The sequence below is a fragment of the Taklimakanibacter deserti genome, assembly GCA_003574785.1.
Window position 1 is genome coordinate 1 of the sequence record QORU01000030.1, and the last position, 45,637, is coordinate 45,637.

The 45,637-nt window shown below is 62.9% G+C and carries 45 protein-coding genes, 1 tRNA gene and 1 pseudogene; 26 read left to right on the top strand and 21 right to left on the bottom strand.

Going from position 1 to position 45,637, the window contains the following annotated elements; genetic code table 11:
• Positions 1-228 precede the first annotated feature (228 nt).
• Positions 229-1,101, top strand: coding sequence for a DMT family transporter (locus DS839_RS35250; protein ID WP_119275246.1), 873 nt, complete (start codon positions 229-231; stop codon positions 1,099-1,101).
• A 20-nt stretch (positions 1,102-1,121) separates the two neighbouring features.
• On the opposite strand, the gene DS839_RS35255 is transcribed toward DS839_RS35250, so the two are convergent.
• The 3 genes from DS839_RS35255 to lepA form a co-directional block, all read right to left on the bottom strand.
• Positions 1,122-1,571 (bottom strand): hypothetical protein, encoded by a 450-nt coding sequence (locus DS839_RS35255; protein WP_119275247.1) that lies wholly within the window; start codon positions 1,569-1,571, stop codon positions 1,122-1,124.
• A gap of 38 nt (positions 1,572-1,609) precedes the next feature.
• Positions 1,610-2,251 (bottom strand): lytic transglycosylase domain-containing protein, encoded by a 642-nt coding sequence (locus DS839_RS35260; RefSeq protein WP_368912105.1) that lies wholly within the window; start codon positions 2,249-2,251, stop codon positions 1,610-1,612.
• A 165-nt stretch (positions 2,252-2,416) separates the two neighbouring features.
• Positions 2,417-4,219, bottom strand: a complete 1,803-nt coding sequence (lepA, locus tag DS839_RS35265) for a translation elongation factor 4 (protein ID WP_119275249.1) — start codon at positions 4,217-4,219, stop codon at positions 2,417-2,419.
• Positions 4,220-4,340: 121 nt separating this feature from the next.
• Here lepA and mbfA point away from each other — a divergent pair, with 121 nt between their 5' ends.
• Complete coding sequence (gene mbfA, locus DS839_RS35270; protein ID WP_119275250.1) at positions 4,341-5,297, top strand: iron exporter MbfA; 957 nt, start codon at positions 4,341-4,343, stop codon at positions 5,295-5,297.
• Positions 5,294-5,614 (top strand): low molecular weight protein tyrosine phosphatase family protein, encoded by a 321-nt coding sequence (locus DS839_RS35275; protein WP_119275251.1) that lies wholly within the window; start codon positions 5,294-5,296, stop codon positions 5,612-5,614. Before mbfA ends, DS839_RS35275 begins: the two co-directional genes overlap by 4 nt.
• Positions 5,615-5,830: 216 nt before the next feature.
• On the opposite strand, the gene pheT is transcribed toward DS839_RS35275, so the two are convergent.
• The 4 genes from pheT to rpmI form a co-directional block, all read right to left on the bottom strand.
• Positions 5,831-8,239, bottom strand: coding sequence for a phenylalanine--tRNA ligase subunit beta (pheT, locus tag DS839_RS35280; RefSeq protein ID WP_119275252.1), 2,409 nt, complete (start codon positions 8,237-8,239; stop codon positions 5,831-5,833).
• Positions 8,236-9,309 carry a phenylalanine--tRNA ligase subunit alpha gene (gene pheS, locus DS839_RS35285; protein WP_119275253.1) on the bottom strand — a complete coding sequence of 358 codons (1,074 nt, stop codon included), beginning with the start codon at positions 9,307-9,309 and terminating at the stop codon, positions 8,236-8,238. Before pheS ends, pheT begins: the two co-directional genes overlap by 4 nt.
• A 92-nt stretch (positions 9,310-9,401) precedes the next feature.
• Positions 9,402-9,755 carry a 50S ribosomal protein L20 gene (gene rplT, locus DS839_RS35290; protein WP_119275254.1) on the bottom strand — a complete coding sequence of 118 codons (354 nt, stop codon included), beginning with the start codon at positions 9,753-9,755 and terminating at the stop codon, positions 9,402-9,404.
• A 21-nt stretch (positions 9,756-9,776) separates the two neighbouring features.
• Complete coding sequence (rpmI, locus tag DS839_RS35295; RefSeq protein WP_119275255.1) at positions 9,777-9,977, bottom strand: 50S ribosomal protein L35; 201 nt, start codon at positions 9,975-9,977, stop codon at positions 9,777-9,779.
• A gap of 208 nt (positions 9,978-10,185) precedes the next feature.
• Here rpmI and DS839_RS35300 point away from each other — a divergent pair, with 208 nt between their 5' ends.
• Positions 10,186-10,887 carry an SDR family NAD(P)-dependent oxidoreductase gene (locus tag DS839_RS35300; RefSeq protein ID WP_119275256.1) on the top strand — a complete coding sequence of 234 codons (702 nt, stop codon included), beginning with the start codon at positions 10,186-10,188 and terminating at the stop codon, positions 10,885-10,887.
• A gap of 48 nt (positions 10,888-10,935) precedes the next feature.
• On the opposite strand, the gene DS839_RS35305 is transcribed toward DS839_RS35300, so the two are convergent.
• Positions 10,936-11,628 (bottom strand): helix-turn-helix transcriptional regulator, encoded by a 693-nt coding sequence (locus DS839_RS35305; protein ID WP_119275257.1) that lies wholly within the window; start codon positions 11,626-11,628, stop codon positions 10,936-10,938.
• An 83-nt stretch (positions 11,629-11,711) separates the two neighbouring features.
• Here DS839_RS35305 and DS839_RS35310 point away from each other — a divergent pair, with 83 nt between their 5' ends.
• A complete protein-coding gene (locus DS839_RS35310) occupies positions 11,712-12,347 on the top strand; it encodes a LysE family translocator (RefSeq protein WP_119275258.1) in 636 nt (211 codons plus the stop codon).
• Here DS839_RS35310 and DS839_RS35315 read toward each other — a convergent pair.
• The 4 genes from DS839_RS35315 to infC all read right to left on the bottom strand — a co-directional run bounded on the left by DS839_RS35315 (position 12,316) and on the right by infC (position 16,242).
• Positions 12,316-13,371 carry a DUF2955 domain-containing protein gene (locus DS839_RS35315; protein ID WP_119275259.1) on the bottom strand — a complete coding sequence of 352 codons (1,056 nt, stop codon included), beginning with the start codon at positions 13,369-13,371 and terminating at the stop codon, positions 12,316-12,318. The genes DS839_RS35310 and DS839_RS35315 overlap by 32 nt on opposite strands.
• Before the next feature lies 1 nt (position 13,372).
• The gene (locus tag DS839_RS35320; RefSeq protein ID WP_119275260.1) at positions 13,373-14,500 is read right to left on the bottom strand and encodes an HlyD family secretion protein; all 1,128 of its coding nucleotides are present in this window, start codon (positions 14,498-14,500) and stop codon (positions 13,373-13,375) included.
• Positions 14,501-14,648: 148 nt separating this feature from the next.
• Positions 14,649-15,605, bottom strand: coding sequence for a DMT family transporter (locus DS839_RS35325; RefSeq protein WP_162919014.1), 957 nt, complete (start codon positions 15,603-15,605; stop codon positions 14,649-14,651).
• A 79-nt stretch (positions 15,606-15,684) separates the two neighbouring features.
• A complete protein-coding gene (gene infC, locus DS839_RS35330) occupies positions 15,685-16,242 on the bottom strand; it encodes a translation initiation factor IF-3 (RefSeq protein ID WP_119275289.1) in 558 nt (185 codons plus the stop codon).
• Positions 16,243-16,359: 117 nt separating this feature from the next.
• Here infC and DS839_RS35335 point away from each other — a divergent pair, with 117 nt between their 5' ends.
• The 3 genes from DS839_RS35335 to DS839_RS35345 all read left to right on the top strand — a co-directional run bounded on the left by DS839_RS35335 (position 16,360) and on the right by DS839_RS35345 (position 20,058).
• On the top strand, positions 16,360-17,127 hold the full coding sequence (locus tag DS839_RS35335; protein WP_162919015.1) for an alpha/beta hydrolase: 768 nt from the start codon (positions 16,360-16,362) through the stop codon (positions 17,125-17,127).
• A gap of 176 nt (positions 17,128-17,303) precedes the next feature.
• Positions 17,304-18,131, top strand: coding sequence for a phytanoyl-CoA dioxygenase family protein (locus tag DS839_RS35340; RefSeq protein ID WP_119275263.1), 828 nt, complete (start codon positions 17,304-17,306; stop codon positions 18,129-18,131).
• Entirely contained in the window at positions 18,124-20,058 is a 1,935-nt protein-coding gene (locus DS839_RS35345) for a S9 family peptidase (RefSeq protein ID WP_119275264.1), read from the top strand. Before DS839_RS35340 ends, DS839_RS35345 begins: the two co-directional genes overlap by 8 nt.
• Positions 20,059-20,497: 439 nt before the next feature.
• Here DS839_RS35345 and DS839_RS36805 read toward each other — a convergent pair whose 3' ends face one another.
• A complete protein-coding gene (locus tag DS839_RS36805) occupies positions 20,498-21,781 on the bottom strand; it encodes a hypothetical protein (RefSeq protein WP_162919016.1) in 1,284 nt (427 codons plus the stop codon).
• Between the two features lie 86 nt (positions 21,782-21,867).
• A pseudogene (locus DS839_RS35365) lies at positions 21,868-22,200 on the bottom strand (NAD(P)-dependent oxidoreductase); the annotation flags it as partial.
• A gap of 155 nt (positions 22,201-22,355) precedes the next feature.
• Here DS839_RS35365 and DS839_RS35370 point away from each other — a divergent pair.
• Both DS839_RS35370 and DS839_RS35375 read left to right on the top strand, forming a co-directional pair.
• Positions 22,356-22,736 (top strand): type II toxin-antitoxin system RelE/ParE family toxin, encoded by a 381-nt coding sequence (locus DS839_RS35370; RefSeq protein WP_119275268.1) that lies wholly within the window; start codon positions 22,356-22,358, stop codon positions 22,734-22,736.
• A 74-nt stretch (positions 22,737-22,810) separates the two neighbouring features.
• Entirely contained in the window at positions 22,811-23,056 is a 246-nt protein-coding gene (locus tag DS839_RS35375; RefSeq protein WP_368912106.1) for a helix-turn-helix domain-containing protein, read from the top strand.
• A 78-nt stretch (positions 23,057-23,134) separates the two neighbouring features.
• Here the strand turns inward: DS839_RS35375 and DS839_RS35380 are convergent, their stop codons facing one another.
• Genes DS839_RS35380 through DS839_RS35390 form a run of 3 tightly spaced genes read right to left on the bottom strand, consistent with a single transcriptional unit; the run spans position 23,135 to position 25,796 of the window.
• Entirely contained in the window at positions 23,135-23,965 is an 831-nt protein-coding gene (locus DS839_RS35380; protein WP_119275270.1) for an SDR family oxidoreductase, read from the bottom strand.
• Positions 23,966-25,078: a tRNA epoxyqueuosine(34) reductase QueG gene (gene queG / locus DS839_RS35385; protein ID WP_119275271.1), complete on the bottom strand. Its 1,113-nt coding sequence runs from the start codon at positions 25,076-25,078 to the stop codon at positions 23,966-23,968.
• 34 nt (positions 25,079-25,112) lie between these two features.
• Positions 25,113-25,796: a glutathione S-transferase family protein gene (locus tag DS839_RS35390; RefSeq protein WP_119275272.1), complete on the bottom strand. Its 684-nt coding sequence runs from the start codon at positions 25,794-25,796 to the stop codon at positions 25,113-25,115.
• Between the two features lie 136 nt (positions 25,797-25,932).
• On the opposite strand from DS839_RS35390, the gene DS839_RS35395 reads away from it, so the two are divergent.
• A complete protein-coding gene (locus DS839_RS35395) occupies positions 25,933-26,757 on the top strand; it encodes an undecaprenyl-diphosphate phosphatase (protein WP_119275273.1) in 825 nt (274 codons plus the stop codon).
• A 7-nt stretch (positions 26,758-26,764) separates the two neighbouring features.
• Here DS839_RS35395 and DS839_RS35400 read toward each other — a convergent pair whose 3' ends face one another.
• Positions 26,765-27,754 carry a complex I NDUFA9 subunit family protein gene (locus DS839_RS35400; RefSeq protein ID WP_119275274.1) on the bottom strand — a complete coding sequence of 330 codons (990 nt, stop codon included), beginning with the start codon at positions 27,752-27,754 and terminating at the stop codon, positions 26,765-26,767.
• Between the two features lie 115 nt (positions 27,755-27,869).
• On the opposite strand from DS839_RS35400, the gene DS839_RS35405 reads away from it, so the two are divergent.
• The 9 genes from DS839_RS35405 to DS839_RS35445 all read left to right on the top strand — a co-directional run bounded on the left by DS839_RS35405 (position 27,870) and on the right by DS839_RS35445 (position 37,657).
• A tRNA-Leu gene (locus DS839_RS35405) sits at positions 27,870-27,954 on the top strand.
• A gap of 106 nt (positions 27,955-28,060) precedes the next feature.
• Positions 28,061-28,672 carry a ribonuclease D gene (locus tag DS839_RS35410; RefSeq protein ID WP_119275275.1) on the top strand — a complete coding sequence of 204 codons (612 nt, stop codon included), beginning with the start codon at positions 28,061-28,063 and terminating at the stop codon, positions 28,670-28,672.
• Positions 28,656-29,312, top strand: a complete 657-nt coding sequence (gene lptC, locus DS839_RS35415; protein ID WP_119275276.1) for an LPS export ABC transporter periplasmic protein LptC — start codon at positions 28,656-28,658, stop codon at positions 29,310-29,312. Before DS839_RS35410 ends, lptC begins: the two co-directional genes overlap by 17 nt.
• Positions 29,309-29,824, top strand: a complete 516-nt coding sequence (locus DS839_RS35420) for an LptA/OstA family protein (RefSeq protein ID WP_119275277.1) — start codon at positions 29,309-29,311, stop codon at positions 29,822-29,824. Before lptC ends, DS839_RS35420 begins: the two co-directional genes overlap by 4 nt.
• 30 nt (positions 29,825-29,854) lie before the next feature.
• Positions 29,855-30,712 (top strand): LPS export ABC transporter ATP-binding protein, encoded by an 858-nt coding sequence (gene lptB, locus DS839_RS35425; RefSeq protein ID WP_119275278.1) that lies wholly within the window; start codon positions 29,855-29,857, stop codon positions 30,710-30,712.
• Between the two features lie 117 nt (positions 30,713-30,829).
• The gene (gene rpoN / locus DS839_RS35430) at positions 30,830-32,335 is read left to right on the top strand and encodes an RNA polymerase factor sigma-54 (RefSeq protein ID WP_119275279.1); all 1,506 of its coding nucleotides are present in this window, start codon (positions 30,830-30,832) and stop codon (positions 32,333-32,335) included.
• A gap of 194 nt (positions 32,336-32,529) precedes the next feature.
• A complete protein-coding gene (hpf, locus tag DS839_RS35435; RefSeq protein ID WP_119275280.1) occupies positions 32,530-33,111 on the top strand; it encodes a ribosome hibernation-promoting factor, HPF/YfiA family in 582 nt (193 codons plus the stop codon).
• A gap of 35 nt (positions 33,112-33,146) precedes the next feature.
• Positions 33,147-33,614: a PTS IIA-like nitrogen regulatory protein PtsN gene (ptsN, locus tag DS839_RS35440; RefSeq protein ID WP_119275281.1), complete on the top strand. Its 468-nt coding sequence runs from the start codon at positions 33,147-33,149 to the stop codon at positions 33,612-33,614.
• A 251-nt stretch (positions 33,615-33,865) separates the two neighbouring features.
• Positions 33,866-37,657, top strand: coding sequence for an autotransporter family protein (locus DS839_RS35445; RefSeq protein WP_119275282.1), 3,792 nt, complete (start codon positions 33,866-33,868; stop codon positions 37,655-37,657).
• Between the two features lie 58 nt (positions 37,658-37,715).
• Here the strand turns inward: DS839_RS35445 and DS839_RS35450 are convergent, their stop codons facing one another.
• From DS839_RS35450 to DS839_RS35460, 3 genes are all read right to left on the bottom strand, one after another.
• On the bottom strand, positions 37,716-38,426 hold the full coding sequence (locus tag DS839_RS35450; RefSeq protein WP_368912110.1) for an SDR family oxidoreductase: 711 nt from the start codon (positions 38,424-38,426) through the stop codon (positions 37,716-37,718).
• Positions 38,427-38,599: 173 nt separating this feature from the next.
• Entirely contained in the window at positions 38,600-38,863 is a 264-nt protein-coding gene (locus tag DS839_RS35455) for a DUF1150 family protein (RefSeq protein ID WP_119275284.1), read from the bottom strand.
• A 3-nt stretch (positions 38,864-38,866) separates the two neighbouring features.
• On the bottom strand, positions 38,867-39,292 hold the full coding sequence (locus DS839_RS35460; protein WP_119275285.1) for an Hsp20 family protein: 426 nt from the start codon (positions 39,290-39,292) through the stop codon (positions 38,867-38,869).
• Positions 39,293-39,570: 278 nt separating this feature from the next.
• Between DS839_RS35460 and DS839_RS35465 the strand changes: the two genes are divergently transcribed.
• The 6 genes from DS839_RS35465 to DS839_RS35490 are packed head-to-tail and all read left to right on the top strand — an operon-like array spanning position 39,571 to position 45,434.
• Positions 39,571-40,566, top strand: a complete 996-nt coding sequence (locus DS839_RS35465; protein ID WP_119275290.1) for a BMP family lipoprotein — start codon at positions 39,571-39,573, stop codon at positions 40,564-40,566.
• A gap of 31 nt (positions 40,567-40,597) precedes the next feature.
• The gene (locus DS839_RS35470) at positions 40,598-42,106 is read left to right on the top strand and encodes an ABC transporter ATP-binding protein (protein ID WP_119275286.1); all 1,509 of its coding nucleotides are present in this window, start codon (positions 40,598-40,600) and stop codon (positions 42,104-42,106) included.
• Positions 42,103-43,215 (top strand): ABC transporter permease, encoded by a 1,113-nt coding sequence (locus tag DS839_RS35475; protein ID WP_368912108.1) that lies wholly within the window; start codon positions 42,103-42,105, stop codon positions 43,213-43,215. Before DS839_RS35470 ends, DS839_RS35475 begins: the two co-directional genes overlap by 4 nt.
• Position 43,216: 1 nt before the next feature.
• Entirely contained in the window at positions 43,217-44,188 is a 972-nt protein-coding gene (locus DS839_RS35480) for an ABC transporter permease (protein ID WP_119275287.1), read from the top strand.
• A complete protein-coding gene (locus DS839_RS35485; protein ID WP_119275292.1) occupies positions 44,185-44,586 on the top strand; it encodes a cytidine deaminase in 402 nt (133 codons plus the stop codon). The genes DS839_RS35480 and DS839_RS35485 overlap by 4 nt, the downstream gene beginning before the upstream one ends.
• A complete protein-coding gene (locus tag DS839_RS35490; protein ID WP_119275288.1) occupies positions 44,583-45,434 on the top strand; it encodes a purine-nucleoside phosphorylase in 852 nt (283 codons plus the stop codon). The genes DS839_RS35485 and DS839_RS35490 overlap by 4 nt, the downstream gene beginning before the upstream one ends.
• Positions 45,435-45,637 lie beyond the last annotated feature (203 nt).

Sequence of the window (45,637 nt, forward strand, 5' to 3'; positions counted from 1 at the left end):
ATGCCGCCAAAGGCGGCACCGGCGAAGCTGGCGCGAAGCGTCCTGGACAGTGCGAGCACGGCGCTACAATCGACAATCACGGAACCTTCTCGTCCTCTCTTCTCGCGGGGTTACCGCCCCGCAAGACCTTGACTTGTTGGTGGGAGGTCCTCTCCCCCGTTGGGGCGAGTGTATTAGCCCGCAATTCCGTTCAAGACGGGCCTGCCCGATATCGGCTCATCTGCGGCGATGTCGCAGAAGCTCGCGGGCTGTGCCTGTCTGACGTCGGCCATGATCCTGGTCGGCAGCACGGTGATCGCGAGCAAGATCATCGGCGGCGGCTTACCGCCTTTCGCCGCCGCGGCGCTGCGCTTCGCCATCGCTTTGCCGTTCCTCGTAGCTATCATGCATATCAGCGGGACCGCCTGGCCGCGCCCCAGCCTGCATGACGGGCTGCTGCTCCTCGTCCAGTCGACGGCCGGCAGTGTCGGCTACACCGCCTTGCTGATCTCGGGCCTGCGCCTCACTTCGGCGGCCGATGCCGGTGTGATCGTCGGCACCTTGCCGGTCGTCTCCGCCACGATCTCCGTCCTGATCCTGGGCGAGCGGCCGCGGCCCATGGTTCTGTTCGCCATCGGCCTCGCTGCCGCAGGCGTCTTCGCCATCGCCGTTCAATCGCGCGACGGCGCCGCCTCGTCGCTCCTCGGCAACAGCCTGATCTTCGCCGCCGTCTTGTGCGAGGGCTTGTTCATTCTTCTCAACAAGCGGCTCAAGGTGCCGATTCCGCCTTTGGCCCAATCGACGCTGATGACCGGCATCGGCCTCGTCGTTGCGCTGCTGCCCGCCCTGCTCGAAATCCCGTCCTTGGCGAATGTGACCACAAGCGCCCTCTTGGCGGTGGTCTATTATGCACTGGTGCCGACGGTCGGCGGCTATCTTCTGTGGTATGGCGGCCTGGCGCGGGTCTCGGGCGCGGAGGCGTCCCTGTTCACCTCCGTGGCGCCGGTTTCAGCGGTGCTCCTGGCGGTTATCCTGCTGGGCGAGGCGGTGAGTGCCAGCCAGATGATCGGCATCGCCTGCGTGCTGATCGCCGTCTTGAGCCTCGGCCTTGCGCGGAAGTAAGCATCGCCATCTCAGCGGGTTCATGCGATTTGCACCAGGTCCGTGGAACATCCGGTCCATTTCCGAAATAGTTTGATCGCGATCTCGAGAAACTCTTCACGAGTTGCCGGTCCGATCTCGTCCATGACTGAATGGGTGAACTTGGACGTATCAAAAACCCCTAGCATTCTGGTGCCCGACAGAGATGACTCTTCAATGCCGATAAACCAATCGAGCCGCCTTGTTGCCATATTGAGAATGGCCAAGGAAAACTGATAACTGATAAAGCCTGGCCTGCCGGTTCGGCTATGCTTGATTGTCCTGGGATTCTCCAGAAGGAGCAGGCGATAGGGGTTGCATTCGAAGACCGCCACGGGGTCCGCGTTGACGAGGTCGGGCATGCTGGCAACCTGCATCACCGGCTTGCCATCGCGATCGGCCAGATAGTCCGCTACATTGAAGGTCTCTGAACCGTTCGCCTTCTCGCCCATGTCCCCCTCGTATAGCCGGGAAACCCCGGCCGGAGCTTCTATTTCAAGAGGCCCTTCTGTTTCAGGAGCGCCCGCGACACGCAGCCGCCGAAATTGCGGCCCGGCTGGACGACCCTGGCGAAGCATTTGCTGCCGCCGAGCCTGACCCGGATGCGGCCTTTGACGCGGATCGACCCGCCGCCGCCCTCATTGAAGCCGAAAGTGGGCTTCGGCACCTCGCCGGTCACTGGAAAGCCGACGCTGACGAGGTGGCTGCGCACGCGCTTGCAATAGTCGACGGATTTGACCGAGAAGCGCGTCTCGCCGTGGCCGGCGCGGTATTTCATCACCGTGGTGCAGATATCCTGGTTGGCGAGGCGCCAGGCCTCGGCCAGATATTGCGTGCCATAGGCGATGTTGGTTTCGGGCTCTGCCAGGGCCGAAAGCGAGCCCTTGAAGCCCATCATGTCGGCGGTCGATGGCAGGATCTGCATCAGGCCCACTTCGCCGACATCGCCGCGGGCCCCCGGCCTGTAGCCGCTCTCGACCCGCATCACCGCGTCGACGATGGCGAAGGGGATCTTGTTGCGCGAAGCTTCCGCCTTGCCGATGCGCTGATAGAGCGCCTTGCCGCTGTCGAGCTCATCGAGCGGCGGACGCGCCAAGGCGGTCCCCGCGCTGAGCGCGCCGGCAATGAGCATAATGATCCCGAAGACCCAGGGCCCTGTCATACGGATAATGTGCGTCTGTCCTACCGTCAAAATCAAGATCGCAACGGATTGTTCCGAATTTGCGTCCGATCCGCCTGATATGCCCCAGCTCATGGCATTTTGTTGAATATTCCGCCCGTTGCGCGGCTGGTCGCGTTAATTCTCATCCATCTTGAGCGCCGCGATGAAGGCCTCCTGCGGGATCTCGACCTTGCCGAACTGGCGCATCTTCTTCTTGCCTTCCTTCTGCTTGTCGAGAAGCTTGCGCTTGCGGGTGATGTCGCCGCCATAGCATTTGGCGGTGACGTCCTTGCGCAGCGCCGACAAGGTCTCGCGGGCGACGATCTTGCCGCCGATCGCCGCCTGGATCGGGATCTGGAACATATGGCGCGGGATGAGCTCCTTGAGCTTCTCGCACATCACCCGGCCGCGCTGCTCGGCCCGGCCCCGGTGCACGATCATCGAAAGCGCATCGACCGGCTCGGCATTGACCAGGATGCCCATGCGCACCAGGTCGCCTTCCTCATAGCCGATCATCTTGTAGTCGAAGCTCGCATAGCCGCGGCTCACCGACTTCAGCCGGTCATAGAAGTCGAACACCACCTCGTTGAGCGGCAGGTCATAGACGAGCATGGCGCGCGTGCCGGCATAGGTGAGCTGCTTCTGCCGCCCGCGCCGGTCCTCGCACAGTTTCAGGATCGAGCCCAGATATTCGTCGGGCACCAGGATCGTCGCCTCGATCCACGGCTCCTCGATGGATGAGATATGATTGGGCTCCGGCAGGTCGACCGGATTGTGCAATTCGATCTGGGTGCCGTCATTGAGATTGACCTTGTAGATGACCGACGGCGCGGTGGTGATGACATCGACATTGAATTCGCGCTCGATGCGCTCGCGGATGATCTCGAGATGGAGGAGCCCCAGGAAGCCGCAGCGGAAGCCGAAGCCGAGCGCTGCCGAGGTTTCCATCTCATAGGAGAAGCTCGCATCATTGAGGCGCAGTTTGCCCATGGCGTCGCGCAGATCCTCGAAGCGCGCCGCATCGACGGGGAAGAAGCCGGCGAAGACGACGGGCTGTGCCGGCTTGAAGCCGGGGAGGGCTGCGGTGGCGGGGTTCTTCTCGTCCGTCACCGTGTCGCCGACGCGGGTGTCGGCCACTTGCTTGATGGCGGCGGTGAAGAAGCCGATCTCGCCCGGCCCGAGCTTGTCGATCATCTCGCGCTTGGGCCGCGAAATGCCGAGGCGCTCGACCTGGTAGGAGGCGCCCGTCGACATCAGCTTGATCTTCTGGCCCTTGCGGATCTCGCCATCGACGACGCGCAACAGCACGACGACGCCGAGATAGGGATCGTACCAGCTGTCGATGAGGAGCGCCTTCAAGGGCGCGTCGCGGTTGCCCTTGGGCGCCGGCAGGCGATTGACGATGGCTTCCAGCACATCCGGCACGCCGAGGCCGGTCTTGGCGGAAATCTCGACCGCGTCGGAGGCGTCGAGCCCGATCACATCCTCGATCTGCTGGCGGATGCGCTCGGGCTCCGCCGCCGGCAGGTCAACCTTATTGAGGACGGGGATGATCTCGTGATTGTTGTTGATCGCCTGATAGACATTGGCGAGCGTCTGGGCCTCGACGCCCTGGCTCGCATCGACGACGAGGAGCGATCCCTCGCAGGCGGCGAGCGAACGCGACACCTCATAGGCGAAGTCGACATGGCCCGGCGTGTCGATGAGGTTCAGCACGTATTTCTCGCCCGATTTCGCGGTGTAATCGAGGCGCACGGTGTTGGCCTTGATGGTGATGCCGCGCTCGCGCTCGAGTTCCATCGAATCGAGGATCTGGTCGACCATCTCGCGGTCCGAGACGGCGCCGCACAGCTGGATCAGCCGGTCGGCCAAGGTCGATTTGCCATGGTCGATATGGGCGATGATGGAGAAGTTGCGGATATGGCGAAGGTCGGTCATTCAATCACGATGGCTTTGAAAGGGGGCTTGTGACAGGGCCCCCTTGCCCCGTCAAGCGCTGGAAAAATCTCATATAATTCAAGGGCTGGATTATAGTTTAGAATTATTCTAAACGGTATCTATGAAAGCCTTTTCCGATCTGACCGAACAAGAGATCCTCGCTCTCGCCATATCGAGCGAGGAGGACGATTCCCGCACCTATCTGGCCTTTGCCCATGAGCTCATGGACAAGTTCCCGGCTTCTGCCAAGGTCTTTATAGAGATGGCGGAGGAGGAGCAGGCGCATAAGCGCAGCCTGACCGACGCCTATCAGAAGAAATTCGGCGATTTCATCCCCTTGATCCGCAGGACCGATGTCAGGGGCTTCGTCCAGCACACGCCGGTTTGGCTGTCGAAGCAGATGACGCTCGATGCCATGCGCCAGCGCGCCGAGGTGCTGGAGCTCGAGAACATGCGCTTCTACAAGCAGGCGGCGGAGCAGGCGAGCGATCCCAAGGTCGCCCAGCTCTTGCGCGATCTGGCGGAAGCCGAGAAGAACCACACCTCGTTGGCCGACCGCCTGGGCCTCAAGCATCTGACGCCCGATGCCAGGCTCGAAGAGGCAGAGGCGAGAAAGAAGCTCTTCCTCCTGCAGGTGATCCAGCCGGGCCTCGTCGGGCTGATGGACGGCTCGGTCTCGACCCTGGCGCCGCTTTTCGCCGCGGCCTTCGCCACCCATGACACCTGGCAGACCTTCCTCGTCGGCCTTGCCGCTTCGCTCGGCGCCGGCATCTCGATGGGCCTCGCCGAGGGCCTGTCGGATGACGGCAAGCTCTCCGGCCGCGGCCGGCCGCTGATCAGAGGCCTTGCTTCCGGCATCATGACCATGATCGGGGGCCTCGGCCACGCGCTGCCCTATCTCATCCCGGATTTCTGGACCGCGACCATCATCGCCACGATCGTGGTCTTCATCGAGCTTTGGGCGATCTCCTGGATCCGCTGGAAATACATGGATACGCCTTTCCTGCGCGCCGCCTTCCAGGTGGCGGTGGGCGGGGCGCTGGTGTTCCTGACAGGGATATTCATCGGAAGCGCATGAAGAAGATACTCTTCGTGTGCAGCCAGAACCGTCTGCGCAGCCCGACCGCCGAGCAGATATTCTCCAAGCGGCGCGATATCGAGGTCGACTCGGCCGGCACCAACAATGATGCCGATCAACCACTGACCGCCGAGCTGGTCGAATGGGCGGACATCATCTTCGTTATGGAGAAGGCGCATCGCAGAAAGCTGCAGCAGCGCTTTCGGCTGCAGCTCAAGAACACCCGCGTCGTTTGCCTCGGCATACCGGACGATTTCGCGTTCATGGACCCGATGCTCGTGCGCATCCTCGAAGCGCGGGTGTCGCGGTATTTGTGAAATACCCTCGCCCCGCGAAGCGGGGAGAGGGAGGGACCCGGCGCGCAGCGCCGGGAGGGTGAGGGGCACTTGCACCAAGGAAACGATGGTCACTTCAGTTTGCACAAATGCATTGGCAAACTGGGATTCACGATCAAGAGGCCCCTCACCTTCCCATTGCTTCGCAATGGGCCCCGGGCCCCTCCCTCTCCCCGCTTCGCGGGGTGAGGGGTTTGGCTAACTCCGCAGCACGCCGCCGGTCGCCTTATGGACTTGCGCCACGACCTTCTGGGAGAGCTCCTCGATCTCCTCTTCGGTCAGCGTCTTCTCGCGCGGCTGGATCGTCACCTCGACGGCGAGCGACATCTTGCCCTGGTCGAGCGAGCCGCCGGCGAAGCGGTCGAAGACCATCACCTCCGTGATGAGCTCTCTGTCGGCGCCCTTGGCGGCCTTCACCACCTTGTCGGCCTCGATGCCCGCATCGAGCACGAAGGCGAAATCGCGCTTCACCGCCATGAGATCGGAGGCGTTGAGTGCCGGCCGCGTATTGCCCTTGCCCTTGGGTTGCGGGATGGCGCTGAGGATCACCTCGAAGGCGACGAGCGGGCCCTTCACATCGAGCTCGGCCAGCACGCGCGGATGGATCTCGCCGAAGGTGGCGATCTTGTTCTGCGGCCCCATCTGGATCGTGCCGGAACGGCCGGGATGATACCAGGAGGGCGCCTCGCCCACGACCTGCATCGTGGCGACGGAGGCGCCGGCGGCGTCGAGCACGGCGAGCGCATCGGCCTTGGCGGTGAACACATCGACGGGACGCTGACCGCCTTGCCAGTTGCGCGGCACGTCATCGCCGCGCCGGATGCCTGAGGCCCTGAGCGTCTCGTCCTCCGGCTTGTCGCCGGCATAGGCCTGGCCCACTTCGAACAGCGCCACGTCGAGGAAGCCGCGCGCCATGTTGCGCGACGCTGCGGCGATCAGATTGGGCAGCAGCGAAGGCCGCATGTCGGAGAGTTCCGACGAGATCGGATTGGCGAGCACCAAAGCGCGATTGCGCTGGCCGTTGTTGAACAGCCGCGCCTGCGCTTCGGGCACGAACGACCAGGTCACCGCCTCGTTGAGGCCGCGCGCGGCGAGCGTGCGCCGGGCTCCTATCATGCGCCGCTGCAGCGGATTGAGCACCGGCTTCGCCACCGCCGACAGCCGCGGCATCTCGGCGAAGGGCACATTGTCGAGCCCATAGACGCGGCAGACCTCTTCGACGAGATCGGCGTCGCCCTGGACGTCCGGCCGCCAGGACGGCACGAAGCACATGAGGCCGTCCGATTTCTCGATCACGTCGAAGCCGAGATGGGTCAGGATCTCCCTCTGCTGGGCTTCCGAGACCTCGACGCCGCCGAGGCTCGCGACCCGGCCGCGGCGCAAAAGATAGCTGCGCGACGTGTCGGGCACGCGCCCCGCGATCACCAGCTCCGACGGCTCGCCGCCGCAGAGATCGAGGATCATCTGGGTGCCGAGCTCGATGCCGTTCTGGGTGAAGGCCGGATCGGCGCCGCGCTCGAAGCGATAGCGCGCATCCGACTGGATGCCGAGCTTGCGGCCCGTCGCCGCGGTGCGGACGGGATCGAAATAAGCGGCTTCGAGGAAGACATTGACGGTCGTGTTCGAGCAGCCGCTGTCCGACCCGCCGATGATGCCGCCGAGCGCTTCGGGCGACCGTTCGTCGGCGATGACGGTCATGGCCGCATCGAGCCAATAGGTCTTGCCGTCGAGGGCCTTCAGATATTCGCCGCGCCGTGCGAGGCGCGCATGGATCGAGCCCTTGAGCTTGTCGGCGTCGAACACATGCAGCGGCCGGTTATAGGCATAGGTGATGTAGTTGGTGATATCGACGAGCGCCGAGATCGGCCGAAGCCCGATCGCCTTGAGCCGCGCCTGCAGCCATTTGGGCGAAGGGCCGTTCTTCACACCTCTCACATAGCGCCCGATGAACAACGGGCAGGGCGCGTCATCGCCACTGTCGAAGAGCAGCGAGACGCCGATCGGCGAGCGGAACTTGCCTTGGATGGTGGGCACCTTGAGCGGCTTGAGCTTGCCGAGACCCTTGGCGGCGAGATCGCGGGCGATGCCATAGATGCCGAGCGCGTCGGGCCGGTTCGGCGTCACCTTGATGTAGATCATCGGATCGGCGAGGCCGAGCGCCTCGGCCGCCAATGTTCCGATCGGCACCGTCTTGTCGATTTCGATGATGCCGTCATGCTCGTCGGAGATCATGAGCTCGCGCTCGGAGACCAGCATGCCGTTCGATTCGACGCCGCGGATGACGCCCTTTTCGAGCGTCATGTTGGTGCCTGGAATATGGGAGCCGGGCGGCGCGAAGATCGCCTTCATGCCGGTCTTGGCATTGGGCGCGCCACACACGACCTGGACGAGGCCGGAACGGGTGACGACGTCGCAGACCTGCAAGCGGTCGGCGTCGGGATGCTTGCGCGCTTCCTTCACAAAAGCGACGGTGAAGGGCTGCAGCGGCTTGCGCTTGTCCTCGACCGCTTCGACCTCGAGGCCGATGCCGTAGAGGCCTTCGACGATCTGATCGAGACTGGCCTGAGTGTCGAGATAATCCTTGAGCCAGCCGAGGGTGAATTTCATGACGAGAGCCCTCCGGCGAGTGTCGGGATGTGCAAGGCGCGGAAACCATAGTGCCTGAGCCAGCGCAGGTCGGCTTCGAAGAAGGCGCGGAGATCCGGGATGCCGTATTTGAGCATGGCGATGCGGTCGAGGCCCATGCCGAAGGCGAAGCCCTGATAGCGGTCGGGATCGAGCCCGCCGGCCTTGATCACATTGGGATGCACCATGCCGCTGCCGAGGATCTCGAGCCAGGACGTGCCCTGGCCGATCTTCACCTGGCCGCCTTCCCATGAGCAGTTGATGTCGACTTCCATCGAGGGCTCGGTGAAGGGGAAGTGCGAGGCGCGGAAGCGCATCTTCACATCATCGATCTCGAAGAACGCCTTGCAGAATTCGGCGAGCGCCCATTTGAGATGGCCCAAATGCGTCTCCTCGTCGATGACGAGGCCCTCGATCTGGTGGAACATCGGCGTATGCGTCTGGTCCGAATCGGAGCGGAAGGTGCGCCCCGGCGCGATGATGCGGATCGGCGGCTTCTGCTCGAGCATGGTGCGGATCTGCACCGGCGAGGTATGGGTGCGCAACAGCATGCGCGTGCCGTCGCCCTTGGGATGGAAGTAGAAGGTGTCGTGCTCCTGGCGGGCCGGATGCTCAGCCGGCATGTTGAGCGCGGTGAAATTGTAGAAGTCGTTCTCGATATGGGGGCCTTCGGCCACCGAGAAGCCGAGATCGCCCCAGATCTGGACGATCTCTTCCCATACCTGGCTCACCGGATGGATGCTGCCTTGCGTTTCGGGCCGGGCCGGGAGCGTCACGTCGACCTTCTCGGTCGCGAGCCTGGCCTCGAGCGACTTGGCCTGGAGTCCGGCCTTTTTCGCCGCGATCGCCTGGGTGAGCTTTTCCTTGAGCGCGTTGAGCTCGGCGCCCGCGACTTTACGCTCGTCGGGCGTCATGTCGGCGAGCGTCTTCATGCGCTCGGAGAGGGCGCCCTTCTTGCCCAGCGCCGAAACGCGCATGGATTCGAGCTCGGTCTCGTCGGCCGCGGCCTGAATGCCGTCGATCAGCGATTGTTCTAGGGTTTGCAGACTCATTTTCCGAATCTTTCAACGAAAAGGCCGGGCCGATGGCGCTCATGAGGAGCGCCAAGCGAGGCCCGGCCTGAACCGATGGATACGTGCGAGGCTCAGAGAGCCGCTTTCGCCTTTTCGACGAGAGCAGCAAAAGCCTGAGGCTCGCGCACGGCGAGATCGGCCAGAACCTTGCGGTCGATCTCGATACCGGCCTTGCCGAGCCCGTTGATAAATCGGCCATAGGTGAGGCCGAGTTCGCGGCTCGCCGCATTGATGCGCTGGATCCACAAAGCGCGGAAATTGCGCTTCTTGGTGCGCCGGTCGCGATATTGATATTGCTGGGCCTTCTCGACCGCCTGGACGGCGACGCGGAAGATGTTCTTGCGGCGGTTGAAATAGCCCGACGCACTCTTGATGACTTTCTTGTGGGCGGCCCTCGCCGTCACACCACGCTTGACACGGGACATGTCTGAACTCCTTGCAGCGACTTAGCGGGCATAAGGCATATGGATCTTGACCAGGCGCTCATCGCCCTCGGCCAAAATCATGGTGCCCCGCTGGTTGCGGATATTCTTGTTGCTGCGCTTGATCATGCCGTGGCGCTTGCCGGCCTGGCCGGCCTTGATGCGGCCCGTCGCCGTGACCTTGAATCGCTTCTTGGCCGACGATTTCGTCTTCATTTTGGGCATTTCGCTATCCTTTCGGTGCACAATAAAAGACCGCCCTGGCATGCCCTTTACAGGCCAGGCGGCTTGAACGGGCCGGGTTATGGCGGAAGGCGGGATAAATTGCAAGTCCGCCGGTCCGGCGCCCCTGCCATTACGCAACGGCATGGCTTGATCGGAGGGGTGCCCCGGCCCCACATTCCTTAAACTCCCCATTCTCCATGAGGCCCCCATGTCCAAGCTCCGTTATACCAGCGCTCTCATCATCGGATCGGGCGCGGGCCTCAGCGCCTCGCTGGCGAGGCTCCTGGCGGGCCAGGGCCTCAAGATCGGGCTTGCCGCCCGCAACCCGCAGAAACTGGCGAGTCTTGCCGCCGACACCCGCGCCCGGACCTTTGCCTGCGATGCCGCCGATCCTGAGCAGATGGCGAAGCTGTTCGAGGATGCGGACAAGGCCATCGGTGAGCCCGATGTCGTCATCTACAATGCCTCGGGCCGCCTCAGGGGGGCGATCGCCGAGCTCGATCCGAAGGCAGTGGAGCAGGCCATCGCGGTGACGGCCTTTGGCGGCTTCCTCGCCGGCCAGGAGGCGGCGCGGCGCATGCTGAAGCACGGACGTGGCGCGATCCTGTTCACCGGCGCGACCGCGAGCGTCAAGGGCTATGCGCTCTCCGCCCCCTTCGCCATGGGCAAATTCGCGCTGCGCGGCCTCGCCCAGAGCATGGCGCGCGAATTGGGGCCGAAGGGCATCCATGTCGCCCATTTCGTCATCGACGGCGGCATCCGCAATCCCGGCCGCGAGGAGCCGGCCGACCGGCCCGACAGCATGCTCGATCCCGATGCGATCGCCGAGACTTATTTCAACATCCTGATGCAGCCGAGAAGCACCTGGACCTGGGAAGTCGAGCTCAGGCCCTGGGTGGAGAAGTTCTGATCAATCGCATTGGGCCCCTCCCTCTCCCCCGATAGAGGCGAGGGGTAATCACGCCGCGGGCTTCGTCTTCCAGCCCGAGATCCACAAGTCTCTCAGCGCATCGCCTTCGTTGCGGAAATGCGCGCCCGTCGCCCGGCAGCTCTGCGTCCGGTCGAGGCGGAAATTGCGGATGGCGGTGCGCAATTCGCACCAGCCGACGATGACCTGGGCATCGAGGTAATAGATGAGCGCCAGAGGCCTGATAATGCGTCGGGTGATCCGGCCCTGCTCGTCGCTGTACCTGATGTCGAGCTTTTCCTCATCGCGGATCGCCCGCCGGATCAAAGTGAAATCGACATTCTGCGGCTCGGGCGCGATGGGACCCCAGGCATGGAGCGAGCGCGCTTGGATCGTCTGCCTGAGCGGCGGCGGCACCGCAGCGGCGATCTTGGCGGACACTTTCTTGGCGGCCTCCGTCAATTCCTTGTCGCCGGTGCGCTCGATCAGTGCCAGGCCGAGGACGACGGCCTCGGTCTCCTCGATGGTGAACATCAAGGGCGGCAGGTCGAAACCGGGGCGCAATATGTAGCCGATGCCGCGCTCGCCATCGATCGGCACCCGCATCGCCTGGAGGGCAGAGATATCGCGATAGATCGAGCGCACCGTGACCTCGAGCCGCTCGGCGATGGCGGCCGCCGTGATCGGGCGGCGCTGAGCCCTCAGGATCTGGATGATCTCGAACAGCCTGGACGCCTTGCGCATGGTGCACCTCGCAACTGACACAGCCTTGTCAGTTGCGGCCTCTTATACCGCAGTAAAACGACCTTGCCGAGGAACATACTGACATGAGCTATCCGGAAGCCCTATGGATATTCTTCATCCTGCTCTCAGGCATCATCATCGTGCCGGGCATGGACATGATCTTCGTCCTGGCCAATGCGCTGACCGGCGGCCGGCCCGCCGGCATCGCCGCCACTTTCGGCATCATGCTGGGCGGCGCCTTCCACACCGCCTTCGGCGCCTTCGCCGTCGTGGGCTTCAGCCGGCTGGTGCCTCAGCTCTATGGTCCGATGCTGATCGTGGGCTCGCTCTATATGATCTGGATCGGCTGGACCCTCATCCGGAGCTCGATCACCGTCGATCCGGTCAGGGGTCTGGCGTCACGGCCGCTGCCCGCGATATTCGCCCAGGCGATCGTCACCTGCATCCTCAATCCGAAGGCCTGGCTCTTCGTCCTTGCCGTCTATCCGCAATTCATCAAGCCCAGTTTCGGACCCCTATGGACGCAGGCGCTGGTGATCGGCGTGATGGTGGCGGCGATGCAGCTCACCGTCTATGGCGGGCTCGGCCTAATGGCGGCGAAAGGCCGTGACGCGATGGTCGGCAATCCGACGCTCACCATCTGGTCCGGGCGCATTGCCGGCCTCCTGCTCGTCGCCGCCGCTCTCTTCACCCTATGGCGCGGCTGGCAGGGGATTTAGGCTGCCGGCGCAGCCACCCGAAGAGGCTGAGCGCGCCGATCGTATAGGCGCTCGCCACGAGAATCTTGATGATGCGGGTCGCGAGCAGCTCCTCCGAGCCGCCGGGCAGCGGCGCGATGCCGAGGCCAAGGATCAGGAGGAAGGTCGTGAAGGCAATGGCGTAGACGGGTGCCCGCTCTCCGCCCCGCACCATCCGCTCGCCGAACCACAAGCCCATCGCCAGCACGATGAGGATGAAGAAGAGAATGCTGCCGGAGAGAACGACGAATTGATAAGCGAATATCGCAACGACGCCGCCGAGGAGATTGCCGACGATGATCGCCATCGCGACGCGGCTGCTGCGTTCCGGTTCCACCGCGCGCAGGAGATTGAGCGCGATCATCAGGATGACGATGTTGTTGATGTCGCCGCGCGCGATGAAGGCGATGAGCACGGGATAGAGGATGAGGGTATCGGAAATGGCGATGCGCGCCGCCAAAGCGGGCTCATGGCCCGCCGGGCTTGGCGCGGGTGTTGCGCTTGCCTCAGGAGCGGATGGCGACGGGATGAGCAGATGAACGATCCAGACGGTGACGACGGCGGCAATGCTGCCGCGCAGCAGCTCGATCATGAACAGCCAGGCGAGATCGAACGAGATGGTCGAGATCACCGGAATGCAGCAGAAGGCGATCTGGACCAGCAGCATGATAGCGGCCGGCGCGCCGCGCCGCTGGCCGTAGAAGCTCCAGCAGATCACGAGCCCGACCAGAGCAAGCAGGACCAAGGGGCTGAGCGAGAACAGCCTGGAGACGCCGAAGGCAAGCGCAGTCGCGATCAGGATGACGAGCGGCATGGCGAGGCCTTGCCGCAAGGACGGCGCGCTGGGCGCCGAGGCCAGGAGCTGAACCGCGAGCATCGGGGCGAGGAAGCTGAAGTCCCAATTGGCCAGCTCGGCTATGGTGAAGGCGAGAGTGGCGGCAATGGCGATCCGCAGGATATGGCGGGTGGCCCCCTTGTCGCTTGCCGCTGCCTTGGCGCCCGCCATGTCAGCTGAGATAGCTGAGATAGGACACGAGCACGATCCACAGCCGCCCGATGGCGTCGGTCACCGGTGCCCGGCCGGTATAGATGACGACATTCGCCTGCGATCCGAGCCTGATTCCCTTGGGCTGCTCGTCCGGAGCGAACTGGACGCGCACGGCGAAGCGCTGCGCGTCGCGTATCCATCCGGTATCGTTCCTGATCACCGGCAGGCCGGTGGTGGGATCGATGTCCTTGCTGTCGACGCCCCAGCCGACGCTTTCGACCGTCGCCGGATAGACGCGACCGGGGCGGATATCGAGGACGACGTCGGCAGCGTTTCCGGCCGCGACATGTTCGAGGCTGTTCTCGCGGAACTGCGCGTCGATCCAGATCACTTCGGCATCGATGAAGGTGAGGACGGCCTGGCCGACGGCGACATACTGACCGGTGGCCAATTGCAGGTTGGTGATGACACCGTCGGACGGCGCCAGCACGATCGTGTCGGTGAGGTCGCGCCGTGCCTTGCGCAAGGCTGCCTGCGCCTGACGGATCTGCGGATTGTCGGCGCCCTGCGGCCCCATATTCTGCCGGGCCTCTTCCACATCGGCCTTGGCGCGATCGACATCGGCGATCGCCGCATCCAGGCTGGCGGTGGCCTGGTCGCTCCTTGCCTTGGCATAGATGCCCTTCTTGACCATCTCGAATATGCGCGCCGTCTGCTCCTGGATATTGGTGAGCTTCGCCTCGGCCTCGGCGAGCTTGGCCTCGGCGGAGGCGAGTGCTGCCGTCGAGGCGCCGACCGCCTGCCCGGCGGCCGCAAGCTGCGCCTCGGCGGTCTCGACGGCGATCGCATAGCGCTCGCGGTCGATCTCGAACAGGACCTCGCCGGTTCTGACGATTTGATTGTCGATTACATTGACGGCGCTGATCCGGCCCGCCACATCGGCGGCGACGCGTACGACATAGGCCTGAACCGTGGCTTGCGCGGTATAGGGGGTGAAGCGGTCGGCGAACAGGCCGTAGACGAACAAGGCGGCGCATAACAGCAACACGATGCCGGTCAGGCGCCGGATGGGGTTCTTCGGCGCGGCCCGTGAGGTGGCGATTGGAGCATGCGCCTCGCGGTCTTCGGGTTCTATCCTGCGACGCATGGCACTGGCCCTCTAGGGATGCGGCGGCAATTCCAAATGGAGTTCCCGCCTCCCGCCTGTTTGACGTCAGGTTAGACTATGCGGGAGGATGAGGGAACCGATAGTTGGACCATGGCCCATATGAGCGGCTGGTGACGTTCTATCGGGTTTATGTCTCGTTGCCGCGCAAGGCGGTGCGCCGCGGCCTTTCGCGAATGGCGATGACGATACCGGCGAAGACGACGAGCCCGACGCCCGCCAGCGTCGAAAAGCCCGGCAGCTGGCTGAAGAACAGGAAGCCCCAGAGGATCGCCCAGGGCAGAGCGGTATATTCGAAGATCGCGGCGAGATTGGCTTCCGCCATGCGATAGCCCTGGCCCAGGCAATAGATGCCGATGGTCGCGGCGACCCCGCAGCCCAGCATGAGCAGGAGGTCGTGGGTCGAGGGCCAGATCCAGGCGCGGAGCAGGAAAGCGAGGCTCGGATGGCTCCATTGCGCGAACTCGCCCGAGCCGATGATGAGGCCGGCAAGCCCCGACAGCAGGAAGAACACGACATTCACATAGACCGACATGGTCGATGCCGATTCGGTGGCGCCGATATGGCGGCCGTGCAATTGGCCGAGCGCATAGCAGAAGGCCGAAGCCGCCGGCAGCACCACCGCCCATTCGAGCTGGCCGAGACCGTCCTTCATGACGATGACGACGCCGATGAAGCCTAAGATGACGGCGAGCCAGCGGATCTTCCCGACCTTCTCGCCGAGCAGCGGCCCGGCGAGGGCCGTGATGAACAAGGGGGCGGCAAAGGAGATGGCCACCGCCATGGCGAGGGGAAGGGCGGCGATGCCGAGGTAATAGAGCGTGTAGGCGAGGAAGAAGAGAGCGCCGCGCAGCATGTGAGCGGGAAGGCGCGGCGTGTTGAGGCGATGAAGTCCGGTCTCGAACCAGGCGATCAGCAAGGTGAAGGGCAGAGCCAGGAAGCTGCGGATGAAGACGATCTCATGCGCCGGATAGGTCGAGGAAATGCCCTTGATGATGAGATCCTGGAAGGTGAAGGCGAACACCCCGACGCACATGAACGCAACACCCCACAACTGGCGGCGGTGCGCATCTCTGTCATCGTTCATCTTGGTGGTTGCCCCAAATGAAGACCGCCCCATCGTGACGATGGAGCGGTCCACGTCTCCCCTTGCAATAACAGACGGGCTATTTCGGCGCCAGCACCATGACGATCTGGCGACCCTCGAAACGCGGTTCCGATTCGACCTTGGCGATCTCGACCGTGTCGCCCTTCACCCGGTCGAGCAATTGCCGGCCGAGCTCCTGATGCGCCATCTCGCGGCCGCGGAAGCGTAGCGTGACCTTGACCTTGTCGCCTTCCTCGAAGAAGCGCCTGACCGCTTTCATCTTCACGTCGTAATCGTGATCGTCGATCATCGGGCGCATCTTGATCTCCTTGATCTCGATGACCTTCTGCTTCTTGCGGGCTTCGTTGGCCTTTTTCTGTTCCTGATATTTGAACTTGCCGTAATCGAGGATCTTGGCGACGGGCGGCTTGGCATCGGGCGACACCTCGACCAGATCGAGGCCGGCTTCTTCGGCCATCATAAGCGCCTGACGGGTGGGGACGACGCCGCGATTCTCGCCCTGGGCGTCGATGAGGCGGACTTCGCGCGCCTCGATGCGGTTGTTGATCTTGTGGCCCTCTTCCTTGTTCGGCTGGGGCTGAGCCGAGCGGCTAGTGGCTGGCCGGCGGGGTGGTATGCTCAAGTGGTGGTCGTCTCCTTGATGGCGCTGGGGTATCCCAAAATCCCCCGGGGCGCTGTTGCGAGCCCTGTATAGACCGTGAAGATGGGGGGCAAGTCAAGGAGAGAGAAAAGAATGCTACAATTCGAAATGATGGAGGCTCGTCCCGGCATTCGGATTGCTCTTGAGCGGCATGAGCCCCGTCACCCCGATGACAGGAAGCCCGGATTCCTGTGGCTGGGCGGTTTCAATTCCGACATGACCGGCACCAAGGCGACAAGATTGATGGACTGGGCCCAAGCCGCCGACCGCTTCTTCATCCGTTTCGATTATTCGGGCCATGGCGCGTCGGAAGGGCGGTTCGAGGAGGGCACGCTGTCGCTGTGGCTCACGGAAGCGAGGATGGTCCTGGCGCTGGCCAGGGATCGCCCGATGATTCTCGTCGGATCGAGCATGGGCGGCTATCTGGCCCTGCTGCTGGCGAGGGAGAGCCCCGGTTCCATCAAGGGGCTCGTCCTGGTGGCCCCTGCGGCGGACATGACAGAGGCCTTGATGGAACCCGAGATCGCCGCCAATGCGGAAGCCCTGGGCGCCATCGCGCGGGACGGCGTGTGGCTGAGGCCCAGCCTCTATGGCGAGCCCTATCCGATCACCCGCACCCTCATCGAGGACGGGCGACAGCATCTCTTGTTGCCGCAAGGTCTCGATCTCGCTTGCCCCTTGCGCATCCTTCATGGCGATCGCGATCCCGATGTGCCCTGGCAGCATGGTCGCAAGACCTTCGATGCGATCCGCTCGCCCGATGCGCAATTCATCTTGATCAAGGATGGCGATCACCGCCTGTCACGTGATCAGGATATCCTGGCGATCCGGCGCGCCGCCGAGGAACTGGCGGCGGATTAGAGTCACTGTCCTGCTTGTCTTGATTCCGTCCGCCGCCCTTGTGTAAATTCGCAACATGATGTTCATGCCCACATTCCTCCCGCCGATCTGAACGGCCCAAGCCGTTCCGGCGCATCCGCGCCGATCAGATCAAAAAACGGCTCCGCTTATGCGGCGGCTGAAACGGAGAATGTGCAATGCCCAAAACCGATTCTATCGGCCTGACCTCCAGTCAGGTCCGGGCCTTCATCGACGATGGTTTCGTCAAAATCGAAAGTGCCTTCAGCACCGAGCTTGCGCAGCAATGCAGGGACGAGCTGTGGGCGGATATTGACCTGTCGCCGGACGCGCCCGAAAACTGGATTCGACCCGTTGTCCGTGTGGCGTCCAAGTCTTCGCCTCCCTTCATTGCAGCTGCCAACACGCCGGACTTGCACAAGGCCTATGATCAACTCGTCGGCGTGGACCGTTGGCTTGCGCCCAAGGGCCTCGGAACCTTTCCGATCCGCTTTCCGTCAGCAGAATCTCCGGGTGACGATGGCTGGCATGTGGACATGAGTTTCGGCGACAATCCCGCAGATTTCATGGAATGGCGGGTCAATGTGAAGAGCAGCGGACGGGCATTGCTGATGCTCTTCCTGTTCTCCGATGTCGGGTCCGATGATGCGCCCACGCGGATACGCAAGGGTTCGCATGCCGCCATTGCGCGGCAGTTGCTGCCCTATGGCCAAGCGGGCGCGACGCTCAGGCAGCTCTCTGCCACGGGCTACGTTTCCACGGAAGAGTGTGAGGTTGAACGGGCGACGGGCCCGGCAGGCACGGTCTATCTGTGCCATCCATTCCTTGTCCATGCCGCGCAACCCCACCAAGGGACACGTCCCCGCTTCATGGCGCAGCCGCCATTGCTGCCGAAAGGCGAATTTGATCCGGCGCTGCCGCCCGCGCCGGTTCAGATCGCCATCCGCCAGGCTTGCGGGCTGACATTTCCAACCCGTGAACCTTTGCAAGGAGTTCGCCATGACTGAAGCGCATGAATCCGAGCTGCTTCCGCGTCACCTGATTTTTGCAAACCCCGAACGCAGCGTCGTCCGCCTGAGCCCGGATGGCACGCGGATCGCTTTCCGCGCGCCCGTCAACGGTGTCCTCAATCTCTGGGTTGCGCCGCTTGGAGATGTGACCAAAGCACAGCCCGTGACCGATGTGGCCGACCGCAATCTCGGCCCATGGATTCTCTGGATGCACGACAACCGCCATATCGTGTTTTTCCGCGAGCAGGGCGGTGACGAGAACTGGCGCGCGTGGCGGATCGATCTTCGGACCGGCGATATCCGGTCGCTGACGCAGGGTCCCGGCGTGACCTGCTACATTCAGCAGGATTCACCTCATTTCCCCAGCGAATTGCTGATCGGGCACAATGAGCGGGACAAGCGGTATTTCGACATCTGGCGCGTGAATGTCGCGACCGGGGACAGCGCGTTGCTGCACGTCAATGACGGCTTCGTGGGATATTTCAGCGACCGGCAACTCAATGTGCGTTTTGCCGCCCGGCAGGCCGACAATGGCGATCTCGACTATCTGCAACGCGGCCCGAATGGAGATTGGAACCCGGTCACCCATATCGCGGCCGAGGATACGTCCGGGGTTCGTCCCGTCGAGTTCAGTGACGACGGAAGCGAGCTTTACTGGCTGGACAGCCGCGGTCGAGATACCGCGGCAGTCGTTGTCCAGAATATGGAAAGCGGCGCGCTCCGGGTGCTGGCCGAAGATCCCCGCGCCGATTTCACCGATCTCCTGCTGGATCCCGTCGCCCAGCGGCCGATCGCGGCAAGGAATGTGGTCGAGCGCGCCCGGTGGCATGTGCTGGACCCGGAGTACAAGGCGGATTTCGATTATCTCACCCGGCTATTGCCGGGCGACCTCTTTGTCACCGGCATATCGCAGGACCGGCGGAGCTGGATTGCCGCCTATGCCTTTGACGACGCGCCGCTGGAATATTTCCATTATGATCGCGACAAGCGGCAGGTTCGAAGGCTGTTTTCTTCAGCCCCGGCGTGGGAGAACGTGGGCTTTACGAAGATGGAGTCCGTCGTCGTCCGCGCGCGCGACGGACTCGAGCTTGTCTGCTATCTGTCTCGCCCGCGAAACGCGCCAAGCGGTGAGCGCCTGCCGATGGTGCTCCTGGTGCATGGCGGTCCCTGGGCGCGGGACCATTGGGGTCTCATTCCCGATCACCAATGGCTCGCCAGTCGGGGATATGCCGTGCTGAGCGTGAACTACCGGGGATCTACCGGTTTCGGCAAGGCGTTCGTCAATGCCGGCAATTTCGAATGGGCCGGCAAGATGCACGACGATCTGATCGATGCCGTCGACTGGGCGATTGCCGAAGGCATCGCCGATGCCGGCCGGATCGCGATCATGGGCGCGAGCTATGGCGGCTACGCCACGCTGGTGGGGCTCACATTCACGCCGGAGAAATTCGCCTGCGCCGTGGACATCGTCGGCATCTCGAATCTCGTGACGTTTCTCGACACGATTCCGGACTATTGGGTGACATGGAAATCCGAGTGGAAGGTGCGGCTGGCCGACTACACTACCGAGGCCGGCCGCCGTTTCCTCGAGGAGCGCTCGCCATTGAATCATGTGCATCGCATCGTGCGGCCATTGCTGATCGGTCAGGGCGCCAATGACGTCCGGGTGAAGGCCGCGGAATCCGAGCAGATCGTCGCGGCGATGCAGCGGCAGGGCATCCCGGTGACCTATGTCTTCTATCCCGATGAGGGCCATGGCTTCGGCAGGCCGGAAAATCGGCGCTCCTTCGCCGCCGTGGCGGAAGCCTTTCTCGCAACTCATCTCGGCGGGCGCTGTCAGCCTGTCGGCGACGACTTCGAGGGATCGACGATCGAATTCAAGGCCGGACGCGATCTCGTTCCCGGCTTGGATGATGAGGCGTAACAGTCATACTGGCGTCAGGCTTCGGCCTTGCGCGCTCCAGTGGGATCTTGTTGCATTGTGCGCTACCTTATTCGTGTTCAGGATTTACACCGCTTGCCCGAGGTTTCGCATCCTTGCTCAATCGACGAATACATCAAATCTCCTCGGGCCAGGCAGATCGTGTATCGCAGCTCTCCGGGCACACTCGATTTCGGGCTTCATTTCCCGTTCTATTATTTCTAGTTCCTCGGGCGTGAACTTGTCGCGCCACCAGCCGGACTGAGCTCTTACGGCCGCATGCATCTTTTCAAACCAATTATTGGCATTAACTGGCTCTTGATCAGCAGGAGTCCTTGGCGAGTTCAATGTCCACCTCCTGAGGAGTGGGAAGGTCGCGGAACGATCATTATCGGCTGCGATGTGCCTCCCCTCTGCGGAAATTGAATCAACCATCCAGGGTTCATCGTGGCCCGCCATAGGAGTATGGCATTTTCCGGATCTCAAGGTCACGGAGCGCGCGTACGAGATTATTCCGCTCTGTGGGCTTTGAGAGGTCTCGCCCGGCAAAAGCTCCCCTGAGTCCTGTGATACTATTGGCGGTGGCTTTTATCGCGCCGTCTCCCACTTCGAACGGGATTGTTGGTCCAATACTGGAGTGTCCACCATCGACGGCATTTCCTTGCGAGGCCGCCTGGGATTCATCGCTTTGACCCATCAACGCCAGTCCGGCCCCTGCAGCTGCGAGGCTATTGAATTGGATGATTTTTCTAAGCTCCGGATACCTGTAGACATACTCCCTTATGCGGGCGGCAGTCTTCGGCGCTATCGTCTTAAAGTAATTCGGATCTACCATATAGGCGCGGATCGCTTCCGCCATCCTTTCTCGGTCAACGAGGTGCCGCCCTCGGTAGCCATAATCCTGCGGCCTCACTAAATTGGCTGTGCGCTCTTCACCCGTCCTCAAAGCGCTGTAGTTAAAATCCAACTCCTTCCCCAGGCCTTTTGTTGGAATTTGTCCAGCGAGGGCATCTACGACGTGGCTAACCTCATGAGCCGTGGCTATCTCCATCTGGTCTTTGGGCAGTGTGTCCAGAACCTTCATTCTCATTGGCCGGCCCAGCATCAGATGGGTTTCTCCCAGGTTTCCCGGTCCGAGCTGGCTGCTCGGAACCTTTTCCACTGGTCCTTGGATGCCATATTCTCCAACGCGCTGGATATCGATAGGAGTCAGGGCATGGTCGGGCTCGTCGGCTCGTGCTCTTCCCGCGACATAAATAGCCTTCAATGGTCTGCCTTCAATATCTCTCTTGATATCCCCGTTCCGATACAACTTTGGACGATTGGGATAATCTTCGAAGAGAGAGCGCTGAGGTTTTGGCTTCGGATTAAAGAGACGATTGACGGGCAATTTCCTCGCAGGCGGCAGACCGGCCATCGCGCCTGCTGTCAACCCATCATTAATACGGCCTTCACCAAGCGCTCGTCCCGTGTCGTAGGCTTGAAGCAACGCTCCCACGGGCGTGAACTCGAGTGCTTCTGTCAACCGATCACTGTATTTCTTCCTTCCAGGGTCTTCACCATAGAGATTCCGGTATATCGCATCGGCCAAGCGCTCGCGGGCTGTCGGTACACGGCTTCGCCACAGTCCCGTCCCAATCGGAGATTTCTTGCTGATTGGAAAATCGGCGCGCGCGGCGAGGTCGGGTGGCAGCAGATCTGATAGGTCTTTTGGGTAATCGTTCATTCATCCAAACTCCAAATCTGCTGTTATGTACGCTCTTGACGTATAAATGTCAACGAAATAAACGTATATACGTAATTGGCGCAGAGCTAGGCTGACAAATCCACGAGCAACGCGGTGAGTCCTTCGCGATAAGTAGGATAGATCAGCTCGTAGCCGAGCTCGTCCTTGATGCGCCGGTTCGAGACGCGTTTCGATTCGGCATAGAAGCTTCGGGCCATGGGCGTGAGATCGGCGTCATCGAACGCGATCTCAGGCGGTGCTGGGACTTTCAGAAGCTCGGCCGCGAAAGTGACGACGTCCTGCGGTGGGCAGGGCTCGTCGTCACAGACATTGTAGGCCCGGCCCGGATGCGGCTTTGCGATCGAGGCCGCGAGGACGCCGGCGATATCCGCGACATGGATGCGGCTGAAAATCGGGCCCTTCGTGCTGTCCCATCAGTGCCTTGAACAGCCGCAAAAAAGGCCTCTTGAAATATCTAAAAACTTTGATAAATGCATTCGTGCGCGAATTAAAAGCGCGAATCAATGGAAACGGAGAAAGAACATGAGACAGGACTTAGCGACAGGAAAGAAAAATGGCCGACCGAGATATCAACTGGGTTCGGTCCTCGTATGAGGATCTATTGGAATTCCCCGACGACGCGATAAACGCCGCCGGGTTTCAACTAAGGAAGGTTCAACAGGACGAGGAGCCGGATGACTGGAAGCCGATGCCGAATGTCGGACCAGGTGTGCGAGAGATAAGAATCTTCGCCGAAGCCGGTGCTTACCGGGTCATGTATGTCGTGAAGATCGCGGGCTTGGTCCATGTTCTTCACTGCTTCCATAAGAAGACGGAACAGACGTCGCAGCGGGACATTGAAAAGGGGCGGGCGGCGTATCGTGAGGTTGAGGCGGCTATGGCAGCTGCCCGTAAGATGAAGAAGACGACGAAGGGTCGTCGAAAGAAAGAATGAGGTTTGATGTGGGTCGCATAACGACCGGGAGTGTTTGGAACGCTCTGATCAAAGATCCAGTCGAAGCGCGGAGAATGGAAAGGAAATCCGTGCTCCTGATGAAGGTGCAAGAGCGACTGAAAGCCAAGAAGTGGACCCAGGTAGAGGCCGCTCGCCACTTGGGCGTTGGACAATCGCGAGTCTCCGATATTCAGCAGGGAAAAATCCACCTGTTTTCAATGGAAATGCTGATCGATTTCCTCGAGAAGCTCGGCCAGCCGGTCGAACTTACCTTTCCGAAGCGCGGTAAATCCAAGACGAACAATCTCGAGCACGCCTGACATTCCTATGTGAATTGATACGGGCACGTGGAATCGGCTTCGTAGTCGAAGGGTTATCAGCTGACATCCGGCAGCGGACTATCTGGACAACGTCGCGAGCAACGCCTTGAGCCCCTCGCGGTAGCTCGGGTAGATCAGCCTGTAGCCGAGCTCGTCCTTGATGCGCCGGTTCGAGACGCGTTTCGATTCGGCATAGAAGCTTCGGGCCATGGGCGAGAGATCGGCGTCATCGAACGCGATCTCGGGCGGTGCCGGCACGTTCAGAAGCTCGGCCGCGAAAGTGACGACGTCCTGCGGCGGGCAGGGCTCGTCGTCGCACACATTGTAGGCCCGGCCCGGATGCGGCTTTTCGATCGAGGCCGCGAGGACGCCGGCAATATCCGCGACATGGATGCGGCTGAAGATCTGGCCCCGCTTCACGATGCGCTTCGCCGTGCCGTCGCGAAGCGCCACGAGCTGGTTGCGTCCCGGACCATAGATGCCGGCCAGGCGGAAGATGTGAAGCGGCAGGCCGAGCTTCCGCCACGCCGTCTCGGCGGCAAGCCGGCGCTCGCCGCGCGCCGTCGAGGGCGCCAGCGGCGATGTCTCATCCACCCATTCGCCGTGGCGATCGCCATAGACGCCGGTGGTCGAAAGATAGCCCACCCAGCGCAATGACGGAGCGCGCCGCGCCAGGTCGTCGCGGTGGCAGGTGAGAACGGGATCTCCGCTCTCGCCTGGCGGCACCGAGATCAGGAGATGGGTGACGCCGTCGAAGACGGCATTGGGAAGCGGCCTCGTGCCGTCGAAGGCGATGGCGCCGTCATCGCCGGAGCGGCTGGTGCCGGTGATGGTCCAGCCTTGCGGCGCGAGGCGCAGCGACAGGGCTAGCGCCGAGTAACCGAGACCGAAGCAGAAGAGATGGGACATTCAGGCCTTCTGCCATTCGGCGCTGACGGCGTCATCTGTTTCCTGGACAGCATGCCTGGCGCGCAAGACCGCGAAGTCGGCAGCGGGCAGCAGGCGGGCGAGCGCCCATACCGCCATGGCGCGTACCAGAGCGGAAGGATCGTCGAGCCGCCGCTCTGCTTCCTTGGCCAGCGACCGGTCACCCGAATTTCCGATGGCGATCAGCACATTGCGGATGAAGCGATCGCGACCGGTGCGCTTCACGGGTGAGCCCGAAAACAGCTTGCGGAAGGCCTGGTCATCGAGGCGGGCGAGATCGGCGAGCTTGGGCGCCACCAGGTCGTCACGCGCCTGAAGCTTTGACTCGCGGGCAGTTTGGGCGAATTTGTTCCATGGGCACACCGCCAGACAGTCGTCACAGCCATAGATGCGGTTGCCGATGCTTTCGCGGAATTCGCGGTCGATATGGCCCTTATGCTCGATGGTGAGATAGGAGATGCAGCGGCGCGCATCGAGCTGATAGGGCTTGGGGAAAGCCCTGGTCGGGCAGATATCGAGGCAGGCGCGGCATGAGCCGCAGTGATCGCTTTCAGGCGCGTCGCGGGCGAGCTCCGCCGCGCTCAATATGGCGCCCAAAAAGAACCAGGAGCCGAGCTCGCGCGAGACGAGATTGGTGTGCCGGCCCTGCCAGCCGAGGCCCGCGGCCTCGGCCAAGGGCTTCTCCATCAAGGGTGCCGTGTCGACGAAGACCTTGACGCCTTGCCCCGTCTCGCGCGCCAGCCATTGCGCCAGATGCTTGAGCTTGCCCTTGACGACGTCGTGATAGTCGCGCCCCAGCGCATAGACGGAGATGACGCCTGAGTCCTTGGCCTCGAGCCTCTGCAGCGGATCGATGTCGGGCGCATAGCTCATGGCGAGCATGATGGCCGAGCGCGCCGCGGGCCAGAGCGCCAGCGGATCGGCGCGCCGTTCGGCCGTTTCCTTGAGCCATCCCATGTCGCCTTGGTACCCGAAGGACAGAAACTCCTGAAGCCGCTGACCGGCCTTTGCGGCGGCCGACGGATCGGCGATGCGCAATTGGGCGAAGCCTTCTGCACGGGCCTTCAGGCGCAGTCTGTCTTCGAGCGCTGTCATGACGCCCGATTATACCAAAGACGCCGAAGAGATGTCAGAAGTCGAGATCGGTGTAGGACTGGGAGGGCGGGATGCCGCGCACGACGTCGGCGAGCAGCGGGCGGAAGGAGGGCCTGGATTTCAGCCGTTGGAACCATGCCTTTGCGGAAGGAAAATCAGCCCACGGAACATCGCCGATATAGTCGATCGCCGAGAGATGCGCGGCGGCGGCGAGATCGGCGAGCGAAAGATTGTCGCCGGCGAGCCAGTTGCGGCCGTCGGCGAGCCGGCCGATATAATCGAGATGGGCCTTGAGCAGGTCGAGCCCTTTGCGCACCCGCGGCATCTCGGGCGATCCGCCGCCATGCTCGCGCGGCATGAAGCGGCGGATGACCTTCTCGGTCAGCACCGGCTCGGCGACCTCGGCATAGAATTTGGTGTCGAACCAGCCGACCAGCCTTCGCACCTCGGCCCGCCCCTTGGCATCGCCCTGGATCAGGGCGATGGCGCCGTTGCGCGTCTCCTCGAGATATTCGCCGAGCGCCTCGACGCCATTGATGGCGCTGCCGTCGTCCTCGACGAAGACCGGCAGCGTCGCCGCCGGGTTGAGCTTGTAGAGCTCGGGAGACGGCGCCCAGGGCTGCTCGTCGCGCAATTCGACCGCGGTACCATATTCATTCAAGGCAAGGCGTATGCGGCGGGAATAGGGATCGAGCGTGAAATGGTGCAGACGAGGCATCAGGACCCTTGGAAAGACTACGTAAAGACAGCGGCCAAATACCGCGCCGCCATTGCCGTGCCGTCAGTCGGCATATAGAACCCTCGGGCTCAGGCGGCAAGCGATTCTCGGGGAAGCTCATCCGACAGGTCTGGTTATGCCTATTGAACAAATCATCCTTCTCGCCCTGATCCAGGGCATCACTGAATTCCTGCCGATTTCGTCCTCCGGCCATCTCATCCTGGCGCCGGCGCTTTTCCATTGGGCCGATCAGGGCGTTCTCACCGACATCATGACCCATATGGGCTCGCTCCTCGCCGTCCTCGTCTATTTCTGGCGCGACGTGGTGGCCATGCTCCGCGGGTCACTCGATGCGCTCAGGGGACGGATTACCGCCGAAGGGAGGCTTGCCTTCTATGTGGTGATCGGAACCATTCCGATCATTTTGGTCGGCGCCTTTCTCAAATTCACCGGCCTCAGCGACCAGCTGCGCAGCGTGACCCTCGTCGCCGTGAACGCCATCGTCTTCGGCATCCTCATGTATATCGCCGATGCCTATGGGCTCATGCGCCGGAAGGTCTCGGACATGACATGGGTCCCGGCTGTCATCGTCGGTTGCGCTCAGGCGCTGTCGCTCAATCCCGGCACCAGCCGGTCCGGCATCACCATGACGGCGGCGCGCGGCCTGGGCTTCGAGCGTCCGGAAGCGGCGCGCTTCTCCTTCCTGCTTTCGATACCGGCGACGGCGGCGGCGGGCCTTCTCATCATCGGCGATGCGCTCGAGCGCGGTGTGGCGATCACCTGGGATTCAATCATTTGCGGCGCGCTCACTTTCGTGGTCGCCTTCGCGACCATAGCCTTTCTCATGCAGCTTCTGCGCCGCATGAGCTTCCTGCCCTTCGTGATCTACCGGATCGCGCTCGGCGTGATCCTGCTCGCTTTGATCTATTGGGGCTTTCCGCTGAGCGTGGCGAGCACCTGAGCTGGATTCAGAAAGCCGGCGCCGAGAACTCGCCCGCCTTGCGATAGCGATAGAGATAGGCCGGTACGATCGCTTCGATGCCGCGCGGCGTGATGCCGAGGCCCTCGAAGGTGCGGTGCTCGGCCGTGGCTTCCGCGCTGACCACATTGTCGGTCTTGAGCAGCTCGACCTGATCGGTGGTGAGGAGCGGCTTGGGCAGGAGCTCGAGGATCATGGCCTGGACCCTGGCCACCGGCCAGGGCAGGGGAACGAGGAGGCGCTTACGCCCGACGGTCTGGAGGGTGAATTCCATGAGCTCGCGGAAGCTCATCACCTCAGGCCCGCCCAGCTCGTAGGTGCGTCCGGAAGCTAGGCCCGCATCGATGAGGCGGGTCACTGCCTCGGCAACGTCGCCGACGAAGACCGGCTGGAATTTGGTGGTGCCGCCGCCAATGAGGGGAAGCGCCGGCGAAAAGCGGGCCATGGCGGCGAAACGGTTGAAGAAATTGTCCTCAGGCCCAAAGACGATCGAGGGCCTGAGCACGATGGCGCCGGGGAAATTGGCACGGGCGCGCTGCTCACCCGCGGCCTTTGTCTTCGCATAGGCGCTCGGGGAATGGGCGTCGGCACCGATCGCCGACATCTGGATGAACATCTTGGCGCGTGCCGCCTTGGCCGCCCTGGCGGACGCCTCGGCGCCAAAGACATGAATGGCATCAAAGCTTTGCGCCCCGGCGCTAGTGAGGACGCCGGTCAGGTTGACGACCGCATGGGCGCCTTCCGAGACGGCGGCGAGGGAATCCGGATAGCGCACATTGGCCTGGACCGGCATGATCTGGCCCGGTACACCCAAAGGCTGCACATAGCCGGCGAGATCGGGCCTGCGGCAGGCGACCCGGATGCGATACCCCCGCTTCGCCAGGCTGCGCACGATGTGCCGGCCGAGGAAGCCGGAGCCGCCAATGAGGGTGATCAGGGTCTCGGAAGGGGCGAGGGTCAAGGCCGTCAAATCCATCATGTTGGCGGGATTTGGGCTTTTTACCGGGGGGTCCCGCCTTTGCAAAGCCCAAATCACCCGGCACAAGCCGATCAGTTGACACTGACGCATAGGGTCATTTATGAACCCCCGCAATGCCCAGATGGCGGAATTGGTAGACGCACTAGTTTCAGGTACTAGCGCTGAGAGGCGTGGAGGTTCGAGTCCTCTTCTGGGCACCAATTTGCACTCCCCGAGCTTCGGCCCGGCGAGCCCGTTATCTGACCGAAACGACATTGAGACATTGGGCAGCCGCGTGACGGGTGATGCGCGGCGATCGATTGACGGATGGCGATAAAAATCTACAAGGGTGATTTGCCGGCGGGGCTCGACCTCGGGTCCGAGATCGCGATCGATACCGAAACGCTCGGTCTCAATCCGCTGCGCGACAAATTGTGCGTCGTGCAACTATCCTCGGGCGACGGCAATGCCCATCTGGTCCAGCTCGATCGCTCGACCTACGAAGCGCCCCGCCTCAAGGCGCTGCTTGAGAATCGCCAGGCGCTCAAGATCTTCCATTTCGCGCGTTTCGACGTCGCCACGCTCAAGCATTATCTGGGCGTCGAGACGGGGCCTCTCTACTGCACCAAGATCGCATCCAAGCTCACCCGCACCTACACCGATCGGCATGGCCTCAAGGATCTCGTCAAGGAGCTGCTCGGCATCGAGATCAACAAGCAGCAGCAAAGCTCCGACTGGGGCGCCCATGTGTTGAGCGATTCGCAGAAGCAATATGCCGCGCAGGACGTTCTCTACCTGCACGAGCTGAAATCCAGGCTCGATCAGATGCTCGAGCGCGAAGGGCGCAAAGGCCTCGCCCGGGCCTGTTTCGATTTCGTGCCGGTGCGGGCCGAGCTCGACCTCATGGGTTGGACGGAAGACGATGTCTTTGCGCATTGACGCCGTACATCGCGTGCCGCGCGGCCGCACCGCCAAGGCTGCCGCGCGCGCCCGCTTGGCGCCTTATGTGTCGGGCGCCTTCGCTGGCGTGGTCGTGCTCCTGCTCCTGATCTTCCTCTATCAGACCGGCGCATTCACGTCCGCGCCCAAGCCCGTGGACCAGACCGCCGTTTCGCACGATCAGGTGACGGTCGTCGATTCCACCATCACCGGTCTCGACAGCCAGAACCGGCCCTATTCGATCTCCGCCAGGAACGCGGTCCAGGACAAGGACAAGCCCAACTTCATCGCGCTCGACGAGGTCTCGGGCGCCACCAACCGCACCAACGGCGAAGCGATCACGTTCGAGTCGAAGAAAGGGCTCTACGATTCCGACGTCAAGACGCTCGATCTCGACACCGACGTGGTGGTCAAGTCGGCCGGCCGCTTCACCGCGCGCATGGACAAGGCCCATGTGGTCGTCGGCGAGAAGCGGCTGACCAGCAATGTTCCGGTGGCCGTCGAGCTCACCACGGGCACGATCAATGCCAATGGGGTGGAAATAACCAATGATGGCAACAATATATTGTTCCTGAACGGTGTTAAGGCACACTTCACGAACACCAAGACGAACACCAAGTCGCAAGGAGACGACCAATGATCCTTCGTGCCAGCCTAGCTGTACTTTCCGTGCTTGCCGGTCTGGCCCTGGCTCAGCTCCCGGCCACAGCCCAAGCCGTCGACACCAAGCCTGCGGAAGCCAAGACGCCGAAGAATGTCGATATCGAAGCCGATCAGATGGAGATTCTCGATCAGCAGAAGAAGGCGGTTTTCAAGGGCAAGGTGAAGGCGGTGCGCGGCAAGGTGACGCTCACCTGCGACACGCTCGATGTGACCTATACCGAAGAGCCGAACGCTCAGGGCGAGAAGAAGACCGAGGTCACCTTCCTCGATGCCGCCGGCAATGTGGTGATCGTCAGCGGCACCCAGACGGTCACGGGCCGGACGGCCCATATGGACGTCAAGGCCAACAAGCTCACCGTGAAGGGCGGCGCCAAGGTGGTGCAGGGCAAGACGGTGATGAATGGCGAGCAGCTCTTCGTCGATCTCAACACCAACCGCAGCGAGTTGACCGGCGGGCGGGTCAAGGGCAGCTTCGTGCCCGGGCAGTGACAGATCATGTTTCACCCAATATTAATCTAAATGGGCGGTAATCAGGTGACGCAGAACGGTGAGGCAATGACGGCCGTGCGGCCCCGCAAGCAGGATTTGGCTTCAGGGCGCGGCCATCGGATGGTGGAGCGGGCGCCTCAGCCCCGCTCGCGCGATCTGCCGCCGGATGACGGGCTGGTTGCCATAGGGCTCCGCAAGAGCTTCGGGCGCCGGCCGGTGGTCAGGGGGGTCAACCTCTCCGTCAGGCGTGGCGAGGCCGTGGGGCTGCTTGGACCCAATGGCGCCGGCAAGACGACGGTGTTCTACATGATCACCGGCCTCATCGCCGCCGACCAGGGCACGATCAGCCTCGACGGGACGGATATCACCACCCTGCCCATGTATCAGCGGGCGAGGCTCGGCATCGGATATCTGCCCCAGGAAAGCTCGATCTTTCGCGGTCTCACGGTTGAGGACAATATTCGAGCCGTGTTGGAGCTCCACGAGCCCAACCGCAAGCGGCGCGAAAGTGAGTTGCGTGAGTTACTCGATGAGTTTTCCGTCTCGCATCTACGGCATTCGCCAGCTGTGGCGCTATCTGGCGGTGAGCGTCGCCGCGTGGAAATCGCCCGCGCCCTTGCCACCCACCCGCAATTCATGCTCCTCGACGAGCCCTTCGCCGGAATTGATCCGATTGCGATCGGTGATATTCGCCAGCTGGTGCGACAGCTTACCGCTCGGGGAATCGGGGTGCTTATTACGGATCACAACGTCCGCGAAACGCTCGAGCTCATCGACCGCGCCCTCATCATCCATGAGGGCGAGGTCCTGACCGAGGGCACGCCTTCGGAAATCGTCAACAATCCCGATGTGCGGCGCTTCTATCTCGGCGAAGGTTTCAGCCTGTAAAGCTGCGGTTTTAGTGCATTTTAAGACCGTGTATGCTACGCCCGGGCCTATGAGGGCGCATCCCGATCCGCAATGGGAATGTTCCCCCAAATTTGAGAGGCAGGGAAGGAGCGCTACGTGGCGCTGTCACCGCGACTAGAGCTGAAACAGGGCCAGTCCCTGGTCATGACGCCGCAATTGCAGCAGGCGATCAAGCTTCTGCAAATGTCCAATCTCGAGCTGCAGGCTTTTGTCGAAAGCGAGCTCGAGAAGAATCCTTTGCTCGAGCGTGACGAGAAGCGCGAGGCGCAAGGGCCTGGCGCCGAAGCGCAGGAACGCGATGTCGCCAGCGCCATGAAGGACGGCGCCAGTGCCGAGGAACGGCTCGCCACCCTCGATACCGATCTCGACAACGTCTATCAGGGCGAGAGCCGCGCCGATGCCGCCAATCGCGCCGGCGCGGCGCCGGCCGATTCCGGCTGGGCGTCGCTCAAACCTTCACGCGCCGTATCGCTCGATCAGGATGAGCTCGATATCGGCGCCACGCTCAGCCGCGAGAAGACGCTGGCCGAGCATCTGACCGAGCAATTGATGCTGACCATTGCCGATCCGGCCGACCGGCTGATCGGGCAGAATCTGATCGGCATGGTGAACGAAGCGGGCTACCTCACCAGCGACCCGGCGCAAGTGGCCGAGATGCTGGGCACCGACATCGCCCATGTCGAGCGCGTGCTCGGCGTTCTTCAGGGTTTCGATCCCGCCGGCGTTTTTGCCCGCGACCTGAAGGAATGCCTGATGCTGCAGCTCAAGGAGCTGGACCGGCTCGATCCGGCGATGCGGACCCTCGTCGAGCATCTCGATCTGGTCGCCAAGCGCGATTTCGCCGGACTCAAGTCGCTGTGCAAGGTCGATGCCGACGACATCCGTGACATGATCGCCGAATTGCGCCGCCTCAATCCCAAGCCCGGCCACGTCTTCGGCGCGGATCCGGTGCAGCCGGTGGTGCCGGATGTGTCGGTGCGGCCCGCACCCGACGGCACCTGGCTGATCGAGCTCAACAACGACACGCTGCCGCGCGTTCTCGTCAACAACCGCTACATGGTGCAGGTCTCGCGCGGGCCCATGCGCGATCAGGACAAGACCTATCTGTCCGAATGCCACGCCAATGCCACCTGGCTGGTGCGCAGCCTCGACCAGCGCGCCAAGACGATCCTGAAAGTGGCGCGCGAGATCGTGCGCCAGCAGGATGGGTTCCTGGTCCATGGCGTCCAGCAACTGCGGCCGCTCAATCTGAAGACGGTGGCGGATGCGATCGAGATGCACGAATCGACGGTGAGCCGCGTCACCTCGAACAAATACATGGCCACACCGCGCGGCATCTTCGAGCTCAAATATTTCTTCACCACCGCGATCGGCGGGGCCATGGGCGGCGAGGCCCATTCGGCCGAATCCGTGCGCCATCGCCTGCGCGAGATGATCGAGCGCGAGACCAAGGCGAACATCCTCTCGGACGACACGCTGGTCGAGATGCTCAAGGCCGAGGGCATCGACATCGCCCGCCGAACGGTCGCTAAATATCGGGAATCCTTAGGCATTCCATCATCGGTGCAGCACCGGCGGGAAAAGAACGCCTTCGGTTCGTAAGCCTCCCTTTGAGCCGCCGAATAAGGTTGACTTCACTTCCGCCCGCGACTAGTTTCCGCGCCGTTTTAGAGGGGGCTGGTCCTCTCTGACATAGCGGCAGCCGAAAGACGGTCATAGAAGCTTTTCGGCAGTTGACGCCGGACGCCGCACCGCCCACATTGGATGGGCCAAGTCGATAAACACTGTCAGGTAAAATGCAGGTCAAGATCACTGGCAAAAATCTGGACATTGGCGCAGCTTTGCGGGCGCATATCGAGAATCGCCTTTTCGATATCGCCGAGAAGTATTTCAACGGCACCGTCTCGGGGCATGTCACGCTCGAGAAGCAGCGTTCGCAGTTCACCGCCGATTGCACGCTGCATCTCGCGACCGGTCTCGTTCTTCAAGCCCATGGTCACGGTTCTGAAGCCATGCCGTCCTATGACAAGGCGGCTTCCCATCTCGAGAAGCAGCTCAGGCGCTACAAGCGCCGGCTCAAGGATCACAATGACAGCCGCGTCGAGCCGGTACGTCGGCGCGCTGCCGCCGACTACGTCATTGCGAGCGCAGGAGAGCACGATGCCGAGGAGCCGAAGGATCTCAATCCTGTCATCATTGCGGAAAGTTCCGCCGACGTGCCGGAACTTTCGGTGGGCGAGGCCGTGATGCAACTCGACATCTCGACCGGCCAGTTCCTGCTGTTCCGCAACGCGCGTGATGGCGGCCTCAATGTCGTCTATCGCCGGCCCGACGGCAATATCGGGTGGATCGATCCTCATCTCGGCGCGGCTCCCTGAGCCTCACGCGCGCGCAACAAGGAAATACGAACATCATGAACCTCGCCGAGATCATCGATTCTCAATCCATCCTGCCGTCGCTCAAGGTGCAGAGCAAAAAACAGCTCCTGCAGGAGATCGCCCATGCGGCCGGCAAGCTGACCGCGATCGATCATCGGGTGATCTTCGAGACGCTGTTGCAGCGCGAGAAGCTCGGCTCCACCGGCTTGGGTCACGGCATCGCCATCCCGCATGGCAAGATACCGACGCTGACGCGCGTCTATGGGTTGTTCGCGCGCCTCGCGGCGCCGGTCGAATTCGATGCCGTCGACAATGAGCCGGTCGATCTCGTCTTCCTGCTTTTGGCGCCCGAGCATGCCGGCGCCGATCACCTGAAGGCGCTCGCCCGCATCTCGCGGTTGCTGCGCGACCACGACGTGGTGGCGAAGCTGCGCGGCACCGACACGGCCGAGGGCCTCTACGCCATCCTCACCGAGCCCGCCGCGACCCCGCACGCCGCCTAGAGCCCCTCCAGCCCGGTCATCCTGGATGAGCGCGTTTCCCGTCTGTTTCGTGCAAATGCCGTGCATTGTGGCTTGCCCCATGTGATGTTTCGGCAACAGCGCGGACAAATCCGCCTGGAGCCAAATTTTCCACTGCTGATTGAATTTATTTAAGGTAATATCCAGGGCGGTATTTCTTGGGGGGAGAACGCCGCCAGCGCGCATCCCTGGGTGTGGCTGTTTTCCGGCGTCTCAGACGACGGGGGTTACTCATGCGCCGCAATTCGCTGACGTCGCTGTTGTCGACGACCTCTCTGGCGGCGTTTGCCGTGCTCGCGGGCACTGCCACCGTCGACCGGACTGCATGGGCCATCGACACATTCATCATCACGGACACCTCCACGCCGCAAACGATCGCCGGAAATGGCGACACTCTGACGGTGACCGGCGGCGCCGAACTCGAGGTGTCCACGGCTACGGCCGTTACCATGAGCAATAACAACACGTCGCTTACGGTCGGCCTGACCACAGGCACACCCCCGAATGTCGGGGCGGGCACGGTGACCGGCATAGGACAAAGCGCGGTGCTGGCCAACGCCTTCACCGGGATGAACATCCTGGTCAACAGCAACGGCACGATCCGCGCCGACGCGGATGCCACGTCGGCCACTATCGAGGTGCTGCCGGGCGCCGGCCTCGACATCGACAACCACGGCACCATCGCGAATCTGGGCGCGACCACCGGCGCCAATGCCATCCATATCGCCGGCAGCGCCACGGTATCGATCGACAACACGAAGCTCGATCCCGGCGATCCGACGCCCACGATCAGCGCCGCGGCGGCCGCGGCCATCCATCTCGTCGGCTCCGGAACCGTGACCGGCGCCATCACCAATGACGGGCTCATCGTGACCGGCAATCAGAATTTCTATGGGGGCGGCGCCATTCGCTTCTTGAACTCCACCTTGACCGGCGGCGTCACCAACAACGTGACGGGCGTCATCCAGGGCGATGCCGGCGGCAGGGGCATCGAGTTCGCGGGCACCGGCAGCAGCGCCGATATCAGCAATGCCGGCACCATCACCCAGGTGAATGGCGGCACCGACGGCCAGGGGATTTTCTATTTCCTGGATGCGACGAGCACGGTGACGAACAGCGGCCTGATCCAGGCCAGCGCCACCGGCTCCGATTCGGGTGCGATCGTTTTCGACTCGCTCGCCAACGTGACCGGCGCCGTCGACAACCAGGCGGACGGCGTCATCCGCGCCACCGGCCAGGGCGCCAGCGCCATCAGCTTCGAGGCCGGCGCCTCGCTCTCGGGCGCCATCTCCAATGCCGGCACGATCGAGGTGACCGACGCGACGGGCCCTGCCGACGGCTTCGCCATCAAGGCGGACAGCATTGACGGCGCGGCGCTCAGCATCGCGAACACCACCGGCGGCCTGATCCGGGGCGCCGGCACGACCGGCGGCGCCATCGCCGTGCTCAGTCCTGACGTCGCCGTCAACATCACGAATAACGGCTTCATCACCAACGCGTCGAGCAATGGAAACTCGCGCGCAATCAATGTCGACGGGTCATTCGGCACGGGCATGGTGACGATCGACAACCAGAACGGCACGATCAGCAACACCGGCTCGGGCACCGCCGCCATCGAGATCTTGGGGGGCGCTGCTTTCACCATCAATAACGGTTTGGGCGACGGCCTCGGCGCCATCGTTGGCGGCAGCGGTCGGGCTGTACTCATCACCAGCGGCACCGGCGACATCACCAACAATTCGGTCATCACCAGTGCGGCCGGCGGGGGCACGATCTTCATCGAGTCCATGGAAGGATCGATCGTCAACCAGTTTTTCGGAACGATCCAGCACACCGCATCGAACGGAACAGCCGTGTTTTTGAACGGCACGCTTGCCGGTGATGGCGTGCTCGACAATGCGGGCATCATCCGCGGCGGCACTGGCGGCAATCTCGAGTTTCTGGGCACCGCCGACAACGGCCGGGCCATTTTCGCCGATATCGGCACGGCCACCACCATCATCAACCGGGACACGGGGATCATTTCCGGCAGCGTCTCCATCGGCCACGGCACGTTCACCATCGAGGGCGGCATCATCAACGGCAATATCATTGGTCTGTCCGGCTCGAAGGTCGATTACGACCTCGCCGCGGTGACGCTGGAGACGACGCCGGGCGATGGCGGCTTCAACCCGCTGACCGGCCCATTCGGCTTCGAGACCAACGGCATCCATTCACTCAATCCCAACTCCGGCCCATCGTCGATCAACGTCAATAGCGGCGCGCTGTTCGTGCATCAGAACATGCAGGCGGCGGATTTTCTGATCGCCGCGGGCGCGGTGATGCGGCTCGATGACAATGTGACAGTCCAGGTGGGGCTTATCCCGGGCTCGGGGTTCGACAATAACGGCCTGCTGTTCGTGGCGGGCGGCGACACGGCGACGATCTCCGCCCCGGTCTCATCGGCGGGAGCCGGGAACATGCTGGGCTTCGGCATCGCGCATCCGACGGCGGGCGCCGCGACTTATGGCAAGCTCAACGTCAACAGCTTCCTCGGCATCACCCAAGGCGACCTCGTCACCGACACCGATACCAGCATCCGCATCTATAACGACTTCCTGGGCTTCACACCGGCGGCGACAGGGATCGTGCTGGCCGATGTGGAGGACGATCTCACCATCGATGGCGCGACGAATGTCGCCGGCACGCTGGCGGACATGGACACGGCCTATAACGACACGCTGACGCTGCGGTTCATCGCCTATGTCGGCGGCCCCGACGATAACGACCTGCTGCTCGACGTGATTCGCACGCCGCTCGACGCTGCTTCATTCGGCCTGACGCCGAACCAGCGCAATGCGGCGAGCGCGCTCGAAAGCATCGGCCAGAACGGCAACGCCTCGGGCCAGCTCAACGCGTTCCTGGGCCTGCTCGACAGCATCACCGAGGAGGACGAGCTCGCCAATGCGCTGGAGCAGACGCTGCCGATCGCCAATGGCGCGGCTCTCATGGGCTCGGTGATCGCCTTCGATTCGGTGCTGCAGTCGATCGACTCGCGGCTTGCCGGTCTCAATCCCGGCAGCAGCGGCAACGAGATGGCCATGGCGGCGGAGCTCGCCCGCGGCACGCGGGTCAGTCCCGCTGCGGATGTCGTCGAGCCCTATGCGCCGCAAAGCGCGCTGTGGGTCCGCATCGGCGGTGGTACGGGCGAGCAGGATGAGCAGGACGGGCCCGGCGGTCCGGTCGCGGGCTGGGATGGCGACAGCTGGTATGGCGTGGTCGGCGCCGATGCCGAAGTGAGCCAAGGCCTGCGCCTCGGCGCCACGCTGGCCTATGTCGACAGCACCTTCGATGGCGACGATGTCAACGACTCCAGGCTCGAGATCCAGAGCTACCAGGGCTCGCTCTACGGCGCCTGGGAGAGCGATGGCTGGTGGGCAACGGGCGTCGTCGGCGGCGGATGGAACGACTATGACGGCAGGCGCTCGATCGACGTTTCGACGCCCGGCGGCGATTTCAGCGACACCAAGACGTCGGACTATGACGGCTGGCAGGTGACGGCGAGAGCCATGGTGGGCACGGTGATCGGCGATGTGGCGGGCCCGAACATCGCGCCCTTCGTCAGTCTGCGCTACAGCTATATCGACATCGGCGCCTATGACGAAGACGGCGACAGCGACGAGGGCTTGAGCCTCGAGGTGGACGATCAGGATTATGAGCAGCTCCTGCCCGGCATCGGCGTCAGGCTCGCGGCACCCATCATCGGCGATGGCCATGCGGTGGTGCCGTGGCTCAGGGCGAGCTACCAGTATGATGTCATCGGCGATCGCCAGGTGACGACCTCGACCTTCGGCGGCGATCTGGGCGCGCCGCAGGCGAGCTTCGTGACCAAAGGTGTGCGGCCCGGCCGCGACGTGCTCAATCTCGGCGGTGGATTGAGCTTCTTCTCGTCGGATGCGCTCTCGGCGGCGCTCAGCGTCGATTGGGAGGATCGCGAGGATTACGATAGCTGGTCGGGTTTCGGCGAAGTGCGCTTCGCGTTCTAGGACCTGGGTTCGGCTGTTGCCAGAATCAAGGGCCGTCCCGGTTCGGCCAGCCTCACCGTCAGAAGGGCGTGGACGAAATACTGAGGCCGCCGCAGACATTGAGAGTCTGGCCGGTGATGAAGGATGCATCATCGGAAAGCAGGAAAGCCACCGCCGCTGCGACGTCGGCCGGCGCTCCGATGCGGCCGACGGGAATCGAAGCAAGGATAGTGTTCCTGCGCGGGCTGTCGGGTGGAAAATTTTTATCGAACATCGCCGTGGCAATCGGTCCCGGCGCGACCGCATTCACCGTTATTCCGTCGCGCGCCAGTTCAAGAGCCCAGCTTCGGGTCGCCGAGACGAGCGCGCCCTTGATCGCGCCATACACTGACAGGCCCGCCAATCCCAGCGCCGCCCGGCTGCCGATGTTCACGATCCTGCCGCGTCCCTTGGTTCGCATTCCGGGAACGATGGCTTGAGCGAGGAGAATTGCGGCGCGCAGATTGGTATCGACCATCCGGTCGAGCTCGGCCATTGCAATTTTTTCCAGGACGGCGCGTTCTCCCGGTGCGGCGTTGTTCACGAGGTTGTCGACTGAATGTTCGGCGCAGAGCTTTTCCAGCACCTTCCCGAGCGCCTTGGCGTCGCTGAGGTCGACGGAATAGCTCACCCCGGGAAAGTCCTTCCCCGGATATGAGCGAGACAGGTTGATGAGTTCATGCCCCTCTCGGGCCAGTCGTTCGGCTATGGCCCGGCCAATCCCGCGCGAGGCTCCAGTCACAAGCGTCACCGGACTCAATATGCTCTCCCATGCGATCGAGTTGACCCGTGCCCCTCGGACTAGCCTCGGGAAGGTCGCATTTGCTGCGAAGTATTGTCAACCGAGCGATGCCGGACGAGGACAAAGGAAAACGCCCTTCCGATCTCTCGCAAGGGCGTTTTGCTCTCCGGAATTTGAAATTGTCAGTGGACGGTGACGGGCGTCAGCTCGTGCTCACGCGCAGCCGCGAAGGCGGCCTCGACGCTGGCCGAAATCGACATCGGGGTGCCGTCGGCGCCATAGAGGCAGTAGAGCCTGATGTCTCCGGGCACGTTGATCTGGGGCCCGAGAAGCTTGGCGGCGTGGTCGGGCTCGATTTCACGGATATAGCCCAGGGCACCATTGCCCAGCACGGCCAGCTCTTCGGTGGCGACTTCGAGTTTCTTTTCGGTTTCGGGTCCGGTCATGGCTCAGACTCCTTTTATGTCGATCTTACGCACGATCCTTTGTGGTTCGGGCCGCTCGAGATCGATGGCGAGCAGGCCGCTTTCGAGTTGCGCGCTCTTCACCTCGACACCCTCCGCCAGGACGAAAGCACGCTGGAACTGGCGGGCGGCGATGCCGCGGTGGAGGTAGGCGCGGGACCCGTCGTCAACCTGACGGCCCCTAATCATGAGTTGGTTTTCCTCGAGCGTAATTTCAAGCTCGTCGCGCGAGAATCCCGCGACCGCGAGGGTGATGCGGAATTTTTCGGGAGCGTTTTCGCCGCGCGCCACCCTTTCTATGTTGTAAGGCGGATAGCCGTCATTGGCCGATTTCGCGGCCCTGTCGATAATGCGCTCGAAATCGTCGAATCCGAGCAGATAGGGGCTGGAAAACAGCGAAACGCGAGTCATGACGGGCCCTTTTGAAAGCAGCTCATCCGTCCGGCCCCAAGGGCACCGGAGGCCTCCCTAATATGTTGCGCGCAAGCCCTTATTTCAAGGCGGGCGGGATTTAAGGCTCATCCTTTCGGTGCCTTGCAAATGACAGCCGACTGGCGTCAACTGGACCCATCGCTGGCCGGGGCTTTTGGCTCAGAGATGAAATTTGGCACGTGACCGGAGGGGATAATTCCCCTTTGTCCGGTTTCGCGCTAGGGTTGGACAACGAAAAAACCGACAGGGAGGTTTTCATGATCAGGAAGCTGTTTGCGGCCGTTGCCATGACGGCATTGATGGCGGGCGCAAGCTTAGCGGCGGATGTCAAGCCCGCGGTCGTCTACGATCTCGGCGGACGCAACGACAAGTCCTTCAACGAAAGCGCCTTCATGGGTGCCGAGAAGTTCAAGGCCGACACCGGCGTCGCCTATCAGGATTTCGAGATCCAGAATGACAGCCAGCGCGAGCAGGCCTTGCGCAAATTCGCCGAGCGCGGCTTCTCGCCCGTTGTCGCCATCGGCTTCAGCCATGCCGAGGCGGTGAAGAAGGTCGCGGCCGAATTCCCCAACACGCAATTCGCCATCATCGACATGGTCGTCGAAGCGCCGAATGTCGCCTCGATCGTGTTCAAGGAGCAGGAGGGCAGCTATCTCGTCGGCGTGCTCGCCGCACTTGCTTCCAAGACCGACAAGGTCGGCTTTGTCGGCGGCATGGACATCCCGCTGATCCGTCGTTTCGCCTGCGGCTATGTCGGCGGCGTCAAGGCGGCCAAGAAGGACGCCGAGGTGTTCCAGAACATGACCGGCACCACGGGTGCCGCCTGGACCGACCCGGTGAAGGGCGGCGAGCTCGCCAAGTCGCAATTCGACCGTGGCGCCGATGTCGTCTATCACGCCGCCGGCGGCACCGGCATCGGCGTGCTGCAGGCGGCGGCGGATGCCGGCAAGCTCGGCATCGGTGTCGATTCGAATCAGAACATGCTGCATCCGGGACATGTGCTGACGTCGATGCTGAAGCGCGTCGATGTCGCGACCTACAATGTCTTCAAGGCCGGGCAGGACGGCAGCTTCAAGCCGGGCGTCACCGTTCTGGGTCTTGCCGAAGGCGGCGTCGGCTGGGCGCTCGACGACAACAACAAGTCACTCATCACGCCCGAGATGAAGACGGCGGTGGACAAGGCGGAAGCCGACATCAAGGCCGGCACCGTTCAGGTCCACGACTATATGGCGGATTCCGCTTGCCCCTACTGACCGGGCCTTGATCATGACTGACGGACGAGCGATGGCGGCACCTCCCGCCATCGCCCTTGCCCATATCGACAAGCGCTTCGGCCCGGTCCACGCCAACAAGGACATATCGCTCGAGATCGAGAAGGGCACGATCCACGGCATCGTGGGCGAGAACGGCGCCGGCAAATCGACCCTGATGTCGATCCTCTTCGGCTTCTATCAGGCCGATTCGGGTGAGATCAGCGTCGACGGCAAGCCGACGCCGATTACGCGCCCGACCGATGCAATCAAGGCCGGCATCGGCATGGTGCATCAGCATTTCATGCTGGTCGGCAAATTCACCGTGCTCGAGAATGTCGTGCTCGGCGCCGAAGGCGGCTTCATCCTCAATCAGGGGCTTGGCAAGGCGCGGCGCGAGCTCGAGCGCCTGGAGAAGGATTATGGGCTCCAGGTCGATCCCGACGCCCAAATCGACGATCTGCCGGTTGGCCTGCAGCAGCGCGTCGAGATCCTGAAAGCTCTCTATCGCGGCGCCGAGGTGCTCATTCTCGATGAGCCGACAGGCGTGCTCACCCCCAGCGAGGCCGAGCATCTGTTCCGCATCCTCAAGCAGCTGAAAGCCCAGGGCAAGACCATCGTCCTCATCACCCACAAGCTCAAGGAGATCATGGCGGTGACCGACCGCGTCTCGGTCATGCGCCGTGGCGAGATGGTGGCGACGGTCGAGACGAAGGCGACGTCGCCCGAAGAATTGGCCGAGCTCATGGTCGGCCGCCGCGTGCTGCTGCGCGTCGTCAAATCCGAGCGCGTCCCCGAGCGCACCGTGCTCGAGGTGAAGAACCTCGTGGTGACGGATTCGGCCGGCACGGTGAAGGTCGACGACGTCTCCTTCATCGTGCGCGCCGGCGAGATCGTCGGCATTGCCGGTGTCGCCGGCAATGGCCAGAGCGAGCTTCTGGAAGCGATCACCGGCATCAGGCCGAGGGCTTCGGGCGAGATCCTGCTCAATGGCAAGCTCTTGCCCTGCGATGCGGCGGAAGCCCGGGCCCAGAAGCTCGCCCATGTGCCGGAGGACCGTCATCGTCTCGGCATCGTCACTTCCTTCGATGCCTGCGAGAATGTCATCCTTGGCTATCACGGCGATGAGGTCTATCAGAAGGGCCTCTTCCAGGATCGCCGCGCCATCCTCGCCGACACCGCCAAGAAGATGGAGGATTTCGACGTCAGGCCGCAGGATCCCTATTTGCGGCTCGGCCTGTTTTCCGGCGGCAACCAGCAGAAGATCGTGCTGGCGCGCGAGATCGAGCAGGATCCCGATCTCCTGATCGTCGGCCAGCCGACGCGCGGCGTCGATATCGGCGCCATCGAATTCATCCATAAGCGGCTGATCGCCATGCGCGACCGCGGCAAGGCGGTGCTCCTCGTCTCGGTCGAGCTCGACGAGATCAGGGGGCTTGCCGACCGCGTGCTGGTCATGTGCGGCGGCCGCATCACCGGCGAATGCGCGCCGGAGACGCCCGAGAAGCAGATCGGCCTGATGATGGCGGGGGCGGCGGCGTGAGCGGCCCTCAGCGAGAGCTGCCGCGCTGGGTCGATATCGGCCTCATCCCGCTGATCAATCTCCTGGCCGCCCTTATCATCACCGGCCTCGTCTTCCTGGCGATCGGCGAATCACCTCTGGAAAGCCTAGGGATCATGCTGAACGGCGCCTTCGGCTATGGCTCAGGCCTCGGCTATACGCTGTTCTACACGACCAACTTCATCTTCACGGGGCTTGCCTTCGCCGTCGCCCTCCATGCCGGCCTGTTCAATATCGGGGCCGAGGGCCAGGCCTATCTGGGGGGCCTCGGCGTAGCCCTCGTCTGCCTGGGGCTCGGCGCGCTTCCCATGGTGATCATCATCCCGCTCGCCATAGCGGGTGCTGCCCTCTTCGGCGCCGGCTGGGCCTTCATCCCCGCCTATCTCCAGGCCAAGCGCGGCAGCCATGTCGTCATCACGACGATCATGTTCAATTTCATCGCCTCGGCGCTGATGATTTATCTGCTCGTCAATGTGCTCTCCCCGCCGGGCTCGATGAATCCCGAGACGCGCACCTTCGATCCCAACGCCCATCTGCCGCTCATCCATGATGTGCTGGCGGGCCTCGGCATCACTGTCGCGCGCTCGCCGCTCAATCTTGCCTTCCTCTGGGCGCTCATTTGCGCCGTCGCGGTGTGGCTGCTCATGTGGCACACGACGCTCGGCTATCAATTGCGCGTCCTCGGCGCCAATCCGGCCGCCGCCGCCTATGCCGGCATGAAGCCGCAGCGGCTGATCATCATCGCCATGCTGATCTCGGGCGCCTTGTCGGGCTTCCTCGCCCTCAATGAGATCATGGGCGCGCAGAACCGCCTGCTGCTCGAATTCACCTCGGGCTACGGCTTCGTCGGCATCGCGGTGGCGCTGATGGGGCGCTCGCATCCCTTCGGCATCGTGCTCGCCGCGATCCTGTTCGGCGCGCTCTACCAGGGCGGCGCCGATCTCTCCTTCGAGAAGCCGACCATCACCCGCGACATGATCGTCGTCATCCAGGGCCTCGTCATCCTGTTCGCGGGTGCGCTCGAGCACATGTTCCGCCCGCATATCGCGAGATTTTTCCAGGGCTCGCGGCTCAAAGCGAAGGAAGCCTGAGATGGCATGGCTCGATCTCATCGCGCAGGTTTCGGGCTCGGCGATCCGCTTCTCGGTGCCGCTGCTCTTCGCCTGCCTTGCCGGTCTTTATTCCGAGCGCGCCGGCGTCTTCGATATCGGCCTCGAAGGCAAGATGCTGATCGGCGCCTTCACCGCAGGCGCCGTCGCCGCGCTCACCGGCTCCGCCTGGCTCGGTCTCCTTGCCGCGGTGCTGGCCTCGGTGCTCTTCGCCCTGATCCACGGTTTCGCCTCGATCACCCATCGCGGCAACCAGATCGTTTCCGGTGTGGCGATCAATTTCATCGCCGCCGGCCTCACCGCGCAATTGGGCGAAACCTGGTTCAAGATTGGCGGCCAGACGCCGCAGCTCACCGCCGACGAGCGTTTCTTGGGCTCGGCATGGCCCTTTGCCGAGGCATTGCGCGGCGTGCCTATCATCGGCCAGGTCTACTCACAGATTCTCTCCGGCCAGAATATCCTGGTCTATGCCGCCTTCCTCGCCGTGCCCTTGACCTGGTGGCTCCTCTATCGCACGCGCTTCGGCTTGCGGCTCCGCGCGGTCGGCGAGAACCCTGCCGCCGTCGACACGGCCGGCATTTCGGTCGAGGCGATGCGCTATGCCGCGGTGATCTGCTGTGGGATCTTGTGCGGCTTCGCCGGCGCCTATCTGTCGATCGCTCAGAGCGCCGGCTTCATCGAATATATGACGGCGGGCAAAGGCTTCATCGCTCTCGCAGCACTCATCTTCGCCAAATGGCGGCCGATCCCCGCCATGTGGGCCTGCCTCCTGTTCGGCGTCCTCGATGCCGTCTCCATCCGCCTGCAGGGCGTTCCCATCGCCGGCATCGGCGTCGTGCCGGTGCAGCTCATGCAGGCGGTGCCCTATATATTGACCGTCATCCTGCTCGCGGGCTTCATCGGCCATGCCGTGGCGCCGAAAGCGGGCGGCGTGCCTTATGTGAAGGAAAAATAGTGGCGGACACATCGCTCATCGCTGCGGCCGTTAAGGCGCGCTCCCATGCCTACGCGCCCTATTCGCGCTTCCTGGTGGGGGCCGCGGTCAAGGACGAGCATGGCCAGGTGCATGCCGGCTGCAATGTCGAGAACGCCGCTTATCCGGAAGGCACCTGTGCCGAAGCCGGCGCCATTGCCGCGATGATCATGGGCGGCGGCAAAAGGATCACCGAGGCGGCCGTGGTGGGTGCCGGCGATGCGCTGGTGACGCCGTGCGGCGGCTGCCGGCAGAAATTGCGCGAATTCGGTGGAAACGATCTCGTCATCCATGTCTGCGACGAGCGGGGCTTGATCAAGCGCAGCTTCACGCTGGGCGAGCTGCTGCCGTCCTCCTTCGGCCCGGACAATCTCGCATGATCAGGGCGGTCGACATATTGCGCGAGCGGCTCGGCACGCTGCGTCCCGAGACCGCGATCATCCTGGGTTCGAGCCTGGGGCCGGTGGCGGAAGCCGTCGCAGCACCGGTGCGCATCCCCTATCGGGATCTGCCGGGCTTTCCGGTGCCGAAAATCTCCGGCCATTCGGGCGAGGTCTTTGCCGGCCATCTGAGCGAAAAGCCGATCCTGGTGCTGCGCGGGCGTGGCCATCCTTACGAAAAGGGCGATGCCGCGGTGATGCGGCCGGTGATCGAGGCGCTCAAGGTTTTCGGCGTCACGCGACTCATCCTCACCAATGCCGCCGGCTCGCTCAAACCCGATATGCGCCCCGGCAGCATCATGCTCATCACCGATCACATCAATTTCTCCGGCATGAATCCGTTGATCGGCGAAGAGGGCGATAAGGGCTTCGTGCCCATGACCAGGGCCTATGATGCGGCACTGGCCGAGGACTTTCGGCAGGCGGCCAAGGCCGAGAAGGTCAAGCTTCATGAAGGCGTCTATGTCTGGTTCTCGGGGCCCAGCTTCGAGACGCCGGCGGAGATCCGCATGGCGCAGTCCTGGGGCGCCCATGCCGTCGGCATGTCGACGGTGCCCGAGGTCATATTGGCGCGCCGCTTCGGCCTCGCCGTGGCGGGCCTTTCGGTCATCACCAATCTCGGCGCCGGGATCGAGGGAGCATCCCCCAGCCATGACGAGACGAAGAGCGAGGGCCAGAAGGCGGTGGGCGACATGGTCAAACTCCTGTTGCGTTTCTGCACGCTCACACCCTCGCCCCGCGAAGCGGGGAGAGGGAAGGGGCCCGCCGCGGAGCGGCGGGAAGGGTGAGGGGCATGGCGCTAACATCTCGCTCCCTCACATGTAGCGATGCAATTTCCATTCAGCGGAGCATAATGGCGCAGATGCTCCTCACCCTCCCATTGCTTCGCATTGGGCCCCTCCCTGTACCCTTCTGGTGTCCTGTGCCGGGGATTAGACTGGCAGGACGGGTCGCTCTGCCGGGAGCCACCAAGCCCTCCGCGTTGCTGCGA

Excerpts from the sequence above, each read along its gene's own strand:
- DS839_RS35400 (WP_119275274.1), bottom strand. The coding sequence starts at position 27,754 with ATGATGGATTTGACGGCCTTGACCCTCGCCCCTTCCGAGACCCTGATC.
- DS839_RS35260 (WP_368912105.1), bottom strand. The coding sequence starts at position 2,251 with ATGCTCATTGCCGGCGCGCTCAGCGCGGGGACCGCCTTGGCGCGTCCG.
- DS839_RS35470 (WP_119275286.1), top strand. The coding sequence starts at position 40,598 with ATGGCGGCACCTCCCGCCATCGCCCTTGCCCATATCGACAAGCGCTTC.
- rplT (WP_119275254.1), bottom strand. The coding sequence starts at position 9,755 with ATGTCCCGTGTCAAGCGTGGTGTGACGGCGAGGGCCGCCCACAAGAAA.
- lptB (WP_119275278.1), top strand. The coding sequence starts at position 29,855 with ATGGGCGGTAATCAGGTGACGCAGAACGGTGAGGCAATGACGGCCGTG.
- DS839_RS35255 (WP_119275247.1), bottom strand. The coding sequence starts at position 1,571 with ATGGGCGAGAAGGCGAACGGTTCAGAGACCTTCAATGTAGCGGACTAT.
- DS839_RS35320 (WP_119275260.1), bottom strand. The coding sequence starts at position 14,500 with ATGCGTCGCAGGATAGAACCCGAAGACCGCGAGGCGCATGCTCCAATC.
- DS839_RS35410 (WP_119275275.1), top strand. The coding sequence starts at position 28,061 with ATGGCGATAAAAATCTACAAGGGTGATTTGCCGGCGGGGCTCGACCTC.
- DS839_RS35315 (WP_119275259.1), bottom strand. The coding sequence starts at position 13,371 with ATGGCGGGCGCCAAGGCAGCGGCAAGCGACAAGGGGGCCACCCGCCAT.
- DS839_RS35490 (WP_119275288.1), top strand. The coding sequence starts at position 44,583 with ATGATCAGGGCGGTCGACATATTGCGCGAGCGGCTCGGCACGCTGCGT.
- DS839_RS35250 (WP_119275246.1), top strand. The coding sequence starts at position 229 with ATGTCGCAGAAGCTCGCGGGCTGTGCCTGTCTGACGTCGGCCATGATC.
- DS839_RS35455 (WP_119275284.1), bottom strand. The coding sequence starts at position 38,863 with ATGACCGGACCCGAAACCGAAAAGAAACTCGAAGTCGCCACCGAAGAG.
- DS839_RS35375 (WP_368912106.1), top strand. The coding sequence starts at position 22,811 with ATGGAAAGGAAATCCGTGCTCCTGATGAAGGTGCAAGAGCGACTGAAA.
- DS839_RS36805 (WP_162919016.1), bottom strand. The coding sequence starts at position 21,781 with ATGAACGATTACCCAAAAGACCTATCAGATCTGCTGCCACCCGACCTC.
- DS839_RS35370 (WP_119275268.1), top strand. The coding sequence starts at position 22,356 with ATGGCCGACCGAGATATCAACTGGGTTCGGTCCTCGTATGAGGATCTA.
- DS839_RS35305 (WP_119275257.1), bottom strand. The coding sequence starts at position 11,628 with ATGCGCAAGGCGTCCAGGCTGTTCGAGATCATCCAGATCCTGAGGGCT.
- DS839_RS35465 (WP_119275290.1), top strand. The coding sequence starts at position 39,571 with ATGATCAGGAAGCTGTTTGCGGCCGTTGCCATGACGGCATTGATGGCG.
- DS839_RS35390 (WP_119275272.1), bottom strand. The coding sequence starts at position 25,796 with ATGCCTCGTCTGCACCATTTCACGCTCGATCCCTATTCCCGCCGCATA.
- DS839_RS35395 (WP_119275273.1), top strand. The coding sequence starts at position 25,933 with ATGCCTATTGAACAAATCATCCTTCTCGCCCTGATCCAGGGCATCACT.
- pheS (WP_119275253.1), bottom strand. The coding sequence starts at position 9,309 with ATGAGTCTGCAAACCCTAGAACAATCGCTGATCGACGGCATTCAGGCC.
- lptC (WP_119275276.1), top strand. The coding sequence starts at position 28,656 with ATGTCTTTGCGCATTGACGCCGTACATCGCGTGCCGCGCGGCCGCACC.
- DS839_RS35310 (WP_119275258.1), top strand. The coding sequence starts at position 11,712 with ATGAGCTATCCGGAAGCCCTATGGATATTCTTCATCCTGCTCTCAGGC.
- DS839_RS35460 (WP_119275285.1), bottom strand. The coding sequence starts at position 39,292 with ATGACTCGCGTTTCGCTGTTTTCCAGCCCCTATCTGCTCGGATTCGAC.
- DS839_RS35275 (WP_119275251.1), top strand. The coding sequence starts at position 5,294 with ATGAAGAAGATACTCTTCGTGTGCAGCCAGAACCGTCTGCGCAGCCCG.
- mbfA (WP_119275250.1), top strand. The coding sequence starts at position 4,341 with ATGAAAGCCTTTTCCGATCTGACCGAACAAGAGATCCTCGCTCTCGCC.
- ptsN (WP_119275281.1), top strand. The coding sequence starts at position 33,147 with ATGAACCTCGCCGAGATCATCGATTCTCAATCCATCCTGCCGTCGCTC.
- queG (WP_119275271.1), bottom strand. The coding sequence starts at position 25,078 with ATGACAGCGCTCGAAGACAGACTGCGCCTGAAGGCCCGTGCAGAAGGC.
- DS839_RS35335 (WP_162919015.1), top strand. The coding sequence starts at position 16,360 with ATGCTACAATTCGAAATGATGGAGGCTCGTCCCGGCATTCGGATTGCT.
- DS839_RS35420 (WP_119275277.1), top strand. The coding sequence starts at position 29,309 with ATGATCCTTCGTGCCAGCCTAGCTGTACTTTCCGTGCTTGCCGGTCTG.
- DS839_RS35325 (WP_162919014.1), bottom strand. The coding sequence starts at position 15,605 with ATGAACGATGACAGAGATGCGCACCGCCGCCAGTTGTGGGGTGTTGCG.
- hpf (WP_119275280.1), top strand. The coding sequence starts at position 32,530 with ATGCAGGTCAAGATCACTGGCAAAAATCTGGACATTGGCGCAGCTTTG.
- rpmI (WP_119275255.1), bottom strand. The coding sequence starts at position 9,977 with ATGCCCAAAATGAAGACGAAATCGTCGGCCAAGAAGCGATTCAAGGTC.
- lepA (WP_119275249.1), bottom strand. The coding sequence starts at position 4,219 with ATGACCGACCTTCGCCATATCCGCAACTTCTCCATCATCGCCCATATC.
- pheT (WP_119275252.1), bottom strand. The coding sequence starts at position 8,239 with ATGAAATTCACCCTCGGCTGGCTCAAGGATTATCTCGACACTCAGGCC.
- DS839_RS35445 (WP_119275282.1), top strand. The coding sequence starts at position 33,866 with ATGCGCCGCAATTCGCTGACGTCGCTGTTGTCGACGACCTCTCTGGCG.
- DS839_RS35480 (WP_119275287.1), top strand. The coding sequence starts at position 43,217 with ATGGCATGGCTCGATCTCATCGCGCAGGTTTCGGGCTCGGCGATCCGC.
- DS839_RS35345 (WP_119275264.1), top strand. The coding sequence starts at position 18,124 with ATGACTGAAGCGCATGAATCCGAGCTGCTTCCGCGTCACCTGATTTTT.
- DS839_RS35300 (WP_119275256.1), top strand. The coding sequence starts at position 10,186 with ATGTCCAAGCTCCGTTATACCAGCGCTCTCATCATCGGATCGGGCGCG.
- DS839_RS35340 (WP_119275263.1), top strand. The coding sequence starts at position 17,304 with ATGCCCAAAACCGATTCTATCGGCCTGACCTCCAGTCAGGTCCGGGCC.
- DS839_RS35380 (WP_119275270.1), bottom strand. The coding sequence starts at position 23,965 with ATGTCCCATCTCTTCTGCTTCGGTCTCGGTTACTCGGCGCTAGCCCTG.